The following is a 56714-nucleotide window of genomic DNA, read 5'->3' on the forward strand; positions in this document are numbered from 1 at the left end:
CCAGCATTTTCATCGGTTGCCAATGTACCCAGCCGGGATATTTCTCCACCAGTGCTCGACAGCGAACCTCATCCAAGCCCACCAACACCACGGCCACACCCAAAGACTTGAGTTTTTCAATAAGACCTTCAACGAGAGACATCGGCAAGGAGCGAATGGGATTTGAAGCCTCAGAGGCTAACACGGCCACGCCCTTATCTTGAGAGCGAATCTTTTCCACCAACTGAGTGATTTGACTATCGAGCTGGACCTTGGCCATCGACGGACGCCCAATTTCTGCCAATCCAATGGCCTCACCTACAACCAAGTAGTCTTGGACAATGTGATCCACGGGGCGCTTGTGAACCTGGGTGTTGTAGTAGCTCAAGTACTTGATCCGGCGCACGAGGTTGACATATCTACCCACCTTTCGCTGTGCCTTGATTTTTTTGATGAGCTTTCGACTGGCGCGAGAAGAATCCAAATCTACAATCAGATCATAAACCTGATGTTGGATATCGCCTTCTCTCACCTCCCTAATACCTGCCTCTCCAGCCAATAACCCGGAAAAAACGGGACGCACCAGTACATCCACCGAACCCCATTTGTCGGCTGCCGCACGAATCACACCCATGGACGAAACCACGTCACCCATGTTCGCTGTGTGAATAAACAAAACCTTCACATCCACCTCTTGTGAAGGTCGTTCTACCTCAATTTACCTGGGCAATCTCGAAGAAAATCTTATCCCTTATGTAAGATGCCGCGGAGCACCCACACGAAGATGCTCCTAGCTAGTAGGAGAGACTCTGCAAGGCTGTCATCGACAGAACATCAGGCCAGTATATGAGCTTTCTGATGTTGCCATCCATTTGATCAGTGAGCGACGGCCCTTCGCCCAAAGAAAAGTAGGCAATTCCTGTGAGTGGTGTGTAGGCCGTGCCCGTGTACTTGTCGTATCCATTTATAGCCGCCTGGAACTGATTGGGCTGAAAGGAAATGGCCAACCTCTCGGCACCCATACCTTTTGAGGTAGGAGCCAAGGTCTGATCGACAATTGAAGAGGACGATTGGTTCACCAACATGTTGGCACCACCTGAGACTCCACCTTTGACTCGTAAATAATCGGCACCACCACCGCTGGACTGATCGATGTTCAAGATGGTCCCCATCTTGGTGGTGTGGTCACCCGGATTGTAGTATTCCAACAAGATCGTTGAGGTAAAAGGATTCGAGAAGAAAGCAGGCCCCGGCGTGGTCAGGTTATCCGCTACACGCCCCATGGCACTTCCTGATGTGGCCACATAGGATGTCGGATACTTGCGCTTATTGATTTCCATTTGCGCACCCCACACATAAATGGAACCCAGTGCCGTGGGACTGAAGCTGGTGGCCGAAGTCGCGGGCATAATCCAAGCCGTCATCGTATTGGTGGTTGTTTTGGTGTGGGTAATCCAAACCCGGAACCAACCATTGGGGAGTTTTTCTACTCCGTGGGGCTTACTGGTGTTGTTGGTCGTCACATTGGCCAAATCCACAAAGAGGTCTGAGTTGGAAACTCCAGCCTCTTGCATGGTGATCCCCATAATTGTGGAAGTATTTGCTTTTACGTAGACTGAGAACACCAAAGTCGTGCCAGCTGCGTGTCCGGTAAAGTTGTTATAAAAGAGCTTATCGTTGTTTGAGGCATTCTTGTTGGTGTCTTCGATAAGGTAGGCTGTTGTCGTTCCATCAGGAGCAACAGTTGCATTCGGAGTGATATCCGGATCGTAAGCAAAGTTGAGCCATGCGGCATTATCAAAGGCCGTGCTATAGGCAAACTCGTTAGTTGTCACTCCTTCAATCAATAAACCTCTGGGAGCACAAAAGCGTGGCTGAGTCGGATTTAGACAATCGCCTGGGTCATAATCCCATCGCGGCACATTGGCCGATGCGGTGACCAAAATGCCATCGGAATCGTAATGGTAGGCTGGTCCACCACGGGTCAGCCCAAAGCCTGGAGGAAAACTACTGAAAAAATCAAAGTAGGTGCTTGCAGCCACAGGAGTGATGTTGAGATCTACCGTGGCGCCATCGGCGTCAGTAATTCGCGCTATTCCCGGAGCCCCCGTTGGTGTGTAAACTCCGGTTACCCCGTTTACCGTACCCCCGCCACTTACCATGGCATAATTCAAGGGCGGTGTGCCTCCCGTAATGGCCCAATTCAAATCAATGGGTGCCGTAACATCCGTTTTAATATTGGTTTCTAATGCCACTAGCGGCTGGATACCGACGGGGTAATCGCCAAAGTGGCGGGTGGCGGCACTTGAAAAGTAGTGTCTTCCACCACCATCGTCCCGATATGGACAAACCATCACGCCAGTCGAATTGACCTGGCTGTGATGGAGGTTGTTGATCACCAGACTGTTAGTGCCCGTTGTACCCGCGTGGGACATTTCGGCCGCAGCCCGATGACAATCGTAACCCTCGTTCATGCGGTACATCTCAAGATCTGACCAACTGGCCATGCCGCTACGGTAAAAAACAGCCACTCCATGTATGCCATTAGCACCATCCACAACGCCGGGTAAAAGATCCCAGTTAAGAGTCATCTGCTTGCCCGTCACACTGTATGTCCCACTTAAATAGCCAGGATGATCCTCGCTTGTCAGCGGAGGAATGATGCGGAAGGGCCCCATAAAGCCACTGTGCGAATTCCTCTCCTGATCGAAGTAGGTCTCTTCAAAGTGGAGCTTGGTCAAAAACTTGTCGGCTGGGTTGGAGCAAAAGCCGGATTTGTCCTTCCCCCCAGCAATCCGACTGAGCTGAGTGTTGTCCACGGTGCTACCAAAAAAGTACATAGTGTTGGTGCAGCTTGAGTCCTGACAAATCCTCTCAAGGGCATCTCCAGCCGTGTTACCACCGCTATTATCATGGTCAATCACGCGATAAAGAATACTGGCCCAATCAAAGCCCGTGTAACAGGCATAGTGACTGGCCGTCGCGCCAGGACCAAACCACCCCAGGAATACCTCATCGGGACCATGATAGTCTCGAGACTCATCTACAATAAAATTGCTGCCATTATGGGTGGCATGGACGTTGTAAGTCTGATCGGGCACAGCGACTTGCATCACCCTATCCGAAACCAGAGCTGGCATCGAACTCAATGAGACATCGGCAAATAGAATCTGTCCGCTTGGCTCCATCACGTAGGTCAGCGGCACGTCATCAAGAATATGAAAGTCAAACCATCCGTTAATGATCTCGGAAAAGTCGACAATCATCTTTGGTTTGCCGGGAGGCTTATAGTAAGCTGCTGCCTTGCCCGTTGGCCCTGATGTTGCTGTTGTCAGGTAACGACCTGAAATCTGTCCCTCACGACTTGAGGAGCTCAAAGCAAGGACCTCAACCTCAATTTCCTTATCTCCACTGAGGTCCACCAGTTGATCCCCATAATTAAAACTCATGGTCTCTAGTGTGGTGTTTTCATATATCGCCAAGACCTGAACCAAGCGGCCATTGCCCTTGGGAACAAAGAGCTCAAAAGGCCCTGTGAGTCCAGTACTTCCCGGGCATTCGTGGCAGTGGTGCTCAAAGATGCCCACGATAGGATGCTGAATTCCTTCTCCAGTCACATTGACCATCACCCGGGTCAAAATTTGTGTGCTGGTCGCTCCAACCTGTTGGCTTGGGAGATCAACCTGAAATGCCGCGGTATGGGAAGGCACCTTTCGATCACAGGCAAGAACTGCCAAACACAAGGAAATTGAACAGGAGATACGAAAAAAGGCGTACATCGAAATCACCCTCGGAACTGGAGTTGACGTTCATACGGTATAGACTCTTTTCGGCCCCTCGACCCATGTCCTGAACGATTTGGCCCTCCCAATCTGAGAATAATGGTCGTTCTTCGTGTGGCGGAATGTGTCGATTGCTCATGGCTACTACCATTCTCGAATCGAGCCAAGGGAGCGACAGGAGCTGTTGACTCAGCCCCATATCAAACTGAGAATAGGCCTCTGGAAGCATGATCATGATAATGATATCGGCAACCTGAAAGGACAGGCCATGGGATTACTTCTCAAACAGATCTTTCAATTTATCAAACTGCTTAACTCTGAAAATGGCACCAACCAAATTGCCGCAGGCATCGCAGCTGGATTTGTATTGGGCATGACCCCGGCCCTATCACTGCAGACGATTTTAGTCTTCGTCTGCATTTTCTTTTTCCGCATTCAGGCGGGAGCGGCCATGGTGAGCGCTGGATTTTTTGCCTTTGCGGCCTTCCTTTTGGACCCGGTTTTTGATCAAGTTGGGCGGGTCATTCTGGAAATCGGCGGTCTCCAGGGACTATTCACCACTCTTTACAATATGCCAATTATTCCTTTTACCCGTTTTAATAATACAATCGTTATGGGATCGGGAGTGGTCTCGATCACTCTTGCCCCTGTCATTTTTGTATTAGCCCGAATCCTGGTGGCCAAATACAGGGAGACGGTTCTCGAACGCTTTAAACAAACCAAAATCTGGAAGGCTGTTAAGGCCACTTCATTTTACAAGTGGTACTACAAGTATGATGAACTTTACAGGTAACTGAGCCTTCACTGACGACTCTAAAATTTCTGCAACCTGAATAATTAAGCGAGAACTTCATGACGAACGAAATATCAGAAACAACAAAGAAGCCCAAGAAAAAAGGACCCATTCGCTTTGAGGCAATCATTCCCGTTGTCATTGTCTGCGCATTGACAGGTCTTTACTTTTCATTCTTGTTTGATTCCAATCTGCGCCACCTCATTGAGTTTGGAGCCACCTATGTCCATGGTGCCGAAGTCAATGTGGGCAGTGTACGCACCAGTGTTTTAGGTGGTTCATTTAGCCTTAAGGGCTTACAAGTGACCGACAAGGAAGATCCAAACAGAAATCTCGTTCAGATTGGTGAAATCCGGTTTGGCCTCTTGTGGGATGCTCTTTTGAGAGCCAAATTCGTAGTCGATGAGGCCACAATTGATAATATCCAGGCCTATTCTCCGAGAAAGCGCCCGGGACGGATCATTCCCAAAACTGAATCTGCTGGCAAAAGCCAGGCGTTGGCAAAACTGGAATCCGGTGTTCTGGATCAGACCAAAGAGGATTATGAAGGCAACGTTCTAGGAGATTTGGCCCACATTGTTGAAGGTGCTGACCCTAAAGACCAAGCTCAAAGTGTTGAAGATGAGCTCAAAGCCAGCATTCGCATGAAAGAGCTTGAAACCACACTTAAAGAAAAGCAGAAGGCCTGGGACGAACGGTTGAAGTCCCTGCCGAAGAGCGAAGAGTTGAAGGATTTTGAGCGTCGCCTCAAGGCCGTTAAGGTCGATACCAGCGATCCGAAGAAATTTGCAGCATCATTAAAGGAAATCAAAGCTCTCAAGGAAGAGGCTGACCAGAAAATCAAATTGGTCAAAGATACCAGCAGCAATCTTGATAGTGACCTCAAGATGATGGACCAATCCTTTAAGGAGTTGGACGATCTCGTAAAGCAAGACATTAAAGACTTGGAGAATCGATTCAAAATTCCAAACATGGACATGGGGGACTTCTCAAAGAAGTTGTTTGGTAAGATGTTTGCCGACAAGTTAGTCACCCTCAACAAGTATATGGCCATTGGCCGAGAATACATGCCTCCTAAGAAGACGGCTGAAGAAAAAGCCGCTCAGGAATCAGAAAAGCTCGTACCCACTCCCCGCGGTACCGGCAAAAACTACAAGTTCCCGGTGACAAAAGGCTATCCTCTGTTTTGGCTTAAGAAAGGGAGAATTAGCTCTGAGCCAGGCCAAAGCGAATACAGCGGCAAGATCGAAGGTGAGATTCGCGATGTCACCTCCAACCCGGTGCAACTGGGCCGACCGACGGTGGCCACGGTCAAGGGGGACTTTCCCAAACAGCAGATCTATGGATTTGATGCCCTCATCACTTTGGATCATACCACCGAAAACCCCAAAGATGAGATTCGGGCGACGGTGGGTTCTTTCCCTGTCGGTGTCCAGAAGATTTCGGATTCAAATGACGTCAAGTTTCTGATCAACAAATCTCAGGGCCATAGCAAAATCACCGCCATCATGGAGAAAGAGCAGATGAAGGTATGGGTCAATAATTCATTTAAGGAAATGGATTACGACATCGATGCCAAGTCGGGAACGGTTAAAGAAATTCTCACTAATGTTATGGCCGGAATTCCTGAAATCACTGTCGATGCCAAAGCTTCAGGAACATGGAGCAAACTAAACATGAGCCTGCGCTCCAATCTAGGAGAGGAACTCTCCAAAGGATTCAAGAAGCAAATTCAGGCCAAGATTGATGCCGCCCGCGCCAAGCTCAAGGCCATGGTCGATGAAAAGATCGGTGCCGAAAGAGCTAAACTCACCGCGGAGTTCGACAAGATCAAAGGCAAAATCAACAAGGACGTGGATCGCGCCAAAGGCCAAGTTGACGGAGCCAAGAAGCAAGCTGAAGATCAGCTTGCAGGCAGCAAAAAATCGGCTGAGGACGGTCAAAAGAAGAAGGTTGAAAAGGAAGGCAAAAAGCTTCTTAAAGACCTGAAAAAGAAACTTAAATTCAAATAGTAGGGATGAGAAATGAAGATTCACATTCGTGAGGTCGATCGCAACAACCCGAACGAAGTGGATCTTATTGTTGGCCGCTGTATGGAAACAGTGCTGGAGACCGTCCCTGAGTTTAACAATGACCCTATGATGGCCCGGGATGCCCTTCCTAATTTCACATTCGAGGAAATGAAATCCATGATTTTGGGCGCCACCCATGATCCTCATCACAAGATAATCGTCGCGAGTGCCATGGATGGGGAAATGATGGGACATTCAATTTTCTCCATCAAAAAAGACAGTGATGGATTCACATACGGAAGCTTTTTCAGTCGCTATATTGCCCCTGAGCACCGTCGCATGGGTTTGGCTTCGAGGCTGCTAGAGGAAGCAGAAGGGTGGATGAAGGAAATGGGGGCCCAGTACTCCCAAGCTCAAACCCACGTCAAAAACTACAAGCTGCAAAACCTGTTTAGAAAATTTGGCTATAAGGTGACAGGTCCCAAAATGGCTAAATGGCCCTACTATGAACTCAAGAAAGACCTTTTAGGTTCTGACTAATCGTTGCGGCGATTGACGTCCTGAATGATGGCCACAGAAAGTCCAATAGACACAATTCCCGAAATCAAGCTGACCCAGGTTAACGAACGTTCCACTGAGATCTTAAGTGGGATGTGGACCACATCCTCACTCTGTACCGGAGGAATGGTGGCCGTACCAATAAGAATCTTCTCCATGTCTACCATCATCACAGAGTAGCCCTTGTCATCTCGCCTTCTGACAGAGACCTCGCCCAGGTCAGCCTTCTCCATGGCACCCCCGGCGTAGGCAATCAGCTGAGCCAGGTCAGTTCCCATCGGTACATGGTAAACACCCGGCTTATTGACGCCACTGACTAAATGAACCGAGATGAGAGGTTTACCTAACTCTCGGCCAACAAAAAACTCACTGGCTACTGCCGAAACCGTCGGCGGCGCTGCCATGGGGTTTACCACCTGAGCCACTGCTCCTGGGAGCTGGGCGAAGACAAAGAGAATTGAAAGACCTATTTGCGAAACACGTCTTGTTGCTTTCATGAGTCAGTCCCTGTTGAATCAAGTTGCTGAGTGTTCTCTGTGGCTTTCTGCGAACCTACTTCAAATCCAAATTTTTTCATAAACTGCTGTCCGCGCTGATCATCTGAATAGAAGGAGACTCCCCACGGGTCGCCGTTATCGTTCTTCTGTACCCGGTGACTAGCCACGAGTTGATAGAAATCAGCAATAATTGCGTCCCGAACTGAGATGGACTTCGACTTGGGGCTTTCGACGACAATGATGGAATAGGCTCCAATCATCTTGAGTTGGCCATTGGGGTGGTGACACTTGATGAATTCAGAGAAGTCTTGAATGAACTCCTGAACGCGAACAATACCCCGCTGTTGAAGTTCCTTGTAGTAAGGCATCAGATCGTAGACCACCGAGCGGAAACTCTCAGCATCCAGGATGACGTTGTTCTTGATCGGCAGATTCTGGGCAATCAAAGTCTGACTGTAAGACGAAACCTGGCGGGCCTGTTTGTACTCCATCAGGTATACGGAGCCAAGGACCACAAGTAAACCTGTCATGGATAGAGCAATGACCCCCAAGACCATCAACGGCTCGTCGAGGTGACGGAGAATCAATGCGGTTAACCCGCAATAGGCCGTCGCGATAAAAAGAACTGCTAAGGCTTGTGGTACCTTAAACCCCAGCTTCATAAGTTTGTGATGGACATGGTCGTGATCACCCTTCATTAGAGACGTGCGACTGCGAATCCTTCTGGCTATTGACAACAGAGCGTCCATTTCCGGTAAGGCCAAAAGAAACAATGGCACCAAAAGGAAATGCCAGGCAGGGGTCACAAGAGGAATAGGCAGTGTCGCCCCCATTGCGGCCAGAAAAAATCCCAAAAAAGTGGAGCCACTGTCTCCAAGATAGATGCGAGCCGGAGGCCAGTTGAAAAACAGGAATCCCATGCAACCACCCATCACAGCAAGTGAGCTCAATCCGGGACCTGATAGGCCAAACAGCAGAACAAAAAAACCACAGACGATCATGGAAAACCCGGCGGCCTCACTATCCATTCCATCGATCATGTTAAGGGCGTTAATAATCCCTAGCATCCAAAAGGCCGAGATTCCAATTGCCAAGGGTTCCCATACCCCTAGCTTGCTGAGAAGCAGGGACTCAGAGGGAATCACATAAAACCAAAGGGCGACAGCCAAAAGCTGTCCCGCCAACTTCTGCTTGGCTTTCAACTCACGGACATCGTCCACAGCTCCAGTTAATATCAAGGGTAAGCCTGCAAGAAGAACGATCTTGAGGTCACTCAAATGAAAGACGTAACCGGCCATTCCCACAGCGAGGTAAGAGGGAACTCCACCCAACAGAGGAACTCTGCGCCGCTTTTTGCGGCGGAAGTCCACACCCGATAGCCAACCTCGGGACTTGGCCACATGAATAGTGACAAAGTTCAGAGCCAACGAGGCTAAGGTCGAGACCATTAATATAGAAAATGCCTGGTGCATTCCGGATTCCATCAGTTCCTTATCGAATGATTCCCCCCCTGAGTGAAGTCGAGGAACTATATTATGAATGTGCGAATGGTCAAAACGAGCTACCATAATTGGTGATGAACCACTCCCCTCGACCAACAGTGAGTATTGTCATCCCGGTTTATAACGCCGAGGACTATCTTGTTGAAACTCTAGAGAGCCTTCTTGCCCAGACATATACCAAGGTCGAGATCCTTGCTGTTAATGACGGATCATCAGATGGTAGTTCAGAAATACTGCAGAGGTACTCTGAGCAGGTGCGAGTTTTCAGTCAAGCTAATGCCGGTCAAGCTGTAGCCCTCAACAAAGGCTGGTCGATGGCCTCAGGCGAGTTATTTGGGTACCTGAGTGCCGACGACATCCTTAAACCCGGTGCCATTGAAACTCTTGTCCATTCTCTATTAAACGAATCGGACATAATTGGGGTTTATCCCGATTACGAGCTGATCAACGAAAAAGGACAAGCCATCAAAGAAGTCCACGCTCCTGAGTTTTCCCTCGAAGATCTGGTGATAAAAGGCATCTGCCAGCCCGGTCCGGGGGCGATTTTTAAGCGAGATGCTTATGAAAGAACTGGAGGTTGGAATCCGGCTTTACGACAATTACCTGATTATGACTTCTGGCTGAGACTCACCCGCTTTGGCGAATTGAAGCGAGTTCCACAAACTCTCGCAGGCTTTCGCGTCCACGAGGGCTCGCAAAGCTTTGCTCCGTCGACACCTGCTAAGGCGGAAGAACCTTGGCAGGTGATGACCCAGTATTTTCATCAGACTTCCGGCCTCAGAGAGAGCCTTAAGCCAAAAGAGGATTTGGCCCTTGCCCACGCACATCTGCTCTCAGCCCGACTTCACTGGAGATCGGGAAGAAAACTGGACGGAAATCGCCACCTCTATGCCTCAATTCAACACTCTCCGGCTGCCTTTTTTTCGCCCCTTGGTTTTAAACGCTTTTTAAGTGGTTGGTTGGGCCGATATCGATACCAAATCCAACATCGCATTGGCAAAAACTAGTTCGCCGTACCCAGCAATTCCGTATAGGGATCGATCTGATTGATCAGGGTCAGTTTTCTATCCAGGTATCGATTCATGGCTGATCGATAGGCTTCCCATTCGGACTCGTTTTTCGGGATCATTCTTTCCAGAGCCGTCACATAGCCCTTGTAGTGATCCCCCTGAACAACGACTCCGGCACCTTCTCTATCCATGTCACTCCAAGGAGTTTTGTCGGAGATCAAAGGTACACATCCGGCCTGCAGAGCCTCAAGGATGATGTGTCCAAAATTTTCACCTCGGGTTGGCAAAAACAAGACGTGGTACTGAGAAAGAACAGAAATGACTCTATCGGCGGAGACCACCCCTCTGTACTCCACCCTGTGCTGTTTCGACAAGGCATGGGCCTGCTCCATACAAGAGGCGAAATACCCGGCATCCTTATTTTCGCTGAGGGGCCCGTAGATATCCAATGTCACTGGTGTACTGATATGAGCTAAGGCCTCTATAACTGTTTCCAAATTCTTCATTGGCGTAATACGGGAGAGAAATACCATCTTTAATTCTCCCGGCTCCTTCCTGATAGCCCCGATTTCCTCGTCGATCCCTATCCAAATCAGATCGGAGGCCACCCTGACCTCAGGTTCCAGGTGGTGAATGCTGAGAAAATTCAATATGTCTTTTTTCTCCAGCTCACTGCTTGCCTGAAACACAACACCATCATAGAGACCGACAATCGAGGCTAACCAGAGGAAACAGCTTTTTTTGAAACCACGAATTCTTCTAGCACCTGGTGACAGCTCACCGCGCACGGCTAGGATGACCCGGGAGTCTGGCACTAGATTAAGCCGCCTCATGATTAGATATTTTATTGAAAACTTCCATGAGAACAGGGAGTTCAAATAGACAACATCAAATCTCTCTTCCCTGAGACGATCCACCCATGAAAAGAAACCCGAATGTAGAGAATCCAGATAGTCAATATCGAGATTCTCGTCCTTTCTGGTCGCAACCATCGCTTCTTCAGCGAAGACCTGGGACTCTCCCCAGTCATGATTTCGAGTCCATATTGTGAAGTGATAGTGCAATTTAAGAAAGCGAGTCATTGCCTGCAAGGAGCGCACCGGGCCGCCCGCTCTATAGCCAGGAAGAAAATAATCACAGAGAACAAGAACACGGGGTTTTGCCAATTATTATTCTAAAAGGAAGCGGATTCCTTCTCCTCCATAATACCTCGCCAATCACGCAGGCCAAAAAAGTACACAGCCATGGCGTAAATAATGCCAAAGTGTATATTGAGTTCCTCACTGTGAACAAAATAGATAAGAAGCCAGGCTAAATAAGCTCCCAGCAAAAAGAATACGCGTGGTCTTCCGGTTCTCGATCTCGTCACAATGTAGAGATAGAAGGGGAAAGCTAAAAGTAATGCCAGCATTAAAAGCCCCACCACACCCAATGAGTAGGCCACATTGATATAGAGATTCAAAAAGCTGGCCGTTGCATCTAGCTGGTTAGCGCGACTGAAAAGCAGATTGGAATGCCCGAGACCGTAACCCCACACGGGTGCCGGGTTTTCCTCCATGTATTTGTAGACATAATCACGATTGGTGGATTCTGCCCCCTTTTCCGTCAACACCGGGGCAATTCGCGTCCAGATCACTTCCACAAGATTTGTCGTGCCCTCGATGTTTCTGGAAACCATAAGAGAGAAAATCACCGAGGCGACCGCAAGCGGCACGAGTATCCGTGAGATCTTTTTGATTTCCGGTATGAGCCGCCGAACGTTAAAGGCCGCGGCTCCCAGCAGACCAACCATTGTGCTCAAAATACCGGTCAGACTGCCCGACAGTAGCATCATGGCGCCCATCAAAAGACTTGCCACCAGCCCCCGCCAGCCTTTGATACTTAAGGACATAAAAATGGGTAGAACCAACCATTGAGCCAAGTGACTGGGCTCACGAAATGATCCCATGGCCCGATGAAAGGCATAGGTAAAAACTGTGAGCTGTTCCTCACCTGAGGTTCCGACCCGGGTTCTGGGGAGCTCTGGCCAACCCTTAAGCTGGGCGACGTAAACATATCCAGCATAAAGAGCGACGATCCCGCCAATGATGGTCAGGTTACGAATTAGGAGGTTTGCTTGGTTGCGCTGTAGAAGCCAATAAGTCACACCAACCGCCGATGCAAAGGACAAAAGGTTGATGAAACGAAGTCCTACGTAAACCAGATAAGGCGTTGTCGCCTTAGGTGGCAGATAAAGACTGTAATCTTCAAGCATCATATTGGTGAGAGTTGTACCAATGGCCCAAATGAGAAAAACCATCACCACCGAAAAACCTGGAAATAGTCTCACCTGTCTACGGGCAAACAGCCAAAAGAACAAGGCCACTACACCAGTCTGTGCAAACCAAGGAATGGGCACTGGCCCGATCGCGTAAGCACCCAGAGCCTGCGCAAGCAAAAGCAGAGAAAACACATAGGTAAATTTTCGCGCACCCTTGGGTTCCGCTGTCGTGACCGGCATACTTCATATTACCAACCGAAGGATGACTTGTGAGGTTCTAGGTTCAGAGTCCCGACCTAGGTAGGGTCAGCCTTGAATAGCGGGACAGGGATCACCAGTCTTTGAGCAAATGGATTGTCGCTTTCTTTGAATATAGGCCACGACCAGAGTCTGAAGCTCTTCACAGGTAAAGGGCTTAAACAGAATATCCGCCGCTCCCATTTCCTTGGCTTTTTCCAAGGTTAGGGCCATATCTCCGGTTACAAACAAAAACTCAAAATTCTTTCTGCTGCGAATCTTCTCCAGAAACTCAAGGTTCCACCCTGAATCTGGCTGGGAGTCAGGAAGATGATAGTCGAAAAGACCGAGGTGAATCTGGTCGTCCTGGTCAATGATGGCACTAGCCTCCTTGAGGTTATAGGCCTTCTTCACCCGGCAACCCAAGTCGGAGGCGACAAATTCGGCCATGTCACAAAGACCTTCTTCGTCCTCGATAATCAGAATTTCTAAACAACAGCCATTGGACATATCTGGTTCAAATTAAAACATTTTGTTGTGCGAGCGAACAAACAAAATGAAAAAGTGGCAGAACCTCAATTGATCACTTCTTTTCTCCCTACTTTAGTCCTGCCCAAGCCCAGATCTGCACTCAGGAATAGTCTTAAAAAAACCGAAAAGATCCTGGAATTGTGCACACTTAAAATGATGTGAGAACATGAAAATAGCCATTGTCAGCCAATACTTTTTCCCTGAGACCTTCCGCATTAATGAGTTGACGGAAGAGTTGGTCAGGCGTGGTCACACAGTCACCGTATTGACCGGCCTACCCAACTATCCGAAGGGTTCTTTTTTTTCGGGGTTTGGACTCCTTCGAGGCCCATGGACCCAAGAGTATCACGGCGCACAAGTTCTCCGCATTCCACTACTCCCTAGAGGACGAGGAAAGAGTTGGCAGTTGGCCCTCAATTATCTGTCATTTGTCCTGTTTGGCTTGTTGTTTGGAGTTCAACGCCTCAAACAGCATGGGCCATTCGACTGTGTTTTTGTTTGGGCATCGTCCCCCATCACAGCAGCCATCCCAGCTATCGTTTACGGCCGAGCGACCAAATGCCCCGTCCACATTTGGATTCAGGATCTGTGGCCAGAAAGCGTCGCAGCGGTTGGGGCAACGAAAAGCTCATTGATGATTAACCTGATTGGGAAAGTGGTTAGATGGATTTATAAACGCTCTGATCTTCTATTCACCCAGTCACCCTCATTTTCCGAAAGTCTTAAGTGTTGGGGAGCAAGAGATGAACAGATTGTGTATCTTCCCAATTGGGCGGACCACCTGTTTGAGAATCCTCCGCCGCGGCTCCCAACCTCCCCAAGAGGCCAAGACGACTTTCGCGTATTATTTGCTGGCAACCTCGGTCATGCCCAAGATATGCCGACTATTCTTAAGGCGGCCGAACAACTCCCCCAAGACGGAAGCATTAAGATCATTCTTGTTGGCCAGGGGTCGAGGCGTGAGTGGACCGAGGCACAAATTCGCCAAAGAGGATTGGAAAAGGTCGTTTTTCTTCAGCCCCCCAGACCTCTCGAAGACATGCCTCAGCTTTACCACGATCACGATGTGTTAATGGTAACGCTGACACCAGACCCTCACCTCTCACGGGTGTTGCCGTCCAAAGTTCAATCTTATTTAGCGACGGGAAAGCCCATAGTTGCAGCCGGCGATGGGGAAATCGAACGCACTATTGAAAAAGCGCGCTGTGGACTTGTTGGCCCTGCTGGCAACGCCCAAAGGTTGGCGGAAAACATTCTGTCCATGGCGAAAATGAGTCCTTCTCAACTCCAGCTTCTTGGTGAAAATGGCCACAGCTACTACTGGGAGGAGTTTAGCCAGAGCAAAACCATCGACAAGTTGGTGAATACACTCAACTCGGCTGGAGTTGCACACAAGAGTAAGGAGGCCGCATGAAGATTCTCGTCCTCGGCGCTGGCGGCATGCTTGGTCATAAAATCGCGATGAAGCTAAAATCTAGTTTTGATGTCTACACCGCAACTCGACAGCCTTTCAGCCAATACGCAAAATTTGGGATTTTTGATTCGGACAAACACATTGAAAACCTAGACGTCGCCCAAGAATCAGATCTTTTGGCGACGCTCTCACAAGTTCAGCCCCAGGTTGTGATCAACGGTGTCGGAGTGACCACCCGCAAACTGGCCGCCGATCAATCTCACTTGGTCATTCGGCTCAACTCACTGTTGCCCCACGTACTCTTAAACTGGTGTCGATCCAATCGGGCTCGACTCATCCACTTTAGTACGGACTGTGTATTCTCAGGAAAAAAGGGAAACTACTCTGAAGACGACCTTACCGATGCCAGAGACCTTTATGGACTTTCAAAAATTCTCGGTGAGGTCAAAGACTCTCCGGGTCTGACCATTCGCTCCTCCATCATTGGCCGTGAACTTTTCCACAAAACGGAGCTGGTGGAGTGGATCCTTTCCCAGCGAGGGGGTCTTGCTAAGGGCTTTTCCCAAGTCTATTACTCTGGAGTTACGACCGACTACATGGCCTACTTAGTTGAACACATCCTTAAGTATCACAAGGATTTAAGTGGCATTCATCAATTGGCCAGTCCGCGAATTTCGAAACTCGAGCTTTTGGAGATGATCAATCAGGAATTTGGTCTAGGAATTCAAATCGTCCCTGATGGCAGCTATTGTTCAGACAAGAGTTTGGATGGCTCTAGACTTGCGAAAATCCTCAAAGATTCCGAAAAACCAGAGTGGAACTCCATGGTCAAGGAACTTGCCCAGGAGAACGACCTCTACGAAAGGTGGGAGAAGGATGGTCTTAAAGGATAAGGTGGTACTGGTCACCGGCGGAACAGGCAGCATGGGTAAGACCTTTGTCAAGAGAGCGCTTTCTGGCAGCGAGGGCCGTCCCCGCAAAGTCATCATTCTTTCCCGTGACGAGGCCAAGCAGCATTATATGCGGGTGGACTACCTCAATCGCAAGCATTTCACCGATGAGGTGATCTATCAGAACTTCCAACACATCCTGGAGTTTCGCATCGGCGACGTGAGGAACTACGCCGACGTTGTCTCGGCTCTTAAAGACGTGGACATTGTCATTAATGCCGCAGCTCTTAAGCAAGTTCCGACTTGCGAATACTTTCCCGATCAGGCGGTGCAAACCAACTGCACCGGAGCCAATAATATCGTGCGCGCCATTCGTGAACATGATCTCCCGGTCGAGGTGGTGATTGGTGTCAGTACAGACAAGGCCTGCAAACCCGTCAATGTGATGGGAATGACCAAAGCCATCCAAGAGAGAATCTTTATTGGCGCCAATGTGCTGTGCCAGAAGACTCGTTTTGCCTGCGTCCGATATGGTAACGTCCTAGCATCCCGTGGCTCGGTCATTCCACTGTTTCACGAGCAGATTCGTGCAGGTGGACCGGTCACCATCACTGACACGAAGATGACCCGTTTTCTCTTAAGCCTCGAAGATGCAGTGGACACCGTGTTGGCAGCCATTAAATGGGCCAATCCCGGTGAGACTTACATACCTATTGTGCCGGCGGCTAATATGGAAAACGTGGCCAAAGCACTGGTGGATAAACGGAAAATTGACATTAAGGTCACGGGAATCCGCCCTGGAGAAAAACTCCATGAATCCCTAGTGTCTGAAGAGGAGTCCTATCGCACCTACCGGAACAAGGGCTACTACGTGATCAAGCCCATGCTCCCAGAGGTGGCCGAGCGCGGATCAGACGCTACCCGTGATTTGATTGGCGAGTACTGTAGCGATGGGGATGTCTTGGACCTCAAGGGTACAAAGAAGCTTCTGGAGAAACACGATCTTCTCTACAAAGAAGAGGAGTCCGCACCGGACGAGCTCAATGAAATGATCAAGTAGTCGGGATGATTGGCAACTGAGACGGGACAGCAGGTATGAAAAAGGTCATGACAATTGTAGGCACAAGACCTGAGCTCATCAAGCTCTGCCTGGTTCTCAAAGAACTAGACAATCACACAAATCACATACTTGTTCACACTGGACAGAATTTTGACTTTGAGCTCAACGAGATTTTTTTTCAGGAACTTGGTATCCGCAAACCTGACCACTTTTTGCAGGCGGCGGGCAACACTCCGATAGAAACCATCGCTTCTGTCCTGGTGAAGACGGATCAGCTCCTCGATATCGAAAAGCCCGATGCTGTGCTCATCTATGGTGACACCAATAGTTGTCTGGCCTCGATCGCCGTCAAAAGGCGAAAAATCCCACTCTTTCATATGGAAGCCGGGAATCGCTGCTTTGACCAAAGGGTTCCCGAGGAGATCAACCGCAAAATGGTAGATCACTTGAGTGACATCAATATGCCTTTGACGGAGCACGGCCGAAAGTATCTGTTAAGCGAGGGCCTGCCACCACAGACGGTTTTAAAGACCGGAAGTTGTATGTTTGAAATCCTCAATCACTTTGAAAAGAACATTCGCGACTCCCAAGTTCTGTCAACCTTGGGTTTCAAGCCCAGAGAGTTCTTCGTTCTCAGTGCCCACAGAGAGGAAAATGTGGATCGCCCAGACAAGCTCGTTCTCCTTGGTCAGGGCCTGAATCGGTTGGTGAAAGACTTCGGATTCCCTGTCTTGTTTTCTATTCATCCGCGAACACGCAAGAGAATTGACGCTCAAAAGAGTATTCAATTGGACCCAAAGGTCATTGAATCAAAGCCTCTTGGCTTTTTCGACTACATCAAGCTTCAGCAGGAGGCCGCTTGCGTCATATCGGATAGCGGCACCCTATCGGAAGAAAGCGCCATTTTAGGCTTTCCTGCCGTTCACATCCGCGATGCCTATGAGAGACCTGAAGGCATGGAGGCAGGTGGTTTTATTCTCAGTCAGATAGATCCAGAGGGTCTTTCTCAATCTGTTCGTGCCGCCACATCTTTTGATCCTCGAAATCAAGCTCACTACGTCAATCCTGTCGCCGATTACCAAATTGATAGGGTTTCAAAAACCGTTGTAAAGATCATTCTCAGCCACATAGAATACGTGCAAAGGACTGTTTGGCGAAAAGCGTCCTGAGGACTTCAACTGGGTAATGTGGCTTGACCTATTATTTGGGAAAATTTCTGCACCTTTTTATTGAGCCCGTCTTTCACTGGTGCGCTCTTTTGCTCATCATCGCCCTCCTTAGATCTGCCTTACGTCGCTGGCTAGTGAGTGGATTTTTGGCCGCCTACATTCTTGTGGTCACCCTCACGCCACTTCCCTTTTGGCTGTTAAGAAAATTGGAGTCCATTCCCACGATACCTCCTGAATCTGTTACCCACGAGGCAGTGGTTGTGCTCGGTGGGACTTCATTTCAGTACAATAAGCAGTTTGGCCAATTCCATTTGTCTTCTTCGGCGGAGCGAAATCTGGCTGCTGTCCGATTGGTTCAGCAGGGACGGGCCAAGTATTTGGTATTGCTGGGGGCGGCTAAGGGGCATTCGGATCTCATTGAAGACGAAGGGGACTCGGTTACTCGTTATGCCAAAGAGGCTGGAATTAGTCCGAGCCATGTGATCACAGAAAAAGAATCAAGATCGACAAAGGAGAATGCCCAGGCCCTAAAGGGAATTCTCGCCGACCTCGGCATTGATAGTTTTTTCCTGATGACCAGTGCCTATCATATGGAGAGATCCACGGCCTTATTTGAAGGAATGGGCTTCACGTTTACACCCTATCCCGTGGATTACTACAACAATTACTCCTGTAAGTGGATTTGCCGGCCCGCTTGGAAAAACCTTGAGTGCTGGGAAAAGGTCATTCATGAATTCTTTGGCATTCTCTACTACAAGATTGTGCTTTAGCCTCAATCTGACTGCTCCCGCTAGGCTGCTTTTTTCGCCGTCCGAGATTTCAAGTGTTTCCGTTTGCCGGAAATGTCTTCGTAAATAAAATTGAGAATCCCAAAAATGGGTCCTTTAAAGGTTTCCCGAAGCTTTTGCAGACTAAAAATAATATCATCGCGGATAGTCGCCCTTTGGTTGGCAACAAAGATCACCGCATCTGACTCCCGCGAAAGCAAAATGGGCGAGATGTGGCCCTTCATCGGCGGGCTGTCGATTATGATAATGTCATATTCCTCCCTGAGGGCTGTCAGGAAGTTGTGGAAAACAACACTCTCCATATAATCCACGGCGTTGGCCGTAAAATGATTCGTCTCTATCAAATGGAGATTGCGCCTGACAAAACTTCTCGTGAAATTCACCCGGTCGTCTTCATTGACAATAAGCAAATCCTCGGGCTGATCGAGGTCAGAGAAATAGTGCTTGAGATCTGACTTCTCAAAGTCGCCATCGAAAAGTAGAGTCTTGAAGTCTGCCAGTGCAAAGGCATAGGCCATGTTGGCCGCGGCAAAAGTCTTTCCCTCGCCGGTATTGACACTGCACATAGCCACTAGCTTGCCCTGGTGTTCCATGGAGTCCTTCTTCAATCCCATGTCTTGCTCGATTCGAAACCTCGTATAGCGTACGGCATTGGCGTCTGCACTGTTAGAGCGCTCAGCCAAAATAATGGGTTTGGTCTTGTCGGTCAAAAGACCCACTTTGTTGGATCGGTAGAGTTCATACTCCCCGACCACTTTAACACCCATATTCTCTAGATCGTTCTTGTTACGAACCGTGGGAATCAAAATGTAGACCAAAAATAAAAACAGGACACTCATCGAGAACCCGCCGGCTGAAGCCATCACAAAGCGCCTAAGCATTCCCATGCCTGCTGGGCGACGTGCTCTTTCAGCAAAAGACATGATAATCAAATCATTGGAGCGACCCGCCTCTTGAATTTGCGTCTCCGCCAGTCGTGTTTTGAGCAAGGCATAGAGCTCCGTCGTCAGTTGGATATTGCGCTTGAGCTCTGAGACTTGCCTAAATGTCTCCGGAATTGCCGCATAGTCGCCCTGGCTGTTTTCCAATGAAGATTCACTGGCCTTGATCTCACTGGCTAGGAGCGATCGCTTTTGCTTGGTCTCGGCAATCAGTTGCTCCATCTCTTGCAAGTGCTTCCAAGGGTCCAGAGCAATTAACTGATCCTTGGATTCACGCAAAACCTTGCGGTATCCATCTAGCTCGGAGTTGGCGCTAACGTTGGCTCCTTCACTTGCCGGATCGCGGGCCAGTCCTTTTACTGCCAATTGGTATTTGAGGAGATCAAACCGGCGCTGAGCCTGACTCAAATAAAGCTGTGAGGCACCCTTTTCAGAGGCCATGTCCTCCCGGAACCGGGACACTTCGAAGTTCATTTCTTTCAAAAACAACTCAGCTGCCGCGAGCTCACGCCGGAGTTCCTGGAGCTTTGTTCTTTGATCGATAAATACGTTGTTGAGTTTGGCTTGCACCTCTGGGGCGGCCAGGATCTTTCTCTCTCGCTGCAAATCGACGAGTTTCAGCTCTAGCTTTTCCAGATCAAGTCTGGTGTCCTCGGTTTGCGCCTCGAGAAACTTTTTGACTTTGAATGTGCGATCTAACAAGACCTGATGATTGAGCTCCACCAAGGTAATCGCAGCCAGGTCCGTCAGTGCCAAGGAGAAGTAAGGATCAGACGTCTGACCTGTCACCGTCATACTGTATTTGTTGGCATCACTAAATATCTCAAGAAAACCCACCAAATAGGAGGCTCGATCATCTCTTTCTTTTAGGTCGGCAGCCTTCAAATAGGCGCCAATTGCATCCTTGTAGGCCTTGCAAAGATCAGGTTCTGGACACTTGTTGGTCACGCCCTCAACTTCGTCAAGCAGGGCCTCGCGATACTTCTTCGAATTAAAAAACTGTTCGGTGAGATAGATTTTGTTCAACATCTCCTGCTCTTCAAACCAGTAGGAAAACCGCGCCATGCTGATGGTCTGAGATTTGGAGCTAAGGTTAACGTTGATGATGGCATGACTCTTAAACACTGGCCGGCGAACAAAAAAGGACCACAGACCGGCGAGCGCAGGGAAAGCAAGAGTGATGATAATCACCACGACCCGGTGGTTGTAGATGTACCTAACAAGATCAACGAGATTGATCTCGACACTATCGCTGCCAAACGGGATTTGAGGTCCCGACTGTGGGCCTCGCTCTGAGCTCATTTCCACCTCTTACTTCCAATATTTACTTCGGAAATTCGGTGTTTTAGCTCAAGGCTGGATATGGAGTGGGGCGGAGATTTTGTCCGTTCTTAATCCACACACTTCTTGATAAAGGTCCAGGTGGCGATCCACCATGGTTTCGCGGGTAAAATGGGACTCGTAATGTCTGCGGGCATTTCTCGACATTTGTCCGTAGAGAATTGGCTCACCTAATACTCGGTCAATAGCATTACTTAATGCACCCACGTCATTGGGTGGCACACGAAGACCGGTTTCACCGTGGAGGTTCACTCCCCTGACTCCTGTGGGCAAATCGGAACAGATCAATGGCCTCCCGGAAGCTAGACCTTCGACCATGGATAGACCAAAGGCCTCGGCCCCATTAAGGGAGGGAAGAACCACCACTCGACTGTTCATATAAATGCGATGAAGCTCCTGCTCTTCGATGTGGCCTGCAAAGATCACCTGGTGATCAATCCCCAATTCGTGGCTTAATTTGATCAGCCGCCCCTTTTCTGGACCATCACCCACGATCACCAATCTAGGCTTCGCTACCGATTTATGAACGGCTCGCAGCAATACCCCTAGCCCTTTGTAGGGGACTAGCCGTCCCACAAACAACAGATCACCTCTCAGATCAGTCGAAACTCGAGGTAGTGCCCGCCACCAGTCGCATTTGAGACCCAAGGGGATCACCCTTCCCGGATGAGTCAGGCTCTCCCACGTCTGCACGACCTGCCTTCTCAATTCAGTTGAGGTGAAAATGATTTGGTCCATTTGCTCAAGTGACCGTCTCAAATGGGCATCGTAGAGAGGAGAAAGAAATGGATGATTGACCGTTGTCGCATGGATGGTCGCCACCTTGGGGACCTTTAGTTTAGCTAGAGCCTTTAGGCCGAGTGGATTGGGCAAATGAACATGGGCCACATCGAGCCCAACTGATAGCAAATCCTCCAAGGGCCTCCAATCAGTTAAGGGAATACCGCGGATCTTGCCGTAAGTCGGAAGACGCATCAGATGGACGCGAGGATGGGGATTTTCTTCTTCAAGGCGCCAACTGTCCCCAGAGACAGCTACCCAGATGTTGTGACCTCTATCGGCAAGCCCTTCTGACAACTCACGGAGAGCGGTCTCCATTCCGCCCTTTACTGGATCATAGAATTTGCCGATTTGCAGTATCCGCATGGCTTTCCTGCCCTCAATGACGTCCTCTACCTTGAACCCGAAAAAGCTTCACGGCTATGATTATGGCATAGTTATCGCCGAATCACCCGGGGGAAAGTGTGATTAACGAAAAACTCAACTGGCTGAGCCCATCGCCCCACACAGACCTGGATACGGTTGTGTGGTGTGGTCCCATTCGCTTTTATTTGGGACGCATCCAGTTCAACTTCCACTACTCATCTGCTCTCAGCTATGAAAGTGTTCGCTTTTTAGAAAGATACTACTCCCGGTTTTCAAAACCAGGATTTCCCGTCGGCTCCAAAGTTAACATCTATTACAATTTGGCTCCCGATTCCTTCTCCCACCCCGACCATCCCGTGTGGCGCAGTCATCTGCCTTACAGAGATTTTGGGCAGAACTCCCATGGCTGGCAGCAGATTGTCGAAAGGGATTTTGTCGCTTGGTATAACGAAAAATCTCTTGATGCCTATGTGATGGGCCCGGAGTTGGACCCTCGCTCGACGGACTCATTGGACAATCTTTTGGGAATGATTTTGCCGCGCCTTCTTCTCCAGGATCACACCCTGATTGTGCACACCAATGCAATTGTGCGGGACAACAGGGCTTGGCTCTTCTATGGCCCCTCAGGAGTCGGCAAATCCACGTTAGCCGATTGGTGTCGTCGCCAAAAGGGATACAAGGTTATTGCCTCTGACCAGGTTCTCCTAAACATTGACCAGGAGGGCTTATATGCTCAGGCTCTTCCCTACACCATTCCTGAAATTCCACGGGATGAGGAGAGTTGGGAAACCCGACCCGTGAAGGTGGCTGGGCTCATTCACCTTTACAGAGATGCCCGTCATTATGGAGTCACCAGAATCACGCCCACAGAGGCCCTTGGACCTTTAGCGAGCGAGACCATTTCCCTGGACAACAGTCCCCTTCAGGCCCAACCGGCCTTTTTGTTGCTCACTCGGGCACTCAGCCGATCGGGCATTATTCTTGGTAAAATGAGTTATCCCTTGGGATTTGATTTTTGGACCTGGTTGGATAAAATTGAGAACGCGGATGAGGAGAATTAAGTCGTGAACAAAGAAGACACCAAGAAAACGAAAAAGCCCTACGCGAAGCCTCAGGTCAAAACCGAGGTCATTCAAAAAGCGGAGCTGGGTAAGGTTTGCAACGGAAGTGCCCAAGGTGGCCGCAAAGCCAGTGGTCCGGCCTGTGACACCCTCTTGAGCTAAGTGGACATCAGCTCCTGCTTTAGTTCGGCCTGATCACAGAGCCACTCATCTTTCCCCAGGTAATTTCCCGTATTCACAAAGACTGCGCCCGAACTTCTTTGGCAGTAGTCCTTACTGCTACAGGTCCCACAGGTTTTGTAGTCTTCCGTCTCTAGGCCCCTCATCCACTTTAAAGTTGGAGATTGGTGCCAAATCTCTTCGAGAGATTGATGGCGAAGATCTCCCACCTCTATTGGAGCTCCCAGACAGGGATAGACACGGCCATCATGGCCAATTGCAATTTGCAGTCGGGCACAACCACAATTCAAGGTTTCACGGGGGAAGACAGGAGTGAGAAAAACCTGCGGAAAGGACTCATACAGCTCGCGCAACTCCTTGGCGTCAAGACGCCAGCGAAGGGAATCCTTTGTCCCATCATAACGCTCGGTCAAATCCTGAGAAATCTGATAGTCCACCCCCAGCTCGTCAGCCCAACTGAGCATGTGGCCCAACTCGCGAAAGTTACCCTTGTGAAGAATCATGTTAAGGGTCACCACGATTCCAGCCTGAAGCAAATTCTCGATGCCCCGCTTGGCTAACGAATACCCATTGCCTTTACCAGTAAAGGCCTCATAAGTGGCCTCACTCATACCGTAGACGCTCACCTCACAATCACTTACGCCCAAGGCCTTCAATTCCTGTGCCCTCTGTTTTGTCACCAGAGAAGCGTTGGTTTTAAGTCTGACGGCATAATGAAGCCTGCGGGCTTCTTCGATCAACTCATTCAAATGAGGATAGGCCAGGACTTCGCCACCTGTGAGACAGAGTGTGATGCAGCCCAAACCACGGCCCTGAATGAGAGCAGTTTTCGCCAATGACAAATCTATTGGTAACAACGGGGACGTTGGTTTTTTCGACCGATCAAAGTTGTAGCAATGCTGACATTTAAAATTACAGGCCTGGCCGACCTCAATCATAAGCGTGACGGGAATGCAGAGCTTGATGGCTCTCTCCATCACCGAGGATTGAATGTCAGGGCCCTCACACGAACTCACGCCAATTCCTTCTCCCTGATGTTCTGCCACCTAGACGAATCACCCGAGAAACAAGATTGGTACCCATCATCGTCCCCGCAACAAGAGACGAGGACAAATCAAAGCGAGAATTGAGTGGTGATGCCAGTGCCTGAAATAGGTGAAAGGGCTTCAGAGACCAAGTGTCGAGTCGGTAAAAGCGCAGGCTCCTTCCTGGGCGCGGTTTTCCCACCGCCATCACCTTGCCAATAAACTGTTCGGAACTGATGGGTTCAAGGACTTTGGAGCGATCACCTTTGAAAACACCTCGCCCCAAATAACGATGGGCAATCACTCCACCCTTTTCGTCCACAAAAAGCCCCACGTCTCCGCGGCACAGCCGGTCCATGGCACCCTTTTGCGCCAATAAAATATCACCCTCACAAATGTAGGGCCACATACTGGTTCCGGTGGCTGTAAAATAATGGAGAGGGCTTCCCTTCATGGGTGAACTTCAACTAGTCCTTTTGCGGTTAAGTCATCCAGAAGATCCCTCAAGTCTTTTCTTGCCTCGGCAGGTTCGACTTCAAACTGATCCACTACGACCTGATGCAGCTCTTCGAAGTTGATCCCTGAGTTAAGATGCTGCCAGATGACACTTGCAACTTCTGAGAATTCGTGGATTCTTCTCTCCTCACCGAGGGACAAAGCTACCACTTGATCGCCAATGACATTCCAAGCAATACTGGGGTTCTGTCGATAGGTTTCCATAGGGAAAGCCTAGCACAGGCAGAGTCAGTGAATAAGGATATTTGATGACACAATCGGACTTAGAGAACGTCCTGTCCCATACCGATAAATTGGTCACCAAAGCGAAGAGAATTCGCCGGCGAATGAGCCAGGCCTTTCATTTGGTTGCTGGAAGAAACTTTCAAACTCCTGAAACAGCCAGTCAATCACTACAGAATCACTATGAAAACAAAGAAGAAGTGGGTTTTCACAGCAGACTTGTTCGCAAGGGCCTTGTGGATTTTGAACTTGAGGCCCTTGAATGGGCTCAAAACAATTGCGACCTCAATGAGGCACTGGTGATCGGTTGTGGAGCTGGCCGTGAGGTCTTTCCTTTGGAAAAAGCTGGCATCCGCGTCACTGGCATTGATAGCTCCCCTGAAATGATCAAGCAGGCCAAAAAAATGGCCCGAAGAAGGAAGTCTAAGGCGCAATTTGTCGTCGGCACCAGCGAAGATCTTGATACCAATGACAAGTTTGACCTGATCTTTATCACCCCTGGCCTGACTGGCCATTTCCCGACAGTCGGGACGCGCATTGAGTTCCTGAATAGTCTGAAGGATCTGCTCAAGCCAGGTGGTTTGGTTTTTATTGAGCCAGATATTGTTCCTTTTGGCCCCTTCTCAAAACAAAGTCTTGCCTCAGCCTTACTCAAGATAAAATGGCGACGGTTTCCAGGGGCATGGAGCAAAGGAGATACCCTGCGAGGCTTTTGGGGACACGAAGACTCCCATGATGGGCTCCACTACTTTCATTATTACCAGTCGGAAGCTGAAGTTAAGAGTGAGCTTCAACTGGCGGGCTTACGTCCCATCCAGCGCATTGGGGATGTCTTCATTGCCTCCGGCCATTGATGTCACCTATGACACCAATAGTTATTATCAAGTTTTCTTATATCTCGGGAACGCTTAGATTTCCCCTATTCCCTCGTTGAGCAGGGAACTAATTAAAGGGGAACGTCATGAAAGCTATCGCACTTGTTTTGGCCCTGGGGTTGGGGACGACCGCTATGGCCTCCGAAAAAACCGAAACCATCAACACCACAGCCAGTGTGAGTGTCAACTCGCTCCGCTGTGTGATCGAGGCCGGTGGCCGCATTCCACAGGAGCAAAGAACATTCACCCGCTTAGGAGACCAGGGCTGGAGAAAACTCACTATCTTTCACGAACAAGAAGGCTCAATCGAGCTCACTCACGAACTCGCGCAAGCACTAGGCTGTGAACTCAACAGACTGGATCAAATTGTCGAAGACGCCCATATGTCGTTCGGCTTTGTTTTGGCAGCTCCACTAACCGTCGTAAAACATACGTCAGCCTCTAGATTGAATGGGCATGGTAAGTGTGTGGCGACCTACACGGAGTCCTTAACCATTGATGTCGGTCAGGGAATTGAACTCACCAGCCAAAAGGGCGAACTCCGGGAAGCTCAGGACTGTCTTTAAGAGTAACAACTGGAGCCCTCAATTGTGGAACCACAAAACCGTGCCCAAACTTTGTCCGGGAGTAGGTCCGAATGCCGAGCCATTTCCGGAAATCCGAATCCTCGCCGTCGCGCAGGGCGTATCCGAACTGCGGCAGCAAAGCTGACGCAGTCCGAAGACGAGCCTGCGGCCGATAAGGCGTGTGAGGATTTGCGGAGAATGGTCGGTAAAGGACCGACTTCACTTATAAAGGCGTTTGTGGTTCCACAGTTAAGGGAGCCAGTTTTTAAAAGTTAATTTGGGGCGCGGGATACTCGGGACTTAAGCCATCTAATGTCATAGGTAATGGCTTCACCCCAAGTATCCTTAAGCCCATGCTTGACGAAAAAGTAAGAGAATAAATTCTCTCTTACATGCCACAGAAACTTGGGAGTGATACGGCTGAGCACCCAACGGCCCTTACGCCCAATGTCCCAGGCCATCCAGTCCTCACAGCAGCCCTCTGGTCCAAATCGAACCATTAGGAGCAATACGGCCATCACGCTTTTTTCCCGATGGAATTGTTCGGCCAAATGCCAAACCTCACCCCAATCCAAGTGACCGCCATAACGCTTAAGAAACAAAGCAATATCCCGCAGCCAAAAAAGCTTCAAAAAGGTGTGTTGATGAGCCACATGATGGATGAGAAAAAACAATTCCTGCTCGAGGGTCAAATAGCGCAGGCCCGGAATCCCTGATTTGGTGGTCTGCCAAAACCACTTGGGAGGCTCCTCTGCGAACAACCGTCGGTGGATTTCGACCGTCACTTCCAGACCACCCACCTCTCCATGCCAAACATTTTTATGCGGAGACAAGATGTCATCAAGAGCCCGCGCAAAACGGCGCTCCATGAGGAACTGTATAGCGGCTTCAAAGTCGCCCCTGGGCAAAAGAAGATCTATGTCGGACTGAAAACGCTCACCCGTCTGGCCGTAAAGACGCTTTTGCAGAGATGCCCCTTTTAGAGGGACGACACTATGATTTCTTTCCTGCAAATAAACACCCAGATCTTCCAACAATTCCTGGTGGACTTGGTTGCGAAGAAACTGCATTTTCCAGTGACGACCAAATTCTTCGACCAAGTCGCCGGGCATACTAGGTTTAAGACGGGAGTAAAACAGTCCGGACAATTGATGGGCTTGAATCAACCGATGGAGCCCCTGCCATTCCCGTGCATCGGGCACATAGTCCAAGCGCCTCTCGAGAACAAACTCCAGAGCCTTGGAGTAGAAATCATCCTCTGGGGGCCAAAGCCGATCAATGGTGTATCGATCCATATCCATTTGATTCTAGGACGAGGTTTTTTTAAATAGCAATAGCCGCAAAGAGCGAATCCTCGCCCGTTTCACGCAATTCAAAGAAATAACTATGTTTTTCACTTTGTAAATAATTTGACAAGCCCACGCCTAGGGCTGATTACCGGCCTCAGAAGCCCCACCAAAACGAACTTGAAAGCCCAAAGTGATAAGAAGAATGCGCCCTGGGTTTAGGCCAAAATAGTAGTCGTGACGAAGGGCATAGCTGGGTGAGATGGGAAGCTCGACGCCAAAGCCAAAATGCCACCCAGATGCTTGGAAGAAGGGGAATTCGGTGCCGTCCTGATCGGGTCTCTTGTACCTTGTGTAGTGAAGACCCAAGAGCCAATAGGGCTTAAAGCCCTGAAGTTCAATACTGGTAATGGTATTCTTGAGAGACACCCAGGCCGCCTGGTACTTACTCCCCGAGCCGTTCCCTCCAACCATGGTGAGCTCAGGACGAAAGGTTTCAAGGCCCGTTCCAATGCGCAGACCTCCAAGACCAAGGCTCTCGTGATATCCCGTCACATTTTGTGGCAGCATCACTCCGAGGATAGGGCTCATCTCCCAATGGGGGGATTCGTTGGTCTGTGCAATTGCCGGAAAGTGTAAAACGATTCCTGAAATCACGAGAATAAATGCGTACCAAGTGAAGTGCTTGAGTTTCATATTACCAGTCAAAGGACATGGCCAGGATAAGTCCCAGGCCCGCCCCTGCTCCATCTGCTTGCAGATCCTCAACATCCATTGGTTGATCGGCCACCTCTTTTAACGCCCCTGCAAAAACACCGAGGGCGATGGCCCCCATGGCCGACGACCAACGCGAGTGATCCTGACTGCGCAAAAATCCATAGCCGGCGGCAGTCACGACGGTGCTGATGACAACATGGTTTTTACGGTCTTCACCATCTAAGAATCCTTCACCCTTTGCACCTAGACCAACAGCCATAAGCCAGGTCAGAACCAAGACTCGCATCCACATATTTCAAGACTATAGGTGACGATCCCTGTGCTGCAACCCCGAAGTTATTCTCATGAGTCGCCGGCTCTAGTATAATGAACAAATGAGGCTTTTCTCTCCACACATACATCCTATGTGGCTTTGCTTTATTATGGTTGGCCTGTTTTTACCTGGCACAGGAGAGGCCGCATCTCGACGGAAGTCTATTCTGAATGTTAACAGCCACTACACCAGCTATACGGATCTCAAATTATCGGGTGGTGAAGAAGTCCTTATTGAACCAGCCTTGGCTGTAGAGTTGGACTTCCGCGTGTCAGGCCCCTTTTCGCTGATTCTGGGTGGAAGCCAGGCGGTCGACAGTTTGAGAACCGATTACGGGCTTGGCATTCGCGTGGATGTACCAGGTTTTTTTCTTCTCGGCGGCTCTCCCAGAGATTTGAGGCGAGCAATGAAGAATTACCCAGTTAACACCTCAATTTACTATATCTCCAGCGTGACGACGATTAAGGCCGCCAACACTCCAGATGTGAGATCCGTCACCGGCACCTATGGTTTTACCATTGATATTTTTCTGTTTAATAAAGTGGCCTATTGGACCAATCACGTTTCCGTGTACACACTCCAAGGCAACAGCTTTCTGGCTCTAGGATCGGGTTTGGGAGCTCAGTTCTAACCTGAACAAGTTCTCAATGGCCCCGAGGGGGCGGCGCCTACCTGCAGGCCCTATTGGTTTTCCTGAGTCTGAGGGGTGTCTTTTTTGTCCACAATGTCTTTGAAATACTCTAAAGCCTGAGGGGAGTCCCACTTATCAACGCCGGCGATCTTGCGAATCAAGGTGTTGTCGTAGCCAAGAATATAAGATTCGGGCAAAACCTGAGTCCCATAAAGATCGGCAACCTTTTGATCTTTGTCCCACATCACCTTGATGTTGGGATCATCTGCCTTGAAGGCCTTGATAAAGGCCTTCAGTTCATCAAGTGTGTTGTCAGCACTGATGGCCAAGAGAATAATATCTCCCTTAAATTCGCGAATGAGATTCATGAGAGAGGGAAACTCCTCAACACAGGGTTCGCACCAGGTCGCCCAAAAACTGACAATAACAACTTTGTCTTTAAGGGCCGACAACTGAATCGGTTCACCAGCAAGGGTATTGAGTGTGAAATCGGGAACACCCTTTTTCTCCATTTGGTTGAGTTTCTGCGTTCCTTCTGGAGGGCGGGACCCTTGCATGAGAAACTCCTGGTACTTCCACCAGCCTAGACCCATCAATCCGCCAACCAGTACAACGGCTAGTATTCCTTTTACAGCATGAGACATTTTTTAGCTCTCCCCGCTTCCATCGATTTCACATGGAATCTCACTTCATTTGCTTCTATTCTATTAGCGAGAAATGACAAGAAGTACCTTTGCTGTCCTACAGCAAAACAGATGTTTGAGAGGCTTAGTTGGATATTTTAGTCACAGGTGCCGCCGGATTCATTGGTTCAGCCATCACTCGAAAGCTTCTCGATCGGGGCGATAGCGTCCTGGCTGTGGACAACCTAAGCCCCTACTACGATGTCCAGTTGAAGAGAGATCGGCTGAGCCTTTTATCGGGTCACTCTGAGTTTAAGTTCCTAGAGATGGACGTCGCTCATCAATCGGAGTTTCACCAGGCCTATAGGGAGTTTTCCCCTCATGTGGTGGTTCATCTGGCCGCACAACCGGGAGTCCGCTACTCCATTGAACACCCAGAGGAGTACATTCACTCCAATATTGGTGGCTTTTTCTCCGTCCTTGAGACTTGTCGCCAGGAAAAATGCCGACACTTGGTTTTTGCCTCTTCAAGTAGTGTTTATGGTGCCAACACCAAGATGCCCTACTCGGTTCATCAGGGAACAGAGCATCCCTTGTCTCTGTACGCGGCCACCAAAAAATCAAATGAGATGATGGCTCACAGTTATGCCCATCTCTACCGCCTGCCCTGCACAGGGTTGCGGTTCTTCACTGTCTACGGTCCGTGGGGGCGCCCCGATATGGCAGCCTTTACCTTCGCGAGAAAAATCCTCGCTGGCGAGCCCATTGAGGTCTTCAACGAAGGCCATCACCATCGGGATTTTACCTACATTGACGACGTCACTGAGGCTCTGACCCGGATCGTGGACCGCCCACCAGTGACCAATCCCCTGTGGTCGGGAGAGTTTCCTGATCCGGGGACTAGTCTCGCACCTTACAAGATCTACAATATTGGCAACCACTCTCCCGTGCTCCTTTCTGACTTCATTACAATCTTGGAGAAGCTTCTGGGGCGCAAGGCTGTGCGTCAACTTAAGGGCCTCCAACCTGGAGACGTTCCCGACACCTATGCTGATGTGGAAGATCTGCAATTAGACTTTGAGTTCAAGCCCAACACCCCTCTGGAAGAGGGTTTGGCCTCATTTGTTGCGTGGTATCAGAAGTACTTTAAAATCTCCTAAATTCCCCGACTTTTGGATTGCTCTTGTGATCATTCGCGCCTAGCTTGGATGAGTCTAAAACAAACCAATTCATTCACGATGACGACGATGAGAGGGGGATTCTGTGAAATCATTGGCTAAGTTTGTAATGTCGGCCGCTGCAATTGCTGTGTTGGCTGGTTGTTCGACTCTTTCCAAAGAGCAGTGTGAAATGGGTGACTGGCATGAAATCGGTCGCATGGACGGGTCCAAGGGGTATGAAATGGCTCGCTTCCAACAACACGTCAAGGCCTGTGGCGAATACGGCGTTACCCCCAGCCGCGAAGTCTACACTAAAGGTCGCGATGTTGGTTTGACCACCTACTGTACGCCAGAAAATGGAATGACAGTTGGCCGTAATGGCAGTGCCTACAAGAATGTCTGCCCAGCCAATTTGGAGCGCTTGTTCCTGAAGAAATACAAGATCGGTAAGGAGATGTACGACATCGATTCTCAGATTAAGCAAATCGACTACGACATTGAAAGCATCGACGGCCAGTTTGACAACGCCAAGTTGTCCAGCAGCGATCGCTCTCGCCTACGTAGCGACCAGCGCCGCTTGGAAAGAGAGAAGGACCGCCTGCAAAAGCGTCTCACCATGATCGAAATGAAAGAGATGGTGACTGAGACAATTCAAGAAAAGAACTGATCTTCTAGGAATGAGTCAGCAAATAAAAACCGAAGGCATTTACGTCTTCGGTTTTTTATTCCTTACTGATGCTGATGATTATAGCTCATCGCCCCCATCACCTCCAGCATGATGTCTGGGTCTTCAAACTCACCTTTCAGCATCCTGCTTAAAATGTCTGGAGAGTCTTGCTTCCAAAATCGATAGCCCAGAACTCCGAACGCGTGAGGGTCACTGGCCCAGATCATTGAGTTAATGTGAGTTTCATAATCCAGCTTCTTGCCTGGCCACAGAGCTAAAACCTCAGCCCGTTCTTTATCGGCCATGGTTTCAATCTGAACATTATAGGCTATGAACTCACTGGTGGCGTGGGCCATGTGAAAGCCCCTTTGAACACTCATAATGTGATGGTAGCGGTGCGATACCTCGTGAGTGACGACCGATGTGTGGTACTCGTAATTGATTGGCAATGAGTCAAACACCTTCCGCGACATCAAGTAATCAGTGCCCCAAGAGGACATTTCAATCTTCTCATTTTCACGGTTATAGAGCCCATAGACCCTTTGCCACTCAACGATTTCGCCCTTGTCATTCTTGATAGGGTTGAGGACTTCTTCCTTGAACTCCACTTCAATTTTTTGGCCATTGGAATCAAAGCCAAATTGATCGAAAAAGCTCTGAGCCCGCTTAATCCCTTCGCAGGCAATCGTCAGATCCATAGGGTTCAAATAGATGACATTGACGTAGGACAAGCCACAATTGCCTGTTCGCTTCTCCATTGTCGGCCGAATAGCGGAAGACTGAATTTGGATAAGGGCAAAGGCATGCCCACCCATTAGAAGGATTAAAACCAATGACGTTATCTCTATTAAAGCTCTTAAAACCCTCATAAATGCCCCTTATCAATGTTGTTGGCTCATGGAGAAAGATTCTTGTTACCCGATGGCCCTTGATAATTCACCTAAGACGCCTTGCGCAAACGGCGACATCTGCCCAGCTGTCATTTTGAAATTATTATAGTAAAATCAGAGGTTTGGATAACTTTGGCGGAGAATGACCTATAAACGACTCTTATAGTGACCGCGAATCTTCCACAGCTCCAAGGGTGCCCTGAGAAAATCGATAAACTTGACTCGGCTGCCTTCCACATCGACCCACCGATGAAGAGGTAATTCATAAATAATTTCAATACCTTGGCTCTTGTAAATGGGCGTCCCTAGGATGCGAAAAAGTAGCTCCACATCAAACAGCCAGCGAGACAAGAAGGGCTGTGCAAATATGGCGGCCGCCAATTCACGACGGACGATTTTGGCTCCACACTGGGTATCGTAGACGGGGAGGCTAAGAGCTAAGCTGGCAAAGGTGGCGAACACGCGGCCTGAATAATGGCGGTACCAGTGACGTACGATTTGAGCCCCTAAGCGAAGAATTCGGGCACCCATGATCATGGACAAGTAAGGCCTCTCTTTTACCGTGCGCCTGAAGTAAGGGATCTCATTTAGTGGAGTGGCTAGATCGGCATCCCAGTATCCAACCCATTCGCAGTCGGTTTCATCAAGGAGCTTAAGTACCCCCTCGCGTACACTTTCGGCCTTACCACGATTTTGCTGACGATCAACATAGGAAATCAATGGTGACTTTTGAGCCATGTCCTCAAGGATACGGCCTGTTTCGTCCCAGCTGCCGTCATTTACAAAGCAAAAAAGGGTGTCCTCACCCTCTCTTTGCAGAAACTCCAGAAATGCCTTTTGATCGAGGCGCTTGGCCTCGTTGTAGCAAGGAACGACTATGCCTAGTTTCATCAGCTCTTATGGTGCTTCCAATAATGCTGGGACAAATGTCACCTCAAGCTCAGTGCCCGCAGGCTGTTCTTCAAGTGCCAGCGAAGGTCCCAGGTTAATTCCCACGCGACCAGGATCATAACTCCATCCCGCATCCACGTCTTCTTCAATAATCTGGGTACCGTACTTCACTTGAATGGTCTTCACAACCGGGATTTGCTTCATGGGAATAAACATACCCACTCTGCGGACCAAGTCATCGCCAATCGCCGCCAGACGCTGACCATAATCAGGGGCGCAGAGGCTAAAAGAAATGCCCTTGGTCATATGGAGAAATTCCTCAATCTTAAGTGGGGTCTCTCCTGAATCATCCCGGTCACAGTTTTTTTCCGATGAAGGAATGATCACTCCATAGGAAATGACCTTTTCCCGATCCCAGTCCTTGAGATTCATTAGGAAATTATAGGTGTCGGGAGCCTGATAGTCACTTTGATCGACGGCATCGGTTACGAAGACCAGGGCCAAATAGGCTTCAGGACGGTAAAAGCCTTTATTACTGCCACTCAGGTTAGGCTCCGATAGGGCATCAATCGTCGGCTTAAATACGCTTTCTGTTCCCGACCCGCTGGTTCCAACGATCAAATTATTGCGCAGGCGAATCAATCCGTCTGGAGTGTTCTTGTCGACGAAGTTAGGAAAGCCCCGAAGCGTTCCAGAAGTTGAAAATCCAAAATCTGTGGTCGTTACCCCAATGTGATAATCGAGAATCTGAGTTTTTCCCAGTCCCGATGTAAACAGGTCAATGTTGGTAGCGAGGTTTGTTTGATGCCCTCCCATACTTCCCGAGTCATCAACGACAAAGAGAATGTCCACTGTCGGCTTGAATATCAACTTAATGTCACCAACAGAGTCCTTCACCTTTGACGCCGGATCGGGCCTTGGAATCAAGAACTTGCTCGTTGGTGGGCTACAGGCAAAGCCAATAGCCATCAGGCCTAAACAAAGTAGAGCTTGTGAGATCCTTCTCACTTTTCCCCTCCGCGCATTGCTTGGCATCCCTTTTTGATATCAACCCGATAATTTGCCAACTCATCAAACCAGGTCTCGCCTTCAAAGGGAAACTTCAAGCTGTATTTGTCACGACTTCCAGTTGAACCCTTCTTTTCCGTCACTTCCTTTGTGCTGGCGCGCACCACTCGCTCGGCCTGAGCAATCTGTTGAATCAGTTCGGCCTCCACAATATGCATCTTTTGCAGAATATTGTGAATTTCCTGAACCTCTTCATTTGCGAGATCCTTGATCCGCCCATAGATAGCACTCTTGGCCGCCTGGAGACGAGATTCAGCATCAAAGCGAAGCTCTTCAATCCGCGCCTGGAAGCCAACCTGATCGGATCCGCCAGTTAGGGATCGAGCATAAAGTTCCCCAGCTGTTTTGGCCTCTGTTTCAAGCTTAACCTGCCTCTGCACTTGGCCAAGAAGAACTTCATCTCGACTCACATAGCGGGGAATACGACCGGCACTTGAACCCAGACTCAAGAGCTTCACCCGCCCCTTACGAAGAGCCAGTAAAAGCTTATCCACGTCCTCTGACTGACCGGCTTCACTTAAGGAAACCATAATCTTGGCGCGCTCTTTGAATCTCTCGCGGTAGGAGTTGATGGATGATACCACTGCGGGATAGTCGCATACTTTTAGACTGGCCAAGGCTCGAAGAAACACCACTTCAGGACCAACATGAGGAGCAAAATCCTTATGCATGAGAGTTTGAGTGACCGCGAGGGTATTTTGAGGCTCACCCTTACGAATGTAAGACCAGGCCATTTCTTCCTGGGCGGTGAACCAATACTCCGATTTTTTATTGATCTTTTGGTAATAGCCGATGGCTGGAGCCAAATAGCCTTGCTGATAAAGCAGCCGTGCTGCTGTAATATTCTGAACATCATGGGAGATCAGTCCCGTCTCATCCTTCATCAGGTGAGACAAAACCTTGGCCGCTTTTGCCAATTCACCCTGAAGCGACAGTCCCAGGGCCATTTGCCATTCCAGCCAGGCCCGCTCTTTGGTTTTGAGCTTGGTCTTGCGAAGTAGTTCAAAAACTTTGTCAGTATTTGACGGGTCATACATCTGCCGGGCCCTGACCTGAACTTCTGTGGCGACATCAAAAACTGCCGTCCAATCGTCATTCCAGGCTACGTCAATCAAACCCCACGCCTCGTGACCAGCCGGAGTTAGCAGCCGCCACAACTTCACCACATCAGGGTGAATTTTCTTGGGCTCCTTAATCATCATAAGAGCCTGAAGACCATTGAGTTCCAGGCCATTTTTGAATAGCAGGTAGGCGTAAACCGCCTGGCCCGTGGCAGACTTTAAGAAAGGTTTTTTCTCAAATGCTGGCCACCACTGATAGAGGGCTTTTTCAAACTGGTTCTGGTCCATGAAAGACAAAAATATGTTTTGCTCAGGAGTGGTTTTTCCCAACTCTTTGCGCAGTGAAACGGTGAGCTCCTGCCTCTCTTGAAAAAGGGCATCCTCGACGGGCCCCCCTTCCAAAATATTTAGAAGGTCATCCTGGCTTACGGCCTTATCCCTATCCTCCTCTGCCAGCGCTGGACCAGCAAAAAGCAAGGGGGTGGCAATCAACAACACCTTCGCAAATTTTGTCATAGCAGGTATCCCAGAGAAAAGTTGGCGACCGACAGCTTCATGTCCGCAGCTCCAGCAAGGCGCTGAGAAGTGTAATTGAGCACCCTCACTTCCAGGCGGCTTGTCAGATGCTGAGAAAACCAAAATCCAATTCCAGCACCACCAGTTAAGGCACTGGTCTCGCCATTCTTAAGCTCTATGTTTCCATAGCCGGCGAGGAGGTAAAAATCGAAGTGAACAATCCCTTTACCAAAGAAACTGAATTTTCCGTACATGGGGTAATAATTGATGACGCCCATATAGGATTGCTTAGGCCAATCCAACTCAGGGATAAAGCCAAACTGCTTAATAATGTTCTTGCCTTCTGATCCCAACTCGTTGAGGTAGTTCGAGTACTTCAGTCCCACCGACCAGCGGGGGTTGAAATGGTATTGGTAGTTAGCTCCCAGGTATTGGGTATTGAGATACGAATCTCCACCCAGAATGTTTCCGTACTCAGGATAGAATTCATGGCGAGACTGACGATCAACAATTCGGCCCTGAACAATTTCAATTTTGGTTTCAGGGTTTAAGGCCTGGGCCTTTTCCAAGAGAACATCATTTCCACCCAAGGAATCAAAATCTTCCATGATGTCAGCCTGAATCGCAGCTGAACCTGCCAACATCGCCAAGGTCAGAACTAGTTTTAATGCTTTCACGATTCTTTCCTTTCCACTCTATTATGGAACAATTTTGACTTTCTTGAGAAACTCGCTGGTCTCTTTGTCCGTTGGACGGAAGCGGCCACGATTAACCACTCTAAAAGCCACATTGAATTCATCTTTTCCAGGTTCAGCCGTCGGCGGAGTCCACGTCATTCGACAGTGGTATCGCCAGGGCTCTGCCTTTGCACAACTACACTTGGCGACACCAGGCAAGCCCTCGGCACAGGTTTCCAAGACCTGAGGATCCTCAAGGTCTCCGTCGCCTTCGGGAGAAGATCTGAACGATAGGCCTCCCAGAGGAGAGAACACATCCCAGGTAAAAGTGGTTTGCTCGTTGGCTTTAAACTCTACAACCTCGTCGGGCCAGCTCGTCAAAGGCTTCGGCGTCTTTGATACGATAGCTACGGATACCGCCTTGGGCTTTGACGGAACCCCGCCCTCAGCCGATGGTAAGCCAAAACGAGAGGTGGCAATCAAACCAAACTTGAAATTTTCACGGCTTGTCGTCAGCTCCTTGTTCCTCGCATCTACTCTCAGTGTATAAATCCACAGGTTGGGATCATACGTTGGGTCGGCGGGGTCCAATCTCCTTGGATTGGGGTTGTCCCGAGTCGACGGCATGAGCCTAACCAAGTGAGATCCGTCTCGAGCTGTATCTTCCGTTTGCACCACAGTCAGGTGAGGTTCACGAAAACGGTGAAGAGTCCCGTCGGTGGAATCCACATCACGAACCTGGACAGTAAACTGAATTTCTCTGCCTTCCTGCACTTCGTTGGGAAGGTGGACCTTTACGATCTCTGGGCGAATAGCATCACGCTGAATAAAAATGGGCACCTTCCGGACAATAGACATAATGGGCTTCTTGAGCGTGCTCATCTGTACAATCAGCTGGTAGGTCTCCATATAATCATCGCCGATGACCATATCTGTCACAGGAGTCCAGTTGACCTTGCCTGTAGCCTGATCAAATACCGCCCCCTCGGGCAGGTTTTTAATCTCTACCGTATATTCTTCTTTGTCGAAGCCAAGGATGTCGGCCTTGATTGTGAATTGCCCCTCTTGTCCTTCGACAAGGCTCACTACTTCTGGTTCAACTTCCAAGCGCATGGCATCGCGAGGTACTGGGTTGCGATCCTCTTTTGGTTTCTCATTTGGAGGAACACCCTTGCGAACATTGTCCGGCTGATCCTTAAGTGGATCTTGATCCATTCCTCCGTGGCAACCAGCCACAAAAAGAAGAGCCAAACTTCCGACGATGATCTTTTTCATGTGCGATCTCCCTTTTTCTATCAACCGCGACCCAAACGACGTAACAAGAATGGATAAGAAACCTTCACATCCACCCCACCCTCAGGCATGGGGAACTTCCAAGACTTCAAACGAAGCAGTATGCAATCTTCTACGACTTTTGAATTAAGAGTCGTGCTGCCAACTCCCGCAATTTTAACCAGACCATTGCCGCCGATCGTAAAGTCCACGGCTACGCGTCCCGCGAGTTTTGGATCACCCTGAAGACCTTGTTCGTAGCAAAATCGAATTTGTCCCATATTCTTTTGGATGACGGCGGCAATCATATCTCGGTCCAGTCCGCCTTGAATGATCGCTTCCCTACCAAGAGGAATTGGCGCTGAACCGCTGGAACCTATGAGACTGAGCTGTCCATAGCCGTCCTGGCCTCCACCTTTACCTTTAGTTCCATATCCACCAGCACCTTTGATGTTGCCACCAGCACCAACAGGGGCTGCGATAATACCCTTACCGTAAAGAGTCTTCTGCACTCCTCCGCTGCCTCCGGTTCCACCGCCCAATCCTGGACCAGGTGAGGTTTTAACCGCCCCTAAATTCACACCACCATACTGTTTGCTTTTGGAAAGGCGACCCAATACACCCAAGGCCCCCATGCGCTTCACACTTACCGATGGCTTTGCCTGTTTGGTTGGCTCAACCTTGGTTTGATTCTTAGCCATCATGGCAGCTGGAGGAACAGCCTGTCTCTCCACCCTTGGGACGTGCTTAATGATCTTAACCACATGCTGCTTCAACTCTTCTTCAAGAGCTGGTGTGGTCCTAGGTGCATTAAGAGAGCCCGCCATAAAACCGCCAATGATGATAAAGGAGATACCAAAAGACCTCCACCAGGCTCTCTGGTCATCGTCTTCACCCATTTCAACATTCTGAGCGGTGTGATCAACTTGGGTAACCAGCCGAAGAGTCCCAACTCCCTGGATCTCCATAGCCTTGCCGGCGAGTTCACTTCTCATGACCTTCTTGACAATCGTAAAAGGGACCTTTTCCCTGGTCAGGAAATCCACATCCGGGTGTATCTCCACACGCCGGTTGTCTCCCCGGTGGACCACTACGGCTTGGTCATTTTGCCACTGGAAAACCCGAATCGTTTGTCCATCTGCATTTTCCATTACTAACTGGGCATTTGTTTCAGTCATAGCAACTCCCGCCAATCAATGCCGACTTGCACTTCTCTTAATGCGATCCTTAAAATCCTTGCGTATTCCAAGTAAAGCATCCAAAACCTTATCTTCTTCAACTGTGGCCACGGCCTCATCAGAAAAATGATATTTTCCTTGAACCAAAAGGTCTTCAAACGACATATCCGTCGATAACCCCTGCTTTTTTTCTTCCGCCTTATCCGCCCCATAGGCCCCTGGGCTGAGAACAAATAACAACAAGGCCAACATCAATGAGATTTTCATTTTTCCTCCCCTGTCGCCGGAGTTGGGGTCGATGAGGCGCTGTCACCCATCTTGGCGATTCGATTTTCCAAATAGGCAACCATCGCGTCCCGACCCATCTTCTTTTCCAAACTCAGCAGATTCTGCAAAACCCCACGGTCAAATGGTTGAGCCCGAACCTGACTTCGCGCCCCCTCCAGTTCCGCCAATGTGGGAACTAGCTTCTCCTGAACTGGTGTCGCTAGCACCTGCTCAACCTGAGCCTTATGCGACTCAGGGGCAACTTCCGCCACCAACTTCAGCTCGGCCAAGTACTTGTCACGGTCCGGACCGGCGTAGGGAGGGAGCTTATTAGCGAAATTCGCCACCAAGTCTTCGTGCCCCCAAAACTCCTGGAACTTAGCCTGCAGCTCCTGACTACGAATCTGGTGAGGGGCAGCTTGCTGAGATAGCAACTGCAAATATTCATTTTGTTGCTCCGGTGTCAGCCCATCCGGCATGGGAAGAGAGAGGATCTCTTGGTAAAAGCGATTGGACTCAACTCCCAAGACCTGCACAGTCAACATCTGAGCTGTCCAGTCTTCCTGATCAATCGCTTCCTTGAATAGTTTTTCAACCCCAGCCAGCAAAGCCATGCGTTTTTTCAAGCTGGCACTTAGCACCCGATCATTATCAGCCTTCATCGGATGACTTGTGAGGTTGGCTTTCGCCCTTTCAAAGCGAGCCAAGTAATCCTCTCGCCACAGAGCCTTCACCTGAGGCGTCTTGCTGTACTCACTGCCCCTTAATCGCGTCAGTGCCGTCTTGCGATTTCCATCCTTCAAGTAAATCTCGTATTGAAGGTTAGCGTAAAGATCGGGCTTGCCATTAAACAACGAGGCCAACTGGTCCAAAGTTTTTTGCTGATTAGCGGACTCACGGACCAGCTTGGCAGCAACGGCCATCTTCTTCTCGGCATCCGCTGCAGCTTTCAAATACTGCCGGTAATAGGTCTCAGAACCAGTTCCAGCCAAATCCGCATACATCGCCAGTTTAAGAGCCCGTTGATCAGGCTTGATTTCAGGCATCTGCAGTTTCTCTGAAGTGGTCAAAGCCGTTTTAAAATCCAGCTTCAACTCAGCCAACCAGGCCTTCCTTGAAAGCGCAAACTGGCGATCTTCTGCACCCAAGGTTTTCATAGCCAAAAGCTTCTCGATCGAGGTCGAGACTTCATCCAGGTTTTTGAGCTTCTCCGCCAAAATCAGTCGGTTCTTATAATAAGTCATCTTCTCCGCATCGGCTGCACCTTTGAGATCCATACGACTCAGAGTCTCCCAAGCCTTGGCCAGGTCAACCCCTTGGTCCTTTCCTTCAGCCAATTGAGCGGCCTGATTTAGGACTGATCGGCGCGCAATATTCTGATAATCAGAAGATTGGCCCTTAAACACCTGGGCAAACTCCTGAGCCCAGGTTTCTAAATCCCGATCTCTCTTGAGTAAGACGAGGGCATCCAATGCCAGATCCGCCGCTTGCTTCTTGATCTCAGGGGACTGCTTCTCTGGCAATAGAGCCACGGCCTTAAGAGCTTCCGCCGCCTCGGCATATTTGTTGGCCTTATACAGCCGGTGTGCTCGTTGATAATGAACGCTGACGAATTGAGATTTTTCCTGAGTCTTGGCCAAATACTGGTCAAGAGACTTAGTGATCATCCCCTCGTCTTTTGATTTCTCAGCCACTTCTACCTGACTTAACAAGAGACTCTCATGGCTTGGCATGTTCTTGATTTCTTCAGGCTTAGCCGTCAAACGCAACTCAACTGCCTCTCCTAAAAGGCCATAGGCCTTAAACCACTCCTGCCGCTCTTGAGCCAACTGCGCGGCCCATACGGTCATATCCAGCTCGCCCTTAAAGGTGCCCAGGTACTTTTCATATGTCTCAAAGAGCTCCGCACTGGGTTTCTTTTTTTCCTCTCGATTCCAGTCGACGACATAATTCTTAAGCCGACTTTTCCATTCTTTGCACTCGCCTTGCCCACAATCGCCAATCTGAGTCCACAGCCGTAGAGCTTGATCGTACTCTTTTAGCGACTCACGACGGTTCCCCAAATTGAGTTCCAATTGAGCCAAGCGAATATGGCCTTCCAACCTCTTGATCGGGTCACTCTGTTTATCCTGTAGAAACCGCCATACCTTCACAGCTGATGCCGTCTGCCCCAGTCGCTCCAATTCGCTCGCCAAATAAATGACATTCGCCATTTTGGCCACTTCCGGACTTTGGGCAAAGATCATGGCGACATCATCCATGGTCACACCCTTACGGGCGACAAATGTTGCCAAATCACGGGAGACTTCCTCTTGAAACTGTTTGTCTACTGAAACGGAACCACCAGCGCTACCACCCGAGCGAGTTAACAGTTCGGGGGAGTTCAAAATGGTTTTTAATCCCTTGATAGCTGGATCCAGGTTGCCTGAATTAAAATGACTCCACGCCTGGCGATACGAGGCAAATCCACGTCTCTCAAATTCTGGAAATCCAAGTGCCGCCTCGTAATGTTTTAAAGCGGTTGCGAAGTTGCTACGTCTAAACTGAAGCTCCGCCATGGAAAGGTGCACTTCTCCCAAAAGCCCAGGATTCTTTTCAGCAACAATTACATCCGAATAGAGCTTGAGTGCCTTCTCAGACTCGCCATTTAACTCATAAAGATGGCCCATCTGGGACAACACTCTTCCACGCTTGTCCTCAGCCAGTTTTTCCACCACCTCACTATAATATTTGAGGGCATCCTTACGCTCCTGAGCACCCGCCGTGCACTGGACGCAACCATTGTTCATTTCATCCATGGCCAAACGGCGGGCCTTTTCGGCGAGCAAATCTGCGAGTCGCAGAGTCACGCCTACCCGAGCGTCATCACCCGGAGCCAATTGGAGATAAACTTTTTCAAATTTATTGATGAGTAAATCCGATGTTCGACTGTCAACACCCGCTCCAAGGGCCGTTAGCTGTAGGCTGAGAGCCGCAACTATAGCAATCCGTTGCATGAATTCACTCCGTTCTTTAGTTTGCCAGTACTGCGAACTTCACCTCACTGAAGCCGGACTGGGCACTCGCGTGTACAATTTGATTCAATTCCTTGTATAGAACCCGGCGGTCGGCCTGAACCGTCAGAGCAGGTTCAAAAGGTTCACTCCCCGTATGACTCGCCCGAAGCTCCTTGCGAATATCGATCAAGGCCCCCACCAAAGCCGAAGGCTCAATCTCTTTGTCTTCGATATAGAGCTTTCCAGACTCCAGCTTAACAAGAGTCGTCCTCTTTAAGACCTCAGATTGGGACGCCGGCGGCAATTCCATATCCTTGCTCAAATAAAGAACCTCTCCCGAGTTCGCAAAACTCACCAAGAGATAGATCACCAGGATCGAAAACGCATCGACCAGTGAAGTGAGCATGATTCCCACAACTAAATTCTTTTTGGAACCCTGACTCTTTGGAGACAGAGTGGATGCGGCCCCAACTGGACTTCGCATCGCTGTATCTTCCAAAATACTACGGTTGATCATCAATCCTCCTTAAGCCCTCAGAGTGGGGCCACCCCAAGGTCAACCATGCCTACCTTTTTAAAATGATCCATTAAGGTAATTATTTGTTCATACATGGAATCACCTTTGGGCTGGATTAACACCGTCCTCAACTCAGGAACGGCCTTCTTGACCGCCTCTAGGTGGGCGGCAATTCCATCCAAGTCGACTTCATTATTGATTCCCGCAACTTCCTTTACGGCCAACTTTCGCGACACCTTTGGGGCGTCCTGAAGTCGAAAGGTGATACTTCCGTTGGGTCCCATTTTTGCCCAAATCGCTGGCACCTTGGTGGTCTCCTCTTGCGACTGGCCACCTACGGCTTGTTTCACATTCATGGTTCCAATCTGTACCCAAATTGCTGTCAGCAACAGGGCACAGATCAGCACTGAAAGAAGCGAAATAAAGGCAATCAAGTTAATTTCAAAATCGAGTTCTTTTTTCTGCTTCGCCATGACCAATCCCCTCCATGGTAGGCGAATGAACCAATGCGAATTAGGCGTCTATAGTCTGCTCAGCTTCCCCTCGGGCACTTCTGGCAGCACGAACTCCGACGGGTTCGTAAGCATAGCTCAACCAGTTGTAGACCTTAAGAGCAGCCTGATTCAGATCCTCAGTGAGGTTGTTCGCCCGATTCGCCAACACCGCGTACAACAACAATGTGGGAATGGCCATGATCAGTCCGTAAGCAGTTGTCGTCATTGCCTCTGAAATACCCTGAGAGAGCAATGTTGCCTTCTCCATAGGTGAGGCATAACTAACGGCCGCAAAAGACTTGATCATACCGGTAATGGTTCCAAGAAGACCTGTCAGAGTACCAACGTTGGCCAACATAGGCAGAAAGCTGGTGCGCTTTTCCATCCGCGCATTCTCTTCGAGAAGGACTTCGTCCATCTTTCCTTGAATTTCATCCTTGCCACCTAGATTCATAGCAGCCTGGAGACCACTGCGAATAGCGCGAGCCACTGGGTGAGCGTCCTGCTGTTTTTCTGCCTCTTGGTAGGCTTGTTTCAGTTCACCTTTGCGAATAACGTTTTCAAAACTCTGGGAGAAAGCCACCTCAGATTTTTTACGACGAAAAAACAAGAATACAGCCCGTTCGATAATGATGGCCGTGGCAACAATCTGCATCGCCAAGATCACCCACATCCACATACCACCTTGAACAAAGGCAATTGCTATTTTTGAGAAAGCTTCCATGATTACTCCTACCTTTATATTGTTCTTTCCCTAACCTCGACTTTCGTCGTTATTCCCCAGGTAATTGATTATCCGTTTGCCCAAAAAATCCGGTCAAGATCTTGTCAAGAGAACGCCAGGCGTCACTTTCCTCCGATCTCCCCAAACCTACTGAGCCCACTCCAGCGGCACGAAGGTCACCACCAGGGGTGTACCCGCGGGCTGGAGCGCCCATTCAATCTCATCACCTAACAAGATCTCATTGGCCAAATAATCGTAAGTCCAACCACGCTTGATATCGCCTGGCTGAACAATCTGGTCACCATAAGCGACCTCGATGGTTTCCACCTTAGGTACTACCATCATCGGAATGCGATCAACCCACTTACCCGCAGTGGGCACTGCCCTACCGCCAATCTTTTCCAAAGCAGATTTCATATTAGATTCACAGATTGAAAACACCTGTCCCGCGGAAAGGCGAACCAACTCTTCAATCTTGACTGGCTCCACACCTGATTGGTCTCTTGAGCATTTCGTTCTGTCTGAACCACTGGGTACAACAAAGGCATCAACCACCACTCGACTCGGATCACCTTGCTTCAATCCCATCAGGTAGCTATGAATGTCCGCGGCCAAGAGAGTTCCTTGGTCTTCTGCATCTGTCAGAACAACAACATTAAGAAGAGCGTCGTCACGCAAGAAACCAGAGTTCGATCCACTCAGCAAGGGTTCAGAGAGTGCCAGCTGTAAGGGCCGAAAGACTTCCTCCATTCCAGAACCACTAGTTCCAAGAAGCAAATTCCTTCTTAAAGCCCCAATGCCATCGGGCGTGCGCGAAGAAATCACTCGAGGAAGTCCACGAAACTGACCTGGGCTTCCGTTTGTATCGTTTTTTGGATCGGTGGAGATAACGGCCGCATTGTAGTCCACCTTTGAGTGGGTCAACACTTCGATCAAAGCTTCTATACTCTGAGCCAAGTTGTTTTGATGACTGGACATGCTCCCCGAATTGTCGACGACAAATAGATAATCGACCTTTGTAGCGGGGCGCATATTTGCTTCAACAATAATTTTCATGTGTCCGGGAAACGACAAAGTGGTGAACTGGTATTCCGCTTTGGCTGAAGTTACTGTTACAGAAACCATGACCAGAAGGCTGGCCAATACCCCAATGGCACGCATATTTTCCCCCACTTAACGAAATCACAATTAATCCAAACCTAGACTCCGCCGTTCAGATGCTGAAAACAACTTACAAAAAGTGAAATGGCTCCAAAATGGAACCATGAATATAATATAGATGATTCGACGTATAAGGGATGTCTGTCGACCTTGGCTTGCCCTCTATTGCCACCCTACAGCAATAAAAAACCCCTGATATCTCAGGGGCTTCAAATAACCAAATTGAATTGCCTAGTAATTAAGCAGGGCGGTTTGCTTGGCGAGATTTGCTCTGAACTTTACGAGCCTTCTTGCGAGATTTGGCAACTCCACGAACTGCCATTTTTTCCCGCTTCTTAGCACCCGCATCTCCCTTTACTGTTTCCTCACCAGCAACCTCAGGAGCTGTGAAGTCAACAAACTGGATATAAGCCATCTCAGCCTTATCCCCAGGGCGGAAACCAAGCTTGATGATCTTTGTATATCCACCAGGACGAGCCTTAAAACGCACTCCCAAATCATCAACCAACGCCTTCACTGTATCCTTGTTAGGGTAACGGGAAGCAAGAGTTCGTCTTGCATGAAGAGTACCCTTTTTACCCATGGTCACGGCCTTTTCAACGTGCCGACGCAATTCTTTAGCCTTGGGTAAAGTGGTCTTAATACGCCCATGCATCACCAAGCTGTTCACCAGCCCGCGCATAAGGGCAACCCGTGGACCTTGTTTACGACCAAATGTCGCTTTATCAACCTTGTGTCTCATGTCTCACTCCAAGTTCATCGGAGAAAACCCGCCACCCTTATTGAGGATTGCGGGGGCCCGGCATAGGTGCTCCTCCAGGTTTCTGGGGATTGTTGGGGTCCCAGCCGACAGGCGGCCAACCATCAATCTTCATTCCCAGACCTAGTCCCATGCTGGACAAAATCTCTTTAATTTCATTCAACGATTTACGGCCAAAATTCTTCGTCTTCAACATTTCCGCTTCAGTCTTGCAAACCAGCTCGCCAATGTAGCGGATGTTGGCGTTCTTCAGGCAGTTTGCACTGCGAACAGACAACTCTAGGTCATCGACTGAACGGAACAAGTTGTCGTTCAGTTGAGTCGACTGAGCCTCTTCTTCTTCAACCTCAGGTTCGATGTTCTCATCAAAGGTCACAAACACCTGAAGCTGTTCTTTGAGGATCTTAGATCCCAAAGCAACTGCTTCTTCAGGCTTCAAAGAACCATCGGTCCATACTTCCAAAGAAAGCGCATCGTAGTCTGTGCGCTGACCTACACGTGCCGCGGAAACATTGTAGTTCACCCGGCGAATCGGGCTATGAAGAGCATCCACAGCAATGTAGCCCACGGGCAGTTCTTTGCGCTGCTCAGCTGCCTCACTGTAGCCACGCTCAAAGCTCACAATAACCTCAGCATCAAATTTTGCATCCTTGCCCAAAGTGGCAATGTGCTGGTCAGGATTAAGCACCTCAACCTGATCTGTCAGTTGAATGTCAGCGGCTGTAACAGCTCCAGGTCCCTGCTTCGAAATCCGCAGAGTCTTAGGTTCACCGTCAAACTGACGGAAACGAACTTCTTTAAGGTTCAAAATAATGTCAGTCACATCCTCTAGAACATCAGGAATCGTGCTGAATTCGTGAAGCACTCCCTCAAAGCGAACCGCAGATACGGCTGATCCCATCATAGAGCTCAATAGCACACGGCGGAGGGAATTCCCCAATGTTACACCGTAACCACGCTCCAATGGGCGTACCTGAAATTTTCCGTAGGACTCAGTAAGGCTGTCCTTATCTACTTCAAAACCAGTCGGTTTAATTAACTCACGCCAGAACTTGAAGTAGTGAGGTTGCATATTAAGTTCGCCCACGTTCAGACCTTCCTTTCTCTAAACTTCTTCCTCAAAGTTGTGTTTGACCCTATCCCAATTCAAACTAGATACGACGTCTTTTCGGAGGTCGACATCCATTGTGGGGAACTGGAGTAATATCCCGAAGAGATGTTACCCGTAATCCACTTGCCGCGATAGCTCTCACTGCAGGTTCACGACCAGCGCCTGGACCCTTAAGGAACAGGTCTACTGATTTCATGCCCATATCTACAGCTTTTTTGGCAGCATCTTGAGCTGCCATTTGGGCCGCAAAAGGAGTTCCTTTACGGCTTCCTTTAAAACCCAACATCCCAGCAGTTGACCATGCAACCACGTTTCCACTGCCATCGGTCATAGTCACCACTGTGTTCCCGAAGCCAGCCGAAATGTAGCAACGGCCACTGGGTACGTTCTTTTTGACTTTTTTTCGAGTCGTCGTCGTCTGATTTCCCGCCATTGATTACCTCATCACACCGCTTTTTTCTTGTTGGCCACAGTCTTCTTCGGACCCTTACGAGTTCTCGCATTTTGACGAGTGCTTTGACCTCTAACGGGCAAGCCTTTCTTATGGCGAATACCGCGGTAGCAACCCAAATCCATCAAGCGCTTAATAGACATTCCAATTTCACGTCGCAAATCACCTTCCACTTTAAAAGAGGAATCGAGGATCGAACGCAATTGAGCAATATGCTCATCTGTTAGATCATCAGTCCGAAGTTTAATATCAAACCCAGACTCCTTCATGATATCCCGTGCCCGTGCCCGGCCAATACCGTAGATATAAGTCAATGCGACTTCCAACCGTTTTCCTCTGGGCAGGTCAACACCAGCAATCCGCGCCATGGTTTACCCCTGTTTCTGCTTGTGTTTGGGGTTTTCGCAAATCACGCGGATGACCCCTTTACGTTTAATGATCTTGCAGTTCTTGCAGATCTTTTTTACCGAAGCTCTTACTTTCATCACACACCTCTTCCGGCCATCTTTGCCAGTAGACGTAAATATCTAAAATCACTAGTAAACTCAAAAACAGAAGATCTGAAATTGAGCTCCAGACGCAAATCAGAACGCTGAAGCTAGCATTTTGAATGCGTCTAGTCCAGAAAAAATCAATAAAATCAAAGCTCTCAAGCCTTCATGACCGAGTCAATTCGGTCAAAGACCTGGGCCGTTTCTCCGGTCCCTTCAACGGTAACCAGGCGACCCTTTTCCTCATAATAGGCCTTCAAGGGAGCGGTGCTCGCCTCGTAGGCTTCAAGGCGAGTCTTAATGACCTCGGCCTTGTCATCATCTCGTTGGTACAGCTCGCCACCGCACTCATCACAAACGCCCTCAGACTTTGGGGGTTTGGCTGCCATGTGAAAAACAGCTCCACAGGCCTTACAAATGCGGCGACCGGTCAGTCGCTCCATCAATAGTCCCTGAGGAACCTCCAGAAAAACTGCCTTATCAATCGCCATACTGTTATTTTTCAGCATGGACTCAAGAGCTTCCGCCTGAGGAACTGTTCGCGGAAAGCCATCCAAAATAAAACTCTTGCCCTTTAGATTTCCAAATTCCTCTTCCACCATCCCGACAACGATCGTGTCTGGAACCAGCTCACCCTTATCCATGTATTTCTTGGCTTCTAAACCAAGCTGGGTGCTGTTTTTGATGGCGTGGCGAAACAAATCTCCAGTCGAGATGTGGTGCATCCCATGATTCTCAACCAAAAGTGCCGATTGAGTCCCTTTTCCTGCCCCTGGAGCTCCAAACAAGAGGATGTTCAATACTGCACCCTCCGGCTCCTGACCTTCACACCCTTCATGATGCCGTCGTACTTAGCCGTCAACATATGGGATTGAATTTGTTGGCTGGTATCCAATGCAACACCAACAAGAATCAGAAGGCTTGTTCCACCAAAGTAAAAAGGAAGATTAAAATAATCGATCAAAAGAGTCGGCATAATACAAACTATACTCAAATAAACCGACCCACTCACGGTCAGGCGATCCAAAACTTTCTTAATATAGTCTGAGGTGCTCTTACCTGCGCGAATGCCAGGAATAAACCCGCCATACTTCTTCAGATTGTCAGCCACATCGCTGGGATTAAAAACGATTTCGGTATAGAAAAAGCAGAAGAAAATAATCAATCCAACAAATACCACATTATAAATGGCTCCCGTGGGAGTCAGGCTCTGCTGCAAATTCTTCATCCAGGGAGCGTCCACAAATTGGGCCATTGTCGCGGGAAACATCAGCAAACTCGAAGCAAAAATCGGAGGAATCACACCTGAAAAGTTCACTTTTAAAGGCAAGTGGCTCCCCTGTTGCTGCATGGCCTGACGCCCACCACCACGTTGGGAATATTGAATGGGAATTCGTCGCTGTCCCACCTCGATAAAAACGATAGCAGCAATCACCGCGATCATTCCCACCAAAAGAGCCAACACGACCGCGCCAGCCAAATCACCGTTGCTCATCATCTGCCACAAGTTGGCGGCACCCTTGGGTACCCCAGCCGCAATACCAGCAAAAATGATTAAACTGGCTCCATTACCAATGCCTTTTTCGGTGATTTGCTCACCCAGCCACATGATAAAACAGGTGCCCGCCGTGAGGGTAACAACTGTGACAAACTTAAAGGTCAAAAGCGACAAGCCGAAAGTGGGGGTCATCACCAAAGGCTTCCCGTCAGGACTGCTGGAGCCGGCCAACCAGGATGCCATGGCATAGCCCTGGATGAGCGCTAACACGATAGTACCATAACGAGTGTATTGGTTGATTTTTTTGCGACCGTGTTCGCCTTCCTTTTTGAGAGCCTCAAGATAGGGAACCGCTGTCTGCAAAAGCTGAAAAATAATTGAAGACGAAATGTAGGGCATGATCCCAAGAGCAAAAATACTAAATCGCTCCAGTGCACCGCCCGTAAAAGTGTTAAACAGGCCAAAGATTCCACCGCTTTGAGCTTGGAAGAAGGCCAAAACAGCTGACCCATCCACTCCCGGAGTGGGCACGGCCACTCCAAGACGATAAACACCCAACATTGCAAGGGTAAAAAGGATCCGTTTACGGAGTTCGGCTGGAATCGTTAAACCTGGAGCTGTGGACACTAGATGACCTCGATTTTTCCACCTGCTGATTCGATGGCTGATTTTGCTTTTTCACTTACCTTGTGAGCTTTCACAGTCAAAGCCTTCGAAAGCTCACCGCGGGCCAAAATTTTAACCGGACCATTGCCAACCAGGCCAGCCAATTTCAAAGTTTCAGGGGTTACATCCCCTTCAAATCGATTCAGCTGTCCAATGTTGACCACATCGTACTTAACTTTAAAACGAGCATTCGTGAAACCGAACTTGGGAAGACGGCGAGCCATTGGCGTCTGACCACCTTCAAATCCACGACGAATAGGGGCACCTTTACGAGCCTTTTGGCCCTTGTGTCCCTTAGCGGCGGTTCCACCCTTTCCAGATCCACGACCACGACCGACACGCTTCGATCCATGGGTTGCACCACGTTTTGGCTTTAGGTTTCCAAGAGCACTCATTTTAATTCTCCGGCTTCACATCGAGTAGATGCTGAACTTTATAAATCTGACCTCGATTGGCCGGGTTATCGGCGACAACCACTTCCTGGTTGATTTTGCGCAAGCCCAGGCAGCGAACGGTGTCCCGTTGGCTTTTTGAGGTCCCAATCAAACTTCTCTTCAATTTTACACGAAATGCCTTCGCCATGTTCATCACCTCTGGTCAATCTCTTAGGACGAGGGCCGCTGATTAATCAGCTGACACAAACCGTCCAGAGTCGCCCGAACCGCATTGTGCGGATTCCGCGTACCTACACATTTAGTCAAAATATCCTTAATACCAACCGTCTCAAGCACAGCTCGAACCGGACCACCTGCGATAACACCAGTACCGGGAGCTGCTGGAATCATGACGATCTTGGCTGCACCAAAAGTTCCAATCACTTCGTGAGGAATTGTGCGGCCTTCCTTCAAGTTCACTTTTTTCATCGCCTTTTTGGCAATTCGGCTAGCCTTACCAATGGCTTCCGGCACCTCTCCAGCCTTACCTGTTCCGAAACCAACTTCGCCAGTTCCGTTACCAGCTACAACCAATGCGGAGAATGAAAATCGGCGACCACCTTTTACCACTTTGGCTACCCGGTTAATCGCGACCACTCTCTCCTGAAGTTCAACACCTTGGTTTTCCACTCAGTCTCTCCTTAAAAAGTAAGTCCGGCTTCTCGCGCAGCCTCAGCCAGTGCCTTAATGCGCCCGTGGTACAAGTAGCCACTGCGATCAAACACAACGTTTTTAATGTTCTTCGCTAAAGCCAATTTGGCCAACTCTGAGCCAACGGCCTTTGCTGCTTCCTTATTTGTTTTTGCTTCTTTGGTTTGAGTGGGAACCGCTACCTTAAGAGTAGATGCCGACACCAAAACCTTGCCAGAAACATCATCGATAATCTGGGCGTAGATATTCCGAGTACTACGGAAAATCGCCAGACGAGGGCGCTCAGCCGTCCCTGCTACTTTTTTGCGAATACGCGCCTTACTCTTGAGGCGCTTCACAACTTTAGAAGCTGTCTTCTTTTTAAATTTAATACGAATCACAGCATTACCCTCACAATTCCTTACTTACCAGCCGACTTACCAGCTTTACGGCGGATATGCTCATCAGAGTACTTAACACCTTTGCCAAGATAGGGCTCTGGTGGACGGAAACTTCTGATTTTAGCAGCCACCTGGCCCACCTTACTACGGTCGGCACCGGTCACCATAACTGTCGTGTTCTTTTCAACTTTAATCTCAATCCCATCGGGAATCGGAAATTTGATGGGATGACTGTAACCAAGGTTCATCTCCAGAGTCTTTCCAGAAACTGAAGCCCGATATCCTACACCATTCAATATCAGCTCGCGAGACCAGCCCTTAGACACACCTGTCACGGCGTTCTGCACCAGAGCACGGAACAGCCCATGGTAAGCTCTGGTCTGTGGCTCGTCATTTTCACGAGTCAGAATGATCTGATCTCCTTCGATCTTGGCCTTAATCACCGGCTTCATTGGGACCGTCAAGGTCGACTTCCCGCCCTTAACAACGATCTCATTGGCAGGTGTCACCGACACCTGAACGCCGCTGTCAAAAAATACTGGAGCTTTTCCTACACGTGACATAGCTAATTCCTATCACCAAATCTTACACAAAACTTCGCCACCAACTTTAATCTTGGTTGCGTCATCACCGCTCAAAATGCCCTTATTGGTGCTCAATACAACCAAGCCAAATCCGGAGCGAACCTGAGGGATGTCATCAGACTTCACATACATCCGCCTACCTGGACGACTCACCCGAGAGACATTGGTGATCGCATGTTTGCCATTCTCCATATACTTCAGGTAAACGCGCATCACTCCCTGGCGGCCATCCTTCGCAACTTTAAAGCTACGAATATAACCGTTGTCCTGGAGGATCTGAGCAAGACCCACACGCATATTGGAGCTAGGCACATCCACTTTGTCGTGCTTTGCCAAGCCAGCGTTCCGAACTCGAGTCAGAAATTCACCGATCGTATCCATTCAAATCATCTCCTCAACAGTTATCTCTTCCTAAAAGGCATACCCAGAGCTTCCAACAAAGCCCGGCCGTCCGCATCGTTCTCAGCAGTTGTGCATATGGTGATGCTCAAACCGCGGATCTTATCCACCCTGTCGTAGTCAATCTCGGGAAATACAATCTGTTCCTTAAGGCCCATGTTGTAGTTTCCACGTCCATCAAATCCCTTGGGTGACAGACCACGGAAGTCACGCACCTTAGGAATAGACACATGAATCAAACGCTCCAAAAAGGCCCACATGCGATCGCGACGCAAAGTCACCCGCGCACCGAGAGGCATTCCTTCACGCAACTTAAAGTTGGCGATGGATTTCTTGGACTTCGTGATGACTGCCTTTTGACCCGCAATCAAGGTCAACTCGTCAGCCATAGTCTCGAGAATCTTTGGGTTTTTGACAGCTTCACCAGTGGTGACGTTCAAAACAATCTTCTCAAGAGCAGGAACTTGCATCACATTCTTTTTGCCCAGCTGCTTTGTCAGCGCGGACACTATTTCAGTACTGTACTGTTCACTCATCGGTTTCACAGCCACACTCCTCTTTCAGATCAAAGCACTTCAGGAGCAAGAGAAACAATCTTCAAAAACTGCTTCGCACGAAGTTCCCTTGCAACTGGGCCAAAAATACGAGTTCCAATCGGCTCCTTCTGAGCGTTAACCAGAACTGCTGAGTTTTCATCAAAACGAATGTGGCTGCCATCAGGGCGATTAATCTTGTGAATCGTCCGGACAATCACAGCTTTGGCCACATCGCCTTTTTTCACCTTAGAATTGGGCATGGCTTCTTTGATCGACACCACTACGATGTCTCCAACTGAAGCGTAGCGACGCTTTGAACCGCCTAAGACCTTAATACACTGAACTTCTTTGGCGCCGGAGTTATCCGCCACCTTCATTCTAGTCTGCATTTGAATCATGACGGCACCGCCTCTGTGGCCTCAGCCTTTTCCAAAATCTGCTGAAGCTTCCAACGCTTGGTCTTGCTCAAAGCTCTGGATTCAAGGATCTTTACCTTGTCACCCACTTTGGCCTCATTCTTTTCATCATGTGCCTTAAACACGGTCGTCCGACGAACAAATTTTCCGTACTTCTCGTGACGAACCATGCGGTCAGCTTCAACTGTGATGGTCTTATCCATCTTGTCACTCACCACGCGGCCAACGACTTCATTTTTTCGTCCGCGCTCTTTTTTTACCTTTGTCATTTCAGCCATCTCAATTTACCTCACTGAGCCAATTTCATGCTAAGGGCTGTCTGGACACGAGCGATGTCTCGGCGCAAATCGCGGATCGAAACAGGGCTCGCTACCTGACCCAAAGAATGCTTCATATTGAGCTCAAAAAGTTCTTCACGCATTTGGCCCAAACGCTTACGTAACTCTTCAACTGTCAAATCACGAATATCTGCGAATTTCACCGCGCTACTCCCGAGCTAAGAATCGTGTCTTAAAAGGTAACTTATGAGCGGCAAGGCGAAAGGCCTCTTCGGCCTGCTCACGAGTAACACCATTGATCTCAAACAAAACCCGACCAGGCTTAATCATAGCTACCCAATACTCAGGGCTTCCTTTACCAGATCCCATCCGTGTTTCGGCTGGTTTCTTGGTGATTGGACGGTCAGGGAAAACTCTCAACCACAAATTCCCGCCCCGTTTTACAGAGCGGCTAATAGCAATACGGCCAGCCTCAAGTTGGCGAGCAGTCAGACGACCAGCTTGAGTCGCCATCAATCCGTAGTCTCCAAAAGAGATTGAACTTCCACGAGTTGCAAATCCCTTATAGCGGCCACGAAACTGCTTCCGCCATTTGACTCTTTTAGGACTTAACACGGTTCGCCTCCTCAATCTCACGGGCAGACAGTACATCTCCCCGATAAATCCATACCTTAACGCCAATAATACCGTAAGCGGTCAGGGCTTCTGCAGTTCCATAGTCGATGTCTGCCCGCAGAGTGTGCAGAGGAACACTCTTTTCGTTGTACCATTCAGTCCGAGCGATCTCCGCTCCATCCAAACGGCCCGCAACCATGATCTTAATTCCACGAACACCACTGCGAACTGAAGCTGCCAGAGCCTTTTTAAGCGCCCGGCGCCAGGAAATCCGCTTCTCCAATTGGAGGGCAATGTTCTCAGCAACCAACTGAGCATCCAAATCAGGCTTACGAACCTCCTGGATGTTCAGGAAAACTTCATTCGGAGTGAGGCGCTGAATATCCGCCTTGAGAGCATCGATTCCAGTACCTTTTTTACCAATCACCACACCAGGACGAGCTGTTGAAATGATGATTTTAATCTTATTTGCAGCACGCTCCATTTCGATTTTTGAAACGCCGGCATGCTTCAGTTTGGTCTTAATATACTTACGCAGCTTGAAATCTTCGTGAAGATTGGCCACGTACTGGGGTCCCTTCGCAAACCACCGGGAGTCCCAGGTTCTGATTACGCCAACTCTCAAACCAATTGGATTAACCTTCTGTCCCACGAATCCGCCTTCCTGATTACTTCTCGTCTAGTACCAAGTTAATATGACTCAGCTTCTTCTTAACAGGAAATGCACGTCCCTGAGCCCGAGGACGGTATCTCTTCATGGTTGGACCTTCATCCACATAAACTGTCTTCACATAGAGGTTATCAACATCGATGACCTGCTTTTGCTCAGCATTGGCCACAGCTGATTCAACCAGCTTCTTCAGAAGACCTGCCGTCTTCTGCTTCATGAAAGCCAGGGTTCGAATGGCATCATTCACATCCATGCCACGAATCTCGTCCGCAACCAGGCGTGCCTTTTGTGCTCCAACTCTTGCGTACCGCAAACTAGCTTTGACTTCCATTTTGATCCTCTACTTACTTCTTGGCGCCAGCAGCTTTTTTATCTGCATGACCCGTAAAATTTCTCGTAAGAGCAAATTCACCAAGCTTGTGACCAATCATGTTTTCAGTCACGTACACGGGGATAAATTTCTTGCCATTGTGAACCGCAAAGGTCAGTCCAACGGCTTCAGGGAGAATAGTGGAGCGACGAGACCAAGTCTTGATCACTTTCTTATCTCCACTGCTCAAGGCCTTACTGATCTTTTCCATCAGGTGATACTCAACGTATGGACCTTTTTTTACCGATCTAGCCACAATTTGCTCCTCAATTACTTCTTATTACGACGCTTAATAATCATCGAATCAGTTCGCTTGTTCTTGCGGGTTTTGGCGCCCTTACAAGGCTTACCCCAAGGAGTGACTGGATGATGACCTTTACCAACACCTTCACCACCACCCAATGGATGGTCGATCGGGTTCATTGCCATACCGCGAACCGCAGGGCGCTTACCCTTCCAACGATTACGACCAGCTTTACCAATTTTTACGTTCTCATTATCTGTATTGCCGACCTGTCCAATAGTGGCGCGACATTCGGACATGACCTGGCGAACCTCACCTGAGGGAAGCTTAACCTGGCAGTATTGACCAAGCTTAGCCACCAATGTCGCCGCAACACCAGCGCCACGAACCATTTGACCACCTTTTCCGGGTCTCATTTCAATATTGTGAATAGTCGTGCCGGTCGGGATAGCTTTCAAAGGCAGAGAATTACCTGGCTTGATGTCAGCATCAGCCGAGGAAATCACCTGATCACCCACTTTGAGGCCAACTGGAGCCAAAATATAGGCCTTTGCGCCGTCGTCATAAACAATCAGAGCAATTCGGCAAGTACGATTTGGATCGTACTCAATTGCAGCCACAGTCGCAGGAATGTTTTCCTTTGCTCTCTTAAAATCAATCACTCGATAACGACGCTTATGACCTCCGCCCTTATGG

The 56714-nt window shown here is 49.1% G+C and carries 67 protein-coding genes (1 of these 67 running past the window's edge); 16 read left to right on the forward strand and 51 right to left on the reverse strand.

Going from position 1 to position 56714, the window contains the following annotated elements; genetic code table 11:
* A partial coding sequence (locus H6624_09660; GenBank protein ID MCB9084602.1) for a glycosyltransferase family 9 protein occupies positions 1-664 on the reverse strand: 664 nt, incomplete at its 3' end.
* A gap of 109 nt (positions 665-773) precedes the next feature.
* Positions 774-3758: a hypothetical protein gene (locus H6624_09665; GenBank protein MCB9084603.1), complete on the reverse strand. Its 2985-nt coding sequence runs from the start codon at positions 3756-3758 to the stop codon at positions 774-776.
* Positions 3759-4029: 271 nt separating this feature from the next.
* Between H6624_09665 and H6624_09670 the strand changes: the two genes are divergently transcribed.
* From H6624_09670 to H6624_09680, 3 genes are read left to right on the forward strand one after another with little or no spacing between them, the layout of a single operon-like run.
* The gene (locus tag H6624_09670; protein ID MCB9084604.1) at positions 4030-4554 is read left to right on the forward strand and encodes a TIGR03546 family protein; all 525 of its coding nucleotides are present in this window, start codon (positions 4030-4032) and stop codon (positions 4552-4554) included.
* 59 nt (positions 4555-4613) lie between these two features.
* Positions 4614-6566, forward strand: coding sequence for a TIGR03545 family protein (locus H6624_09675; protein MCB9084605.1), 1953 nt, complete (start codon positions 4614-4616; stop codon positions 6564-6566).
* A 12-nt stretch (positions 6567-6578) separates the two neighbouring features.
* On the forward strand, positions 6579-7106 hold the full coding sequence (locus tag H6624_09680; GenBank protein MCB9084606.1) for a GNAT family N-acetyltransferase: 528 nt from the start codon (positions 6579-6581) through the stop codon (positions 7104-7106).
* On the opposite strand, the gene H6624_09685 is transcribed toward H6624_09680, so the two are convergent.
* Complete coding sequence (locus tag H6624_09685; protein MCB9084607.1) at positions 7103-7621, reverse strand: SLBB domain-containing protein; 519 nt, start codon at positions 7619-7621, stop codon at positions 7103-7105. The genes H6624_09680 and H6624_09685 overlap by 4 nt on opposite strands.
* Entirely contained in the window at positions 7618-9105 is a 1488-nt protein-coding gene (locus H6624_09690; protein ID MCB9084608.1) for an undecaprenyl/decaprenyl-phosphate alpha-N-acetylglucosaminyl 1-phosphate transferase, read from the reverse strand. Before H6624_09690 ends, H6624_09685 begins: the two co-directional genes overlap by 4 nt.
* A gap of 92 nt (positions 9106-9197) precedes the next feature.
* Here H6624_09690 and H6624_09695 point away from each other — a divergent pair, with 92 nt between their 5' ends.
* Entirely contained in the window at positions 9198-10130 is a 933-nt protein-coding gene (locus H6624_09695; GenBank protein MCB9084609.1) for a glycosyltransferase, read from the forward strand.
* Here the strand turns inward: H6624_09695 and H6624_09700 are convergent.
* From H6624_09700 to H6624_09710, 3 genes are all read right to left on the reverse strand, one after another.
* Positions 10127-11299 carry a glycosyltransferase family 4 protein gene (locus tag H6624_09700; GenBank protein ID MCB9084610.1) on the reverse strand — a complete coding sequence of 391 codons (1173 nt, stop codon included), beginning with the start codon at positions 11297-11299 and terminating at the stop codon, positions 10127-10129. The genes H6624_09695 and H6624_09700 overlap by 4 nt on opposite strands.
* Positions 11300-11307: 8 nt before the next feature.
* A complete protein-coding gene (locus H6624_09705) occupies positions 11308-12633 on the reverse strand; it encodes an O-antigen ligase family protein (protein MCB9084611.1) in 1326 nt (441 codons plus the stop codon).
* A 66-nt stretch (positions 12634-12699) separates the two neighbouring features.
* A complete protein-coding gene (locus H6624_09710) occupies positions 12700-13140 on the reverse strand; it encodes a response regulator (protein ID MCB9084612.1) in 441 nt (146 codons plus the stop codon).
* 187 nt (positions 13141-13327) lie between these two features.
* Here H6624_09710 and H6624_09715 point away from each other — a divergent pair, with 187 nt between their 5' ends.
* Genes H6624_09715 through H6624_09735 form a run of 5 tightly spaced genes read left to right on the forward strand, consistent with a single transcriptional unit; the run spans position 13328 to position 18464 of the window.
* Positions 13328-14575 (forward strand): glycosyltransferase family 4 protein, encoded by a 1248-nt coding sequence (locus tag H6624_09715; protein MCB9084613.1) that lies wholly within the window; start codon positions 13328-13330, stop codon positions 14573-14575.
* A complete protein-coding gene (locus tag H6624_09720; protein ID MCB9084614.1) occupies positions 14572-15468 on the forward strand; it encodes an SDR family oxidoreductase in 897 nt (298 codons plus the stop codon). Before H6624_09715 ends, H6624_09720 begins: the two co-directional genes overlap by 4 nt.
* Positions 15452-16525 carry a polysaccharide biosynthesis protein gene (locus tag H6624_09725; GenBank protein MCB9084615.1) on the forward strand — a complete coding sequence of 358 codons (1074 nt, stop codon included), beginning with the start codon at positions 15452-15454 and terminating at the stop codon, positions 16523-16525. Before H6624_09720 ends, H6624_09725 begins: the two co-directional genes overlap by 17 nt.
* Before the next feature lie 35 nt (positions 16526-16560).
* Positions 16561-17694 (forward strand): UDP-N-acetylglucosamine 2-epimerase (non-hydrolyzing), encoded by a 1134-nt coding sequence (wecB, locus tag H6624_09730; GenBank protein MCB9084616.1) that lies wholly within the window; start codon positions 16561-16563, stop codon positions 17692-17694.
* Positions 17695-17717: 23 nt separating this feature from the next.
* Positions 17718-18464 carry a YdcF family protein gene (locus H6624_09735; protein MCB9084617.1) on the forward strand — a complete coding sequence of 249 codons (747 nt, stop codon included), beginning with the start codon at positions 17718-17720 and terminating at the stop codon, positions 18462-18464.
* Positions 18465-18484: 20 nt separating this feature from the next.
* On the opposite strand, the gene H6624_09740 is transcribed toward H6624_09735, so the two are convergent.
* Positions 18485-20725 (reverse strand): AAA family ATPase, encoded by a 2241-nt coding sequence (locus tag H6624_09740; GenBank protein ID MCB9084618.1) that lies wholly within the window; start codon positions 20723-20725, stop codon positions 18485-18487.
* Between the two features lie 48 nt (positions 20726-20773).
* Positions 20774-21910 carry a glycosyltransferase gene (locus tag H6624_09745; protein MCB9084619.1) on the reverse strand — a complete coding sequence of 379 codons (1137 nt, stop codon included), beginning with the start codon at positions 21908-21910 and terminating at the stop codon, positions 20774-20776.
* Between the two features lie 98 nt (positions 21911-22008).
* On the opposite strand from H6624_09745, the gene H6624_09750 reads away from it, so the two are divergent.
* Entirely contained in the window at positions 22009-22971 is a 963-nt protein-coding gene (locus H6624_09750) for a hypothetical protein (GenBank protein MCB9084620.1), read from the forward strand.
* A gap of 3 nt (positions 22972-22974) precedes the next feature.
* Positions 22975-23133 carry a hypothetical protein gene (locus H6624_09755; GenBank protein ID MCB9084621.1) on the forward strand — a complete coding sequence of 53 codons (159 nt, stop codon included), beginning with the start codon at positions 22975-22977 and terminating at the stop codon, positions 23131-23133.
* Here the strand turns inward: H6624_09755 and H6624_09760 are convergent.
* From H6624_09760 to H6624_09770, 3 genes are read right to left on the reverse strand one after another with little or no spacing between them, the layout of a single operon-like run.
* Positions 23130-24167, reverse strand: a complete 1038-nt coding sequence (locus H6624_09760) for a radical SAM protein (protein MCB9084622.1) — start codon at positions 24165-24167, stop codon at positions 23130-23132. The genes H6624_09755 and H6624_09760 overlap by 4 nt on opposite strands.
* Positions 24154-24630, reverse strand: coding sequence for a S24/S26 family peptidase (locus H6624_09765; GenBank protein ID MCB9084623.1), 477 nt, complete (start codon positions 24628-24630; stop codon positions 24154-24156). Before H6624_09765 ends, H6624_09760 begins: the two co-directional genes overlap by 14 nt.
* Positions 24627-24896, reverse strand: coding sequence for a PqqD family protein (locus H6624_09770; protein MCB9084624.1), 270 nt, complete (start codon positions 24894-24896; stop codon positions 24627-24629). Before H6624_09770 ends, H6624_09765 begins: the two co-directional genes overlap by 4 nt.
* Before the next feature lie 44 nt (positions 24897-24940).
* Here H6624_09770 and H6624_09775 point away from each other — a divergent pair, with 44 nt between their 5' ends.
* Together H6624_09775 and H6624_09780 are read left to right on the forward strand one after the other, a co-directional pair.
* A complete protein-coding gene (locus tag H6624_09775; protein MCB9084625.1) occupies positions 24941-25768 on the forward strand; it encodes a methyltransferase domain-containing protein in 828 nt (275 codons plus the stop codon).
* 107 nt (positions 25769-25875) lie between these two features.
* On the forward strand, positions 25876-26355 hold the full coding sequence (locus H6624_09780) for a hypothetical protein (GenBank protein ID MCB9084626.1): 480 nt from the start codon (positions 25876-25878) through the stop codon (positions 26353-26355).
* Between the two features lie 272 nt (positions 26356-26627).
* On the opposite strand, the gene H6624_09785 is transcribed toward H6624_09780, so the two are convergent.
* The 3 genes from H6624_09785 to H6624_09795 form a co-directional block, all read right to left on the reverse strand.
* The gene (locus H6624_09785; GenBank protein ID MCB9084627.1) at positions 26628-27656 is read right to left on the reverse strand and encodes a nucleotidyltransferase family protein; all 1029 of its coding nucleotides are present in this window, start codon (positions 27654-27656) and stop codon (positions 26628-26630) included.
* Between the two features lie 123 nt (positions 27657-27779).
* On the reverse strand, positions 27780-28337 hold the full coding sequence (locus tag H6624_09790; GenBank protein MCB9084628.1) for a hypothetical protein: 558 nt from the start codon (positions 28335-28337) through the stop codon (positions 27780-27782).
* A 1-nt stretch (position 28338) separates the two neighbouring features.
* The gene (locus H6624_09795) at positions 28339-28644 is read right to left on the reverse strand and encodes a hypothetical protein (protein ID MCB9084629.1); all 306 of its coding nucleotides are present in this window, start codon (positions 28642-28644) and stop codon (positions 28339-28341) included.
* An 88-nt stretch (positions 28645-28732) separates the two neighbouring features.
* Here H6624_09795 and H6624_09800 point away from each other — a divergent pair, with 88 nt between their 5' ends.
* The gene (locus H6624_09800; GenBank protein ID MCB9084630.1) at positions 28733-29302 is read left to right on the forward strand and encodes a hypothetical protein; all 570 of its coding nucleotides are present in this window, start codon (positions 28733-28735) and stop codon (positions 29300-29302) included.
* Between the two features lie 50 nt (positions 29303-29352).
* On the opposite strand, the gene H6624_09805 is transcribed toward H6624_09800, so the two are convergent.
* Positions 29353-29895, reverse strand: coding sequence for a TlpA family protein disulfide reductase (locus tag H6624_09805; protein ID MCB9084631.1), 543 nt, complete (start codon positions 29893-29895; stop codon positions 29353-29355).
* A 179-nt stretch (positions 29896-30074) separates the two neighbouring features.
* On the opposite strand from H6624_09805, the gene H6624_09810 reads away from it, so the two are divergent.
* A complete protein-coding gene (locus tag H6624_09810) occupies positions 30075-31085 on the forward strand; it encodes an NAD-dependent epimerase/dehydratase family protein (protein ID MCB9084632.1) in 1011 nt (336 codons plus the stop codon).
* A gap of 103 nt (positions 31086-31188) precedes the next feature.
* A complete protein-coding gene (locus H6624_09815; protein MCB9084633.1) occupies positions 31189-31752 on the forward strand; it encodes a DUF2799 domain-containing protein in 564 nt (187 codons plus the stop codon).
* Between the two features lie 62 nt (positions 31753-31814).
* Here the strand turns inward: H6624_09815 and H6624_09820 are convergent, their stop codons facing one another.
* The 35 genes from H6624_09820 to rplB form a co-directional block, all read right to left on the reverse strand.
* A complete protein-coding gene (locus H6624_09820) occupies positions 31815-32621 on the reverse strand; it encodes a hypothetical protein (GenBank protein MCB9084634.1) in 807 nt (268 codons plus the stop codon).
* 168 nt (positions 32622-32789) lie between these two features.
* The gene (locus H6624_09825) at positions 32790-33533 is read right to left on the reverse strand and encodes a glycosyltransferase (protein MCB9084635.1); all 744 of its coding nucleotides are present in this window, start codon (positions 33531-33533) and stop codon (positions 32790-32792) included.
* A gap of 6 nt (positions 33534-33539) precedes the next feature.
* Positions 33540-34541 (reverse strand): VWA domain-containing protein, encoded by a 1002-nt coding sequence (locus H6624_09830; GenBank protein MCB9084636.1) that lies wholly within the window; start codon positions 34539-34541, stop codon positions 33540-33542.
* A complete protein-coding gene (locus tag H6624_09835; GenBank protein ID MCB9084637.1) occupies positions 34538-36178 on the reverse strand; it encodes a hypothetical protein in 1641 nt (546 codons plus the stop codon). The genes H6624_09830 and H6624_09835 overlap by 4 nt, the downstream gene beginning before the upstream one ends.
* Entirely contained in the window at positions 36175-36855 is a 681-nt protein-coding gene (locus H6624_09840; protein ID MCB9084638.1) for an outer membrane beta-barrel domain-containing protein, read from the reverse strand. Before H6624_09840 ends, H6624_09835 begins: the two co-directional genes overlap by 4 nt.
* Before the next feature lie 21 nt (positions 36856-36876).
* A complete protein-coding gene (locus H6624_09845; protein ID MCB9084639.1) occupies positions 36877-38130 on the reverse strand; it encodes a hypothetical protein in 1254 nt (417 codons plus the stop codon).
* A 20-nt stretch (positions 38131-38150) separates the two neighbouring features.
* Positions 38151-39305, reverse strand: coding sequence for an AgmX/PglI C-terminal domain-containing protein (locus H6624_09850; GenBank protein MCB9084640.1), 1155 nt, complete (start codon positions 39303-39305; stop codon positions 38151-38153).
* A 15-nt stretch (positions 39306-39320) separates the two neighbouring features.
* A complete protein-coding gene (locus H6624_09855) occupies positions 39321-39572 on the reverse strand; it encodes a hypothetical protein (protein MCB9084641.1) in 252 nt (83 codons plus the stop codon).
* The gene (locus H6624_09860; GenBank protein MCB9084642.1) at positions 39569-42568 is read right to left on the reverse strand and encodes a hypothetical protein; all 3000 of its coding nucleotides are present in this window, start codon (positions 42566-42568) and stop codon (positions 39569-39571) included. Before H6624_09860 ends, H6624_09855 begins: the two co-directional genes overlap by 4 nt.
* A gap of 16 nt (positions 42569-42584) precedes the next feature.
* Entirely contained in the window at positions 42585-43085 is a 501-nt protein-coding gene (locus H6624_09865; GenBank protein MCB9084643.1) for a biopolymer transporter ExbD, read from the reverse strand.
* Positions 43086-43102: 17 nt separating this feature from the next.
* On the reverse strand, positions 43103-43558 hold the full coding sequence (locus tag H6624_09870; protein ID MCB9084644.1) for a biopolymer transporter ExbD: 456 nt from the start codon (positions 43556-43558) through the stop codon (positions 43103-43105).
* A gap of 40 nt (positions 43559-43598) precedes the next feature.
* Positions 43599-44303 (reverse strand): MotA/TolQ/ExbB proton channel family protein, encoded by a 705-nt coding sequence (locus H6624_09875; protein MCB9084645.1) that lies wholly within the window; start codon positions 44301-44303, stop codon positions 43599-43601.
* 147 nt (positions 44304-44450) lie between these two features.
* Positions 44451-45464, reverse strand: coding sequence for a VWA domain-containing protein (locus H6624_09880; protein ID MCB9084646.1), 1014 nt, complete (start codon positions 45462-45464; stop codon positions 44451-44453).
* Positions 45465-45702: 238 nt separating this feature from the next.
* Complete coding sequence (rplQ, locus tag H6624_09885; protein ID MCB9084647.1) at positions 45703-46206, reverse strand: 50S ribosomal protein L17; 504 nt, start codon at positions 46204-46206, stop codon at positions 45703-45705.
* A gap of 37 nt (positions 46207-46243) precedes the next feature.
* Positions 46244-47296 carry a DNA-directed RNA polymerase subunit alpha gene (locus H6624_09890; GenBank protein ID MCB9084648.1) on the reverse strand — a complete coding sequence of 351 codons (1053 nt, stop codon included), beginning with the start codon at positions 47294-47296 and terminating at the stop codon, positions 46244-46246.
* A 79-nt stretch (positions 47297-47375) separates the two neighbouring features.
* Entirely contained in the window at positions 47376-47768 is a 393-nt protein-coding gene (gene rpsK, locus H6624_09895; protein MCB9084649.1) for a 30S ribosomal protein S11, read from the reverse strand.
* 11 nt (positions 47769-47779) lie between these two features.
* Positions 47780-48154 (reverse strand): 30S ribosomal protein S13, encoded by a 375-nt coding sequence (gene rpsM / locus H6624_09900; GenBank protein MCB9084650.1) that lies wholly within the window; start codon positions 48152-48154, stop codon positions 47780-47782.
* Positions 48155-48157: 3 nt separating this feature from the next.
* A complete protein-coding gene (rpmJ, locus tag H6624_09905) occupies positions 48158-48271 on the reverse strand; it encodes a 50S ribosomal protein L36 (GenBank protein MCB9084651.1) in 114 nt (37 codons plus the stop codon).
* A gap of 164 nt (positions 48272-48435) precedes the next feature.
* The gene (locus H6624_09910; protein ID MCB9084652.1) at positions 48436-49077 is read right to left on the reverse strand and encodes an adenylate kinase; all 642 of its coding nucleotides are present in this window, start codon (positions 49075-49077) and stop codon (positions 48436-48438) included.
* Positions 49074-50336 carry a preprotein translocase subunit SecY gene (gene secY / locus H6624_09915; protein MCB9084653.1) on the reverse strand — a complete coding sequence of 421 codons (1263 nt, stop codon included), beginning with the start codon at positions 50334-50336 and terminating at the stop codon, positions 49074-49076. The genes H6624_09910 and secY overlap by 4 nt, the downstream gene beginning before the upstream one ends.
* 65 nt (positions 50337-50401) lie before the next feature.
* Entirely contained in the window at positions 50402-50836 is a 435-nt protein-coding gene (gene rplO, locus H6624_09920; GenBank protein ID MCB9084654.1) for a 50S ribosomal protein L15, read from the reverse strand.
* 1 nt (position 50837) lies between these two features.
* Positions 50838-51023: a 50S ribosomal protein L30 gene (rpmD, locus tag H6624_09925; GenBank protein ID MCB9084655.1), complete on the reverse strand. Its 186-nt coding sequence runs from the start codon at positions 51021-51023 to the stop codon at positions 50838-50840.
* Between the two features lie 23 nt (positions 51024-51046).
* Positions 51047-51505 carry a 30S ribosomal protein S5 gene (gene rpsE / locus H6624_09930; GenBank protein ID MCB9084656.1) on the reverse strand — a complete coding sequence of 153 codons (459 nt, stop codon included), beginning with the start codon at positions 51503-51505 and terminating at the stop codon, positions 51047-51049.
* Positions 51506-51516: 11 nt separating this feature from the next.
* Positions 51517-51903: a 50S ribosomal protein L18 gene (locus H6624_09935; protein ID MCB9084657.1), complete on the reverse strand. Its 387-nt coding sequence runs from the start codon at positions 51901-51903 to the stop codon at positions 51517-51519.
* 23 nt (positions 51904-51926) lie between these two features.
* Entirely contained in the window at positions 51927-52469 is a 543-nt protein-coding gene (rplF, locus tag H6624_09940; protein MCB9084658.1) for a 50S ribosomal protein L6, read from the reverse strand.
* 12 nt (positions 52470-52481) lie between these two features.
* Entirely contained in the window at positions 52482-52871 is a 390-nt protein-coding gene (gene rpsH, locus H6624_09945) for a 30S ribosomal protein S8 (protein MCB9084659.1), read from the reverse strand.
* 20 nt (positions 52872-52891) lie between these two features.
* Complete coding sequence (rplE, locus tag H6624_09950; GenBank protein ID MCB9084660.1) at positions 52892-53425, reverse strand: 50S ribosomal protein L5; 534 nt, start codon at positions 53423-53425, stop codon at positions 52892-52894.
* A gap of 29 nt (positions 53426-53454) precedes the next feature.
* Positions 53455-53823 (reverse strand): 50S ribosomal protein L14, encoded by a 369-nt coding sequence (gene rplN, locus H6624_09955; protein ID MCB9084661.1) that lies wholly within the window; start codon positions 53821-53823, stop codon positions 53455-53457.
* Positions 53820-54110, reverse strand: a complete 291-nt coding sequence (gene rpsQ, locus H6624_09960; GenBank protein MCB9084662.1) for a 30S ribosomal protein S17 — start codon at positions 54108-54110, stop codon at positions 53820-53822. The genes rplN and rpsQ overlap by 4 nt, the downstream gene beginning before the upstream one ends.
* Before the next feature lie 20 nt (positions 54111-54130).
* Positions 54131-54322 carry a 50S ribosomal protein L29 gene (rpmC, locus tag H6624_09965; GenBank protein ID MCB9084663.1) on the reverse strand — a complete coding sequence of 64 codons (192 nt, stop codon included), beginning with the start codon at positions 54320-54322 and terminating at the stop codon, positions 54131-54133.
* Between the two features lie 4 nt (positions 54323-54326).
* Positions 54327-54734 (reverse strand): 50S ribosomal protein L16, encoded by a 408-nt coding sequence (gene rplP / locus H6624_09970; GenBank protein MCB9084664.1) that lies wholly within the window; start codon positions 54732-54734, stop codon positions 54327-54329.
* Positions 54721-55386: a 30S ribosomal protein S3 gene (gene rpsC / locus H6624_09975; protein MCB9084665.1), complete on the reverse strand. Its 666-nt coding sequence runs from the start codon at positions 55384-55386 to the stop codon at positions 54721-54723. Before rpsC ends, rplP begins: the two co-directional genes overlap by 14 nt.
* A gap of 16 nt (positions 55387-55402) precedes the next feature.
* Positions 55403-55735: a 50S ribosomal protein L22 gene (gene rplV, locus H6624_09980; protein MCB9084666.1), complete on the reverse strand. Its 333-nt coding sequence runs from the start codon at positions 55733-55735 to the stop codon at positions 55403-55405.
* Positions 55736-55748: 13 nt separating this feature from the next.
* Positions 55749-56030, reverse strand: a complete 282-nt coding sequence (rpsS, locus tag H6624_09985; protein ID MCB9084667.1) for a 30S ribosomal protein S19 — start codon at positions 56028-56030, stop codon at positions 55749-55751.
* 14 nt (positions 56031-56044) lie between these two features.
* A protein-coding gene (rplB, locus tag H6624_09990; protein MCB9084668.1) for a 50S ribosomal protein L2 crosses the window boundary here: on the reverse strand, positions 56045-56714 show its 3' portion. 155 nt of this gene lie beyond the right edge of the window; the window shows 670 of its 825 coding nt (coding positions 156-825); the start codon falls outside the window, past its right edge; the stop codon is at positions 56045-56047.

The organism is Pseudobdellovibrionaceae bacterium, from assembly GCA_020635075.1.
Classification (GTDB): Bacteria; Bdellovibrionota; Bdellovibrionia; order Bdellovibrionales; family UBA1609; genus JADZEO01.

Bases quoted from the DNA above. Each gene is read 5' to 3' on its own strand.
- rplO (MCB9084654.1), bottom strand. From the start codon at position 50,836: ATGAGTGCTCTTGGAAACCTAAAGCCAAAACGTGGTGCAACCCATGGA.
- H6624_09775 (MCB9084625.1), top strand. From the start codon at position 24,941: ATGACACAATCGGACTTAGAGAACGTCCTGTCCCATACCGATAAATTG.
- H6624_09745 (MCB9084619.1), bottom strand. From the start codon at position 21,910: ATGCGGATACTGCAAATCGGCAAATTCTATGATCCAGTAAAGGGCGGA.
- H6624_09725 (MCB9084615.1), top strand. From the start codon at position 15,452: ATGGTCTTAAAGGATAAGGTGGTACTGGTCACCGGCGGAACAGGCAGC.
- H6624_09780 (MCB9084626.1), top strand. From the start codon at position 25,876: ATGAAAGCTATCGCACTTGTTTTGGCCCTGGGGTTGGGGACGACCGCT.
- H6624_09790 (MCB9084628.1), bottom strand. From the start codon at position 28,337: ATGAAACTCAAGCACTTCACTTGGTACGCATTTATTCTCGTGATTTCA.
- rplF (MCB9084658.1), bottom strand. From the start codon at position 52,469: ATGTCACGTGTAGGAAAAGCTCCAGTATTTTTTGACAGCGGCGTTCAG.
- rpmJ (MCB9084651.1), bottom strand. From the start codon at position 48,271: ATGAAAGTAAGAGCTTCGGTAAAAAAGATCTGCAAGAACTGCAAGATC.
- H6624_09875 (MCB9084645.1), bottom strand. From the start codon at position 44,303: ATGGAAGCTTTCTCAAAAATAGCAATTGCCTTTGTTCAAGGTGGTATG.
- H6624_09685 (MCB9084607.1), bottom strand. From the start codon at position 7,621: ATGAAAGCAACAAGACGTGTTTCGCAAATAGGTCTTTCAATTCTCTTT.
- rpmD (MCB9084655.1), bottom strand. From the start codon at position 51,023: ATGGCGAAGGCATTTCGTGTAAAATTGAAGAGAAGTTTGATTGGGACC.
- H6624_09680 (MCB9084606.1), top strand. From the start codon at position 6,579: ATGAAGATTCACATTCGTGAGGTCGATCGCAACAACCCGAACGAAGTG.
- H6624_09740 (MCB9084618.1), bottom strand. From the start codon at position 20,725: ATGAGCTCAGAGCGAGGCCCACAGTCGGGACCTCAAATCCCGTTTGGC.
- rplN (MCB9084661.1), bottom strand. From the start codon at position 53,823: ATGATTCAAATGCAGACTAGAATGAAGGTGGCGGATAACTCCGGCGCC.
- rpsQ (MCB9084662.1), bottom strand. From the start codon at position 54,110: ATGACAAAGGTAAAAAAAGAGCGCGGACGAAAAAATGAAGTCGTTGGC.
- secY (MCB9084653.1), bottom strand. From the start codon at position 50,336: ATGTTGGGTGTTTATCGTCTTGGAGTGGCCGTGCCCACTCCGGGAGTG.
- H6624_09805 (MCB9084631.1), bottom strand. From the start codon at position 29,895: ATGGGTCTAGGCTGGTGGAAGTACCAGGAGTTTCTCATGCAAGGGTCC.
- H6624_09890 (MCB9084648.1), bottom strand. From the start codon at position 47,296: ATGCAACCTCACTACTTCAAGTTCTGGCGTGAGTTAATTAAACCGACT.
- H6624_09865 (MCB9084643.1), bottom strand. From the start codon at position 43,085: ATGATCAACCGTAGTATTTTGGAAGATACAGCGATGCGAAGTCCAGTT.
- H6624_09835 (MCB9084637.1), bottom strand. From the start codon at position 36,178: ATGACAAAATTTGCGAAGGTGTTGTTGATTGCCACCCCCTTGCTTTTT.
- H6624_09705 (MCB9084611.1), bottom strand. From the start codon at position 12,633: ATGCCGGTCACGACAGCGGAACCCAAGGGTGCGCGAAAATTTACCTAT.
- H6624_09880 (MCB9084646.1), bottom strand. From the start codon at position 45,464: ATGCGTGCCATTGGGGTATTGGCCAGCCTTCTGGTCATGGTTTCTGTA.
- H6624_09670 (MCB9084604.1), top strand. From the start codon at position 4,030: ATGGGATTACTTCTCAAACAGATCTTTCAATTTATCAAACTGCTTAAC.
- H6624_09675 (MCB9084605.1), top strand. From the start codon at position 4,614: ATGACGAACGAAATATCAGAAACAACAAAGAAGCCCAAGAAAAAAGGA.
- H6624_09695 (MCB9084609.1), top strand. From the start codon at position 9,198: ATGAACCACTCCCCTCGACCAACAGTGAGTATTGTCATCCCGGTTTAT.
- wecB (MCB9084616.1), top strand. From the start codon at position 16,561: ATGAAAAAGGTCATGACAATTGTAGGCACAAGACCTGAGCTCATCAAG.
- H6624_09720 (MCB9084614.1), top strand. From the start codon at position 14,572: ATGAAGATTCTCGTCCTCGGCGCTGGCGGCATGCTTGGTCATAAAATC.
- H6624_09690 (MCB9084608.1), bottom strand. From the start codon at position 9,105: ATGGAATCCGGAATGCACCAGGCATTTTCTATATTAATGGTCTCGACC.
- H6624_09820 (MCB9084634.1), bottom strand. From the start codon at position 32,621: ATGAGGGTTTTAAGAGCTTTAATAGAGATAACGTCATTGGTTTTAATC.
- H6624_09715 (MCB9084613.1), top strand. From the start codon at position 13,328: ATGAAAATAGCCATTGTCAGCCAATACTTTTTCCCTGAGACCTTCCGC.
- H6624_09765 (MCB9084623.1), bottom strand. From the start codon at position 24,630: ATGAAGGGAAGCCCTCTCCATTATTTTACAGCCACCGGAACCAGTATG.
- rplV (MCB9084666.1), bottom strand. From the start codon at position 55,735: ATGGAAGTCAAAGCTAGTTTGCGGTACGCAAGAGTTGGAGCACAAAAG.
- rpsH (MCB9084659.1), bottom strand. From the start codon at position 52,871: ATGGATACGATCGGTGAATTTCTGACTCGAGTTCGGAACGCTGGCTTG.
- H6624_09850 (MCB9084640.1), bottom strand. From the start codon at position 39,305: ATGACTGAAACAAATGCCCAGTTAGTAATGGAAAATGCAGATGGACAA.
- H6624_09665 (MCB9084603.1), bottom strand. From the start codon at position 3,758: ATGTACGCCTTTTTTCGTATCTCCTGTTCAATTTCCTTGTGTTTGGCA.
- H6624_09785 (MCB9084627.1), bottom strand. From the start codon at position 27,656: ATGGATATGGATCGATACACCATTGATCGGCTTTGGCCCCCAGAGGAT.
- rplE (MCB9084660.1), bottom strand. From the start codon at position 53,425: ATGAGTGAACAGTACAGTACTGAAATAGTGTCCGCGCTGACAAAGCAG.
- H6624_09870 (MCB9084644.1), bottom strand. From the start codon at position 43,558: ATGGCGAAGCAGAAAAAAGAACTCGATTTTGAAATTAACTTGATTGCC.
- H6624_09795 (MCB9084629.1), bottom strand. From the start codon at position 28,644: ATGCGAGTCTTGGTTCTGACCTGGCTTATGGCTGTTGGTCTAGGTGCA.
- H6624_09845 (MCB9084639.1), bottom strand. From the start codon at position 38,130: ATGAAAAAGATCATCGTCGGAAGTTTGGCTCTTCTTTTTGTGGCTGGT.
- rpsK (MCB9084649.1), bottom strand. From the start codon at position 47,768: ATGGCGGGAAATCAGACGACGACGACTCGAAAAAAAGTCAAAAAGAAC.
- H6624_09800 (MCB9084630.1), top strand. From the start codon at position 28,733: ATGAGGCTTTTCTCTCCACACATACATCCTATGTGGCTTTGCTTTATT.
- rpsM (MCB9084650.1), bottom strand. From the start codon at position 48,154: ATGGCGCGGATTGCTGGTGTTGACCTGCCCAGAGGAAAACGGTTGGAA.
- H6624_09855 (MCB9084641.1), bottom strand. From the start codon at position 39,572: ATGAAAATCTCATTGATGTTGGCCTTGTTGTTATTTGTTCTCAGCCCA.
- H6624_09710 (MCB9084612.1), bottom strand. From the start codon at position 13,140: ATGTCCAATGGCTGTTGTTTAGAAATTCTGATTATCGAGGACGAAGAA.
- rplQ (MCB9084647.1), bottom strand. From the start codon at position 46,206: ATGAGACACAAGGTTGATAAAGCGACATTTGGTCGTAAACAAGGTCCA.
- H6624_09770 (MCB9084624.1), bottom strand. From the start codon at position 24,896: ATGGAAACCTATCGACAGAACCCCAGTATTGCTTGGAATGTCATTGGC.
- H6624_09860 (MCB9084642.1), bottom strand. From the start codon at position 42,568: ATGCAACGGATTGCTATAGTTGCGGCTCTCAGCCTACAGCTAACGGCC.
- H6624_09825 (MCB9084635.1), bottom strand. From the start codon at position 33,533: ATGAAACTAGGCATAGTCGTTCCTTGCTACAACGAGGCCAAGCGCCTC.